Source organism: Bradyrhizobium sp. CB82, assembly GCF_029714405.1.
Classification (GTDB): Bacteria; Pseudomonadota; Alphaproteobacteria; order Rhizobiales; family Xanthobacteraceae; genus Bradyrhizobium.
In genome coordinates this window covers 5,291,396-5,348,046 of sequence record NZ_CP121650.1, presented here as the reverse complement: position 1 = coordinate 5,348,046, position 56,651 = coordinate 5,291,396, and the positions used below count along the sequence as shown (strand labels likewise).

The window sequence follows — 56,651 nt, the reverse complement described above, 5'->3', positions numbered from 1 at the left end:
CGCGACAGCCATGATCATCACCATCACGGCCACGACCATGGCCACGCGCAACACGATCACGAGCACCATCATGATCATGATCATGATGGTTTTCATCATCATCGCGACCACAATCTCCGCGCCGCCTACATCCACGTCATGGCGGATGCCGCGACCTCGCTGCTGGCGATCGGCGCGCTCGTCGTCGCCATGTATTCGGGATGGGCGTGGGCCGACCCCGTCGTCGGCCTGATCGGCAGCGTGGTGATCGCGAGCTGGGCGTTCGGCCTGATCAAGGCCTCGGGCGCGGTGCTGCTCGACGTCAGGGCCGACGAGAAGCTGGAAAGGGTCATCCGCGCCCGTATGGAGGTGGGCGAGGACCGCGTCACCGACCTGCATCTCTGGCAGGTCGGCCCCGGCCACCGCGCCGTGCTGGTCTCGCTCGTCTCCGACAAGCCCAAGCAGCCGGCCGTCTACAAGAAGCGGCTCGCGGGGCTGAAGGGGCTCAGCCATGTCACGGTCGAAGTCGAGACCTGTCCACATTAAGCAGGTGATCTGGAGCAGCGTGGTTTCGCTCGTCGCGAGAAGATGAAGCCAATGCTGCTATTGGTTGCGAGCCATCCAGTCCGCGACGGGCTGACGCATGTTTTCCCAATCGTGATCTGCTTCATAACCGCCTGCTCACCTGCGCACTATTGATGTCCGGGTGCGCTCGATGAACTCGACCGCCCAATCCGTCGGTGCTCGTCGAGCGAGCAGCAGAGCCCGGCGGGCTTGAGCGGACTGAGAGGCCATTCACTGGAAAGCCCGGACAAAGGCGTCATCGGGCTTCGGAGAGACAATCATGGGCCTCGTGCAACATGATGCAGTTGTCCTCTTGATCGATCTCGTGGAGTCGGTGCGGCTCATGCGCGAGCACGAGGCCTCTGCCGTGCGTCGATGGGCCGACTTTGTCCGTATCGCCACCGAACAGATCCTGCCGCGCTATGGCGGCATCTTCGTCAAGAGCCTCGGCGATGGCATGATGGTCCGTTTCGAGACGGTGCCGGACGCCGTGCATGGCGCAGCCGAGATGCATCGGACCATCGCCGCCCTGAACGAGGGCCTGCCAGAGGATCAACACTTCCAGCTTCGAGCGGGCATCAACGCCTCCACCGCCTGGAGCGACGGGATCGATATCTACGGCAGTGGCATCAATCTCGCGGCCCGGCTAGCGACCCTGGCAGGTCCCGGCGAAACGATCGCCAGTGCGTCCGCTCATGAGCAATTGGCGGCCGCCCTGGCAAGCCTCGCAAATCCGGGCGAGACCGTCGGCAGCGCGGCGGCACGCGACGAGCTTACGCACGGGGTGGATGCAATCTGCGAAGATTTGGGCGAATGTATCCTCAAGCATTTCGACAAGCCGGTCCGCGCCTACCGTGTCGGTCCGGCAAGTCCGCACCCGAGCCTCACGGCTCGGCGGGATTATGGTACACCCATGGAACCGACGATTGCGGTCATTCCCTTTGTTGCACGAAACAACGCGCCGGAGCATCTCGACATTGGGAATCTGCTCGCAGACAGCGTGATCTGGCGGCTATCGAGATCGCCGAATCTGAAGGTGATCTCGCGTCTGTCGACGAACGTGTTTCGCGGCCGGGTGAGCGATGTCGCGGAAGTGTCGGCGCATCTCGGAGCCACCTATATCCTCAGCGGCAGTTACGTGGTCGATGCGAGCCGGATCCTCGTGACGGCAGAGCTGTCGGCCGCGCGCACCAACCAGGTCGTCTGGACCGACCGCCTCAAGGGGGACATCGGCGACCTGCTGCAGCCGGAGAGCGATTTGGCGCATCGCATCGCCGCGGCAGTCCATCTCTCGGTGTTCGACGCGGAGGTCGAGCATATCCTGACCCAGCCGTTGCCCACGCTCGAGAGCTATTCGCTGCTGCTCGGGAGCATCAGGCTGATGCACCGTTCGAACAAGGAGGAATTTCTCCAAACGCGCAAAGTGCTGGACGAGCTCATCAACAGGCACGCGCGGATTGCCGCGCCGCGCGCCTGGCTTGCAAACTGGTATATCCTGCGCGTGACGCGTGGCTGGTCCGAGGATCGCAAGCGCGAGGCCGCCGAGGCTCTGAGCGCCACTCACGCCGCGCTCGATCGCGATCCGTCGGATGCGCTGGCGCTCGCGACCGAGGGGTTCGTTTACTGCCACCTGTTGAAAGACCTCGACACGGCGCGCAAGCGCTGCGAACAGGCCGTCGACGCCAATCCGAGCCACGCGCTGGGCTGGCTCTATCGCGGCGTCGTCAACGCGTTCAAGGGGGAAGGCTCTGCTGCTGTCGATGCGACGCGGCGCGCCATGGAGCTCTCTCCGCTCGATCCACAGCGCTACTATTTCGAATCCCTTGGCGCGACGGCACAGCTCTCGGCGCACCAATATGCGGAAGCGGAAAAGCTTGCGCGCTCGTCCCTTTCTCTCAATCGCATGCATCCGTCCACCTGGCGGGTGCTCACGATTGCCCTTGTCTCGCAGAACCGAATGGACGAAGCGCGCGCGGCGTTGAGCAAGGTGCTCCAGCTAGAGCCGAAGCTGACGGTCGAAAAATATGCCGCACGCATTCCGAATGCGCATTCCGAGACGGGTCGGCAGTGGGCGCGCTGCCTGGAAATGGCAGGTTTACCGACGGGCTGACCGCGATCCCAGGCTGACTTACTCACAAGGAGGCAGGCTATGGCTCAACTAGGTGGAGCGGGAGGAGCAGGAGGAGCGGGCGGTGCCGGTGGTGCAGGCGGAGCCGGCGGTGCGCTGCTCGGCACGCTCGGCGATGTCTGGGCCAATCCCATCATGGTGGACGCACTCATCCACGCTCGCGAAGGGACAAGCCGCGCCGAATTCAGTTGGTACGAGCCGCCGTTGCCGCCCATCGACAACACGTCGCAGCTGGAGCGCTGGGAACCATGGGTTCGTGCCTACATAGCGGTCGGCGAGCTTCTGCAGGGGATCAGCTTCGCTCCAACGGTGCCGGGCCCCGGCGGTAGCCCTGGATTCCAGGTTTTGACCTCCGGCTCCTTGATCGCAGAAATTCAACAACCGGCGCCGGCAACTTTCGAGCAACAGATCCCCCTGGTCCTCAGTTGGGCGGAGCTGCGTAACGAACGTGCGACCGAAATCATCGCACAGATTGATCCCCAGTATGCGTTCTGGTCCTCGATCGTCTATCTCCACCCCGACCGGACCAGGCGCACTCTCGAACTCATCAACATCGTGCTGCAGCTCTGCGTGTACGTGGAGATGCGCTTCAAACATGCCCTCGGCTGCTGGCGTCCGGTCGAATACAACGCGCAAGTGCAGCCTATGCTCACGACACCCGGCCACGGCACGTTCCCGATGGGACACGCGACCCAGTGCTACGCGGTGGCCTATGTGCTCAAGGCGCTGCTGAACCTCAATGCGGTGGATGGCGCGGGACACCCGAAGTACCCGACGGTGACCGAGCAGTTCGACCGTCAGGCCGCACGCATCTCCACCAATCGCGTCATTGCCGGCCTCCATTTCCCCGTCGACAGCATGGCCGGGCGAATGTTGGGTACCGCACTCGGCGAATATTTCGTCGCCTGCTCCACCACGGTCCAGGTGTTGGCGGCGCGGACGTTCAACGCAGCCTCCGGCATCGACCTGTATCCGACAAAGGATTTCAACCCGTTCAGCGCGGAGCAGGATCTCGATTCCAACGCCAGCCTATTCTATTCGCGGGCGGCAAATCCGACGCACGTCACGCCATCGCCAATCATGGCGGCGTTGTGGGGCAAGGCACTCGATGAGTGGACGTCGGTCATCAAATTCCCATAGGCGAAGCATTCCCATGGGCTAAGCATCGTCGCGAAACCGAAGCGGAGAACATCCGATGGCCGAAAGCGACCAATATCCGAAATGCTTCGGTCCGTACCTCCGGTACGCGATCTCGACGGACTTTAGGAATTTCGAAGAGTTCAATGCGCAGTTCAAGCTGTTCTTCCTCGTGGAATTCCACGAGCCACCTGAGCCGGATCGATTTCTGCGCGCAATGAATCAGCACGAGAAGGTCGTCGACCTCGGCCCTTCCGACGATACGCGGTATGCGACGATGCTTGGCACCACGTCGGCGCTGACGGGTGACGCGCTGCGCATCTGGGACCAATTCGTATCCAGGGTCGAACTGTCGCTTCCGTTGAAGCCGACGGAGGAATTGAAGTTCGAGCGGCGAATCATCGATTCTCGCTCGAACGGCAACGATCCGGCGGGGAAGCTGCTGATTGGCGTCCTCGACGACGGCTGCCCGTTCGCTGCGGCGCAATTCCTGCAAAACGTGCCAGGCGGTGGCTTGCGCACACGGGTGCGCGCCATTTGGGATCAGAACACCGGCCGGCAGCCGATCAATGTGAAAGATGGAAATGGGCAGCCTTGCGTGCTCGGGCAGACGCTGAGTGATCTTACATACGGTCTCGAGTTTCGGCGCGTTTCGCATTTGCCTGGCCCGCCCGGGCGGCTCATGGGGCTCAACGAGTGGATCGATTTACATGTGACCGCTCAGGGCGGCATCGACGAGGACGGCTGTTATGCCGGCGCTGGTTTTCTCGGTCTTGCTCACGAGGCGTCGCATGGAGCGCATGTGATGGACGTCGTCGCGGGCCGGCTCCCGCCCTCGTCACGCACCGGTCCGCCGAGCGATCGGCGCGATCCACCGAGCTGGAAAGCGAATACCGACCCCGCCAGCTCAACGGACGTGGTATTCGTCCAGTTCTCCGAAGCCTGTATTCGCGACGCGACCGGCGTCTGGCTCAAATCGTATGTTTACGACGCCATCCTGTACATCCTGTCGCATGCCGATCCGCACAACACCGATCACGTTGTGATCAATCTGAGCTACGGGCCGACCACGGGACCGCATGATGGCCTCTCCGACCTGGAACCGCTGCTGACAACGTTCGTCAAGAAATACGATGGCATCGCGACGAAGCCCAAGCTCGATATCGTCCTGGCCGCAGGCAATTCCTATTTGAGCGAGGGACACGTCCGCTTTCACAGGCATCGTGACCAGCCGGATTCCATCGAATGGACGTGGCGCCTTCCTCCCGACAATACCAGCCTGTGCTTTGCCGAGATATGGGTGAAGAGAGCCTACGCCGGCGTCATCGACGTCACTCTGATATCGCCGAGCGGCGTTCGGTACACACCGACCGCACCCGTCACTCCGCCGCCAAATCCTCTACCCCCCGCCGGAGTGGACCTCCCAATCCCATGGAGCATCGATGACACGATGTGGCGGCTCCACGTCGAACCCACCGTCGCTACGGCTGGGGTCGTGGCCGAACATGGCGATTGGACAATCCAGCTTGCAAACATCCCCGAACACGTGACGGTTCACGCCTATGTGGCGCGCACGGATCCGAATATGAACGTCCACTCGGGCGCCAGGCGCTCGTTTTTCGTCGATGCCGAATGGGAGGAGAGCCGTGCGGCAGAGGCCAGCTGCAAGTATGTTGATGGAAAGTTCGACAAGCACGGATCGCTGATCCGTCGCCATGGTACCCTCAACGGCATTGCCACCGCAAAGGACGATGGTGTGCATGTTGCGGGGGGCTATATTCTCTCCAATGAGCGCAAGTCGTCCTATTCATCGGCAGGGCGTGCACGCCCGGGTCCTCTGAAGCGCCGCGTCGGGCCGGATTACCTCCTGCCTTGCGACGATTCTTGTGCCCTGAGCGGGGTGCTCGCCAGGGGTAACAGGAGCGGCACCGTCTTTCGTTTGATCGGCACCAGCGCAGCCGCGCCGCAACTCGCGCGGCACGTTGCCAACGCGGCGGCCGGGTCGCCATTCCCGGCCCCGCATGTCCCGGTTTATCCTCCCGACGAAGAGCGCGGCCTCGGCAACCTCGATCCGCCATGACGCGGACGACGTTGTCTTGCGATCTGGCGCGTCCGGCCGGCCGAGGCCAGTCAAGGTTGCATCCCTGAAACCGCCGTCGACACCGGACTTTTCGGCCCCGGTCGGGGTTTGATTCCGGTCGACCGGTCCGGTCGACCACCGGATGGAAGGAACAACAATGACACGTTCGATCAAACTCGTTCTCGTCGCCGTGGCGCTCGTCCTGTCCGCCAAAGCAGCCCCGGCCCAGTCGGAAAAGCCCGGTGTCGAACGGCTCTACATCCTCAATTGCGGGGAGGGCGCCACCAGCGACGTGTCGCGCTGGACTCCCGGCGCGAACGAAGGAAAGCCCATGGACTTCGTCGATAACTGCTATCTCATCAGGCACAGCCAGGGCTGGTTCCTCTGGGACACCGGTGTCCCGGATGCGGTCGCATCGATGCCCAATGGCCTCGTTCCCTCCGACCCGAAGGCGACGGTCTGGCGCCGGCCGAAGACGCTCGTTGCGCAACTCGAACATCTTGGGCTCAAACCTGGGGACATCAAATGGATGGCGGTGTCACACACGCATCCCGACCACACCGGCAATGTCGAGTTGTTTCCGCAGGCCGTCCTTCATGTTCAGAAAGTTGAATATGAATGGCCCGGTCCCAACAACGAGCCGCGCTTCCAGCCGTCGCATCCCGTCGTGCTGCTGTCCGGCGATAAGGACGTGTTCGGCGACGGCAGCCTGACCATTCTCTCGACGCCCGGCCATACCCCGGGCCATCAATCGCTGCTGGTGAAACTGCCGAAGACCGGCGCGGTCTTGCTGTCGGGCGATGCCGTGCACTTCAAAAGCAACTGGGACAATCGTGTGGTGCCCGGCATGAACGTCAGCAAGGACCAGACGCTTGCCTCGATGCAGAAGATCGCCGAGGTGCTTGCGAAGGAGAAAGGCCAACTCTGGATCAACCACGACAAAGCACAGCGCGACAGCCTGAAGATGGCGCCGGAGTTCTACGACTAGCCTTTCGCAGCCTCTCTGATTGTTCAGGCCGCCGCGATGGCCTCGATCTCGATCAGGAAATCGGGACCATAGAGTTGTGAAACTTCCACCAGTGTAATGGCGGGAGCAGCCGGCGGCATGACGGTCGCAAAGAAGCGATTGCGCGCCTCGCGATAGGCGGCGAGGTTGTTCATGTCGGTCAGGAAGACGGTGAGCTTCACCAGATTGGCTGCGCTGCAGCCGCGTGCAGCAAGCGCCATTCCGAGGTTATGGAACACCTGCACGACTTGAGCAGCGAAGTCGCTCTTGCCGACCACCTGGCCTTCGGCATCGACGGCGGTCTGGCCGGCGACGAAGATCAGGCGGCCGGCGCTGACCTCGACGATTTGCGAATAGCCGGGCGGCGTCCCGAGCTCCGGCGGATTGAATCGTGCGATTGGCTCGGGGGTCGACATAGCGTGGCTCTCCGGTACTCGAGGTCTCAGCGCTTCGGCGTGGCGACCGGCGGCGGGCCACCCTCCGGCCCCTTTTTCGGCTTCAGCGTGCCCGCGTAGAACGATAGCAGAAACACCAGCACGACGGCGGCAAGATAGACGCCATAGGCCTGTGGCGGCGTGGTCGCCCATCGCGCGAGGCGCTTGAATGTGCCTGATAGCTCGGTGTCGTCGGTCATGCCCTGCTTTTGCGCGAAAGCGGCAGCGAAGGGAAGGGGCCTCAAGAAGGCCGGCGCTCGGGGTGGACCAGGAACAGTGCCGCGAGCGCGGTGAGGCTCAGAGCCGAGGACACGATCAGGACCTTCGCTCCCATGACGTCGATCAGAAGACCGAAGGCGAGCGGAGCGATGGCCTGCGCCATCCGAGCCGGCGCGCCGATGATGCCGAGCCGGTAGCCGTAATTCTTCGGGCCGAAGATCGCGAGCGGCAACGTTCCGCGCGCTATGGTCAGCACGCCGTTGCCCGAACCGTGGAGAAGCGCAAAGGCGCTGGCGCCGGCCGCGCCGAGGATGGCGATCACGGCCGCTCCGATCGGGTGGGTGATGCAGGCAAGCCGCGTCGACCACAGCGGATGAAAGCGGCTCAGAAAGCTCGCCTCGAGAACCCGCGCGCCGACTTGCGCCGGCCCGATCAGGGCACCCGCGGCGATCGCCTCGACAGGCGTCGCGCCGGTGGCTTCAAGGATACGCGGGAAGTGCACCGCCATCGCGCCGGTAACGGTCCAGGCCGCGGCGAAGACGAAAGCCAGAAGGATCATGGCGCGGTCGAGCGGGATATGCGGCTTGACGGCCGTCGCCGCCACCTCCTTGGCGCCCTTCACCTTCGGCAGCATCAGGAGGTTGAGCGGCAGGCCGATCAGGATGTGGGCGGCTGCCCAGGCGAAACAGGTGTCGCGCCATCCGATATGCGAAAGCCCCCAGGCCGTCAGCGGCCAGCCGACGGTCGAGGCAAATCCCGCCATCAGCGTGATGCCGGTGATCGAGCCTCGCGCCTCGGTGCCGTAGATGCGCCCGAGTGCGGCGAAGGCAGCGTCATAGAGTCCGAGCGCCATGCCAACGCCGAGCACGAGCCACGCGATCACCATCACCGGGACGGAGGTGGAGAAGCCGAGCAGCACGAGGCCGCCGGCAATCGTCAGATTCGAGGCCGAGAGCACCTGTCGCCCGCCGACGAGATCGATCTGCCGCCCGATGCGCGGGCCGAGCATGGCCGAGATCACGAGCGAGGCGGAGAAGGCGCCAAAGATCCAGTTGGCGGAGACGCCAAGGTCGCGCCCGATCGGATCGGCGAGGATCGCCGGCAGATAATAGCTTGAAGCCCAGGCCAGCGTCTGTGTGGTGCCGAGCGCCAGAATGATCGGAAGCTGTCGCTGGCTCATGTCCTCGCGCTTCTGGACTTCGCCGACATCGGAAACATCAATTGTTTTTGCATCCCAGGCACGGGTGACGTCAACATCGACCACGGCATATTCGATCTGCGGCATGCGGGATGCTGCGCGCAACCAGGTTCGCCTTTCGTCCGTCACGAAGGTGCGGCTATAATGGCTTATGGAATTGACCCCCCGCCTCACGCTGATCAATTGGCTGACCACCCAGGGGCTCACCGGACTGCCCGAGATCGAGATGCTCCGCGGCTTCTGCGAACGCTGCCGCGCCGAGGGGATCGAGCTGTCGCGCGGCCTCGTCGTCATCGACACGCTGCACCCGATCTATGAGGGGCGTGCCTTCCGCTGGAGCGATGTGCCGACCAACGAGAGCGACGTCGTCGAGTATGGATCGACGGCGCAGGGCGATCCGGCCAAGAACTGGCGCCGCTCCGTGTTCTACCATCTGCTCGAGCACGGCGAGGACGAGATGCAGATCGATCTCACGGATGCCGCCTCGCTCGATTTCTCCCAGATCGGCGAACTCGCAGAGAAGGGCCACCGGCATTTCCTCGCCTTCGTGCATCGCTTCGGCGAGACCGGTGCTCTCGGCCAGATGGACTGCCTCTATTCCTATTGGACGACGCGGCGGCCCGAGGGCTTTGGCGAGAGCGAGCTCGCGGCGCTGCGCGATCTCGTGCCGGTGCTGGGACTCACAATCAAATCCGCCCAGCAGGTCGATATCGTGCGCACGCTGGGGCGCGTCTATCTCGGCCGTGACGCCTCCGAGCAGGTGCTGCGCGGGCGCATCTCCCGCGGCGTCACCGAGCGCATCAACGCCGTGCTCTGGTATTCGGACCTGCGCGGCTCGACCGGGATCAGCGAGAGCATCGGGCCCGACGAGATCATTCCGTTCCTCAATGACTACGCGCAGGCCGTGATCGATGCGATCCACGACGCCGGCGGCGACGTGCTGAAACTGATCGGCGACGGCGTGCTCGCGATGTTCACCGGCGAGGACATGGCGGCGGCGCGTCGCGCGGCGCTGCGGGCCGAGCATCTTTTCCGCAAGAACATCGTGGCGCTGAATGCGAGGCGGGCCGCCGACGGCCGCCCGACCACCTCGGCCTATATCGGGCTGCATGTCGGCGAGGTCTTCTACGGCAATATCGGCAGCGAGGACCGGCTCGATTTCACGGTGGTCGGGCCCACGGTCAACGAGGTCAGCCGCATCGCCTCGATGAGCCGCTCGGTCGATCGCGAGCTGCTCGCATCGGCGGAGTTTTACGCGGGGCTCGATGCGGCCGGCCGCCGCTATCTCGTCTCGACCGGCCGCTACGCGCTGCGTGGCATCGGCCGTGCGCAGGACCTCTATACGCTCGATCCGGACATCGACACGAGCGAGCCGGTGACGGGCAGCTACGAGCGGTACCTGGCGGGTTAGCAGCGCACCGGTGCGGCGTCGTTGACCATCTCCGGCTGCCGGTCGAGTGCTACCGACGGCGAGAGCCAGATCACCAGCACCTGCACCGCGAAGATCGCGGCTGCGAGATAGAGACACGCCTCTGCGCTGTAAAGCCCGCCGACGATCGCGCCCAGCGCCGAGCCGAGCGGGCGTGCGCCGTAGCTCATGATGTTGATGGCGGAGACGCGGCCGAGCAGGCGCGGTGGCGTCACCGATTGGCGCAGCGTCGTGGTCGAGATCACCCAGAGGATCGGGCCGACGCCGAGCAGGAAGAAGCTCAGGCCCGCGAGCCACGCCGCGGGCACCGGCACCGTCAGCGCCATCACGACGGCAGCAACGAACCCGGTCACCGGTCCAAGTCCGACCACCGTGCCGAAGGCCAGACGCTGCATCACCCGCGTCGCGACCAGCGCGCCGATCACCATGCCGACGCCATACATCGCGAGCACCACGCCGACGCCGGTCGCGGACATGCCGAGATGGCGCACCGCATAGGGCACGAACACCGCAAGCTGGAGGAACCAGCCCGTGTTGAAGATGAACTGGGTGACGAAGACCGGCCGCAGCAGCGGGTGATGGAACACGAAGGTAGCGCCCTCGCGGATCTCCTGGAGCGGGTGCCGTCGCGGCACAGGTGCGCGCGCGGGCTCGTAGAGGCCGGCGAGCAGCACGACGGCGATCGCCGAAAGCGTGGCGGCGAAGCCGAAGGCGGGGCTCGCCCCACACCAGCCGACCAGCGCGCCGCCGAGCGCAGGGCCCGAGGCAAAGGCGATGGTGCGCGCGAGCTCGATCCGCGCGTTAGCCGCAGACAAGGCGTCCGCCTGCACCAGCGAGGGTACCAGCGCCGGCGCCGCCACGCTGTAGACGACCGTGCCGCAGACCGCCGCAAAGCCCAGCGCGGCGAGCAGCGACAGGTTGAGCGCACCGAGTGCAATCAGGAGCACGATGGCGGCAAGCGCCGCGGCCCGCAGTGCCTCGGCGCCGGCCATCAGCGCGCGCCGCGAGATGCGGTCTGCGAGCAGTCCGGCCGGAATCGCGAACAGCACGAATGGCAGGGTGAGGGCGGTCTGGAGCAGGCCGGTCTCGCCTTCGGCGACGCCCAGCGTCAGCACCGCGACGATGGGGGCAGCGGCCAGCGCGATCTGTTCCGCCGATTGCGCCGCGAGATTTGACCAGGCGAGGCGGTTGAACGTGTCCGGAAGGCGAGGGGTCGTTGACATCTGTCATTCCCTGGAAGTCGATCTGAAGGCCAGTATTCGCCCTGGAGGACCGCCAAACCCACCCGCTTCCTGACAAGATTGGTCCGCTGGCCTTCGGGGAACCGACGCGGCTAGATGCAGTTGCAAATGAGTTGCAATAAGGGCCGATTTCGGTATTCTTTCAGCCCATGGATGCCCGATCACCCGATCTGACCCCCGACGCAGCCGGCTGGCGCACTGACGCGCCGATCACCAAGAGCCTGGCCGAGGTCAACGGCACGGTCGCGATCCCCGCCGCCGCGGCGTGGTGGCGCCGGCTGCTCGCCTTTGTCGGCCCCGGCTATCTCGTTTCGGTCGGTTACATGGATCCCGGCAACTGGGCGACCGACCTCGCCGGTGGGTCGAAGTTTGGCTACACGCTGCTCTCGGTCATCCTGCTTTCGAACCTGATGGCGATCTTGCTCCAGTCGCTCGCAGCAAGGCTTGGCATCGTCACCGATCGCGACCTCGCGCAGGCCTGCCGCGCGACCTATTCGCCGGCGGTGAACTGGCTGCTGTGGCTCGCCTGCGAGGCGGCGATCATCGCCTGCGATCTTGCCGAGGTCATCGGCACGGCGATCGCGCTCAAGCTGCTGTTCGGCATTCCCCTGATCGGCGGCGCGCTGATCGCCGCGCTCGACGCTTTCCTGCTGCTGCTCCTGATGAACCGCGGCTTCCGCTTCCTGGAAGCCTTCGTCATCGCGTTGCTTGTCGTGATCGCGGTCTGCTTCGCGATCCAGATCGCCGCCGCGGCGCCGCCGGTAGCGGAGGTGATCCGCGGGTTTGCGCCGCGGACGGAGATCTTCACCAATCCCGAGATGCTCTACATCGCGATCGGCATCATCGGTGCCACCGTCATGCCGCATAATCTCTATCTGCACTCCTCGATCGTGCAGACCCGCGCCTATGAGCGGACCGAAGAGGGTCGGCGCGAGGCGATCACATGGGCGACGACCGACTCCACGGTGGCGCTGATGCTGGCGCTCTTTATCAACGCTGCGATCCTGGTGGTCGCGGCCGCGACCTTCCACAAAAGCGGCCATTCCGACGTCGCCGAGATCGGCAAGGCCTTCGAGCTGCTGTCGCCGCTGCTTGGACTTGGCGTCGCCTCGACCTTGTTTGCGGTCGCGTTGCTCGCCTCCGGCCTCAACTCCACGGTGACCGCGACGCTCGCCGGCCAGATCGTGATGGAAGGCTTTCTCGACTTGCGCCTGCCGAGCTGGGCGCGCCGGCTGCTCACGCGCGGCGTCGCGATCATTCCAGTGATCGCCGTCACCGCACTCTACGGCGAGCAGGGCACCGGGCAGCTCCTGGTGTTCAGCCAGGTCGTGCTGTCCATGCAGCTTCCCTTCGCGGTCATTCCGCTGGTGCGCTTTGTCTCCGACCGACGCAAGATGGGCGAGTTCGCGATTTCCCCGGTGGTCGCCGCGATCGCCTGGATCGTCACCGGCGTCATCGTGATCCTCAACCTGAAGTTGCTGTTCGAAATGATGTTCGGATGAGCCCTTCGGCTGCACGTTCCCCCTTGTCCAAACATGAGGGGTATCGTTCGCCGATCGGTCGGCGCGGAAACCCGGGGATACCGCCATCCCCGCTCAAAAAGCCCCCAAAAGGCAGGAAATCCAGAGCGCATACGTCCGTTGGACGGTCATCGAGCGTCGTTCAGCGCTTGAGGCCTGGGGTCCCGGGTTTATACGGATTCGTCCTTTTCAATTTTGGCTAGGCGCGTATAATGAATTCAATTTTTGATAGGGGCACATAATGACGTTGGTTATTTCAAGACGGTTTTCGCTCGCCGCGGAATGATGCGCTGAGATGAGCGCATCAATCGCGCTTTCATCAGACATGTTCGTCGGCAACGCGCGACCTCGATCGGCGCAGGCCTTTGGTTAGATTCGCCTTTTGGTTTAGATCCATTGGTCTGATCCAGGCAGTTCCTATCAGGGGTCAAGGTTGGCCTCGCGCCTCGAAGGGCAAGGATACAGTTTATTCGTTTGCATGAGGTGCCGGCATTTCGGAATTGGCACATGCCGAGCATGGATATGCCGCGCGAAGCGCATATCGACGTCTTGATTGTTACCGGCGGGAAGACTTTTGCCACGTTGGTCAGGCCTTCCCGCCACTCTGTTTGCGCGCAGGTTCACGTCCTTGAGGGAGACGTTGATCATGCGAATGAGCGTCGGTTATTCGTTGAAGCCATTGATGAGTGCGTAGTGCCGTGACCAGGTGTCCCGCTTGCTCAGCCCGAGTTGAACTTGAGCACCGATTCTGCTCGCAATGCGGCGCCGGTCTCAACCGTGCTGCCGAGAGGTCTTCCGGGCCTTCAACCTCAGGCGCAATGGAGCGTGAGGCGCGATCCGTTTCGCAACATCCCAACTCGCGGGCGCAACTGCCGACCGAAAACAAACAGGTGAGCGTGCTGTTCGTCGACGTTTGCGACTCGACCGCATTGTTGCAGGACGCGGATCCCGAGGAATCCCGGAACTATCTCGGCAGGACGCTCGACCTGCTTGCCGACGCGGTCGAAACCTTTGGAGGCACCGTCAGCCAACTGCTGGGTGACGGCCTCGTTGCATTGTTCGGGGCGCCTCTGGCGCAGGAAGATCACGCCTTACGGGCCTGCATGGCCGCTCTGAAGATGCAGAGGGCAATCATTCCCGGCAATGAAGCGCAAGGCGCCGCCAGCCCGACGCTGCGCATCGGCATCAACTCCGGCGAGGTCCTGGTCGGTATCGTCGGGCAGTACCAGTGGTCGCATTACGGTGCGGACGGTCAGACGATCCACATCGCGTCGCGGCTGGAGAAACTCGCGTCCCCGGGTGGCATCTTGATCAGCGCGGCGACGCAGCGCCTGGTCGCACAGCAGATCGACACACGGCCGGTCGGAATAAAGCCAGTGCGCGGACTGGCCGCCCCGATCGAACTTCACGAAGTCATGGTCGAGACCGAAAGTTCGGCGGCCGCACCATTGACGCGAAAGCAGCGATGGGCGCCCCTCGTCGGACGCCAGGAGTTGCTGGAGGTGCTGGCGGGCGAGCTCGAAACCGCCAGGACAGGCGTCATGCGGACGATCGGGCTGCGCGGCGATGCCGGCATCGGAAAGTCCCGCCTGATCGGCGATTGGACAGCCGCTCTCGCAGGCCACGGCGTGGACGTGTGCGTCGCGCAGGCGAGGGGCTATGCGAGCACCAGAGCCTACAGCACTGCGGCCGACCTGATCGCAAGTCTGTTGCAGTTGCCTCGCACGAGCGCAACCGACGTCAAGCAGACCGCTGTGCAGGCCTTGCTCGCGAAATGGCCGTCAGAAGGTGCCGATCATCTTCCGGCTTTGAGCGATCTGCTCGGGTTCGCTGCGCCGAACGAGGCCTGGCTGGCGCTCAATCCGGCGCAAAGGCGGCGCCGTATCGGCGAGGCGCTGCTGTGGCTCGTTCGCCAGCGCGTCCGGGCAGGTCCGTTCGTGCTGGTGCTCGAGGATGTGTTCCTGGCCGATCGCGACAGCCGGCGGCTGTTCGAGGCTCTGTTGCCCCGGCTCGAGGGTCTGCCGGTCCTGGTCTGCGTCAGCTACCGTCCGGGTTTCGAGCATCAATGGGGTCAGGCGGCGTGGTTCGCCGAGCACGTGGTCGATCCCCTGCGGGACGGGGAGATGCTTGCCCTCGCGCGGGCCTTGCTCGGCGATGATCCTTCGGTGCTCGGGGTGACGAGCGAGCTGGTTCGCCGCGCCGACGGCAATCCCTTCTTCATGGAGCAACTGGTCATCACGCTGATCGATGACGGATCACTCGAGGGAACGCCGGGCGCCTATCGTTTGCAGCGGCCTCGCGGGGAGTTGCGGGTCCCGGGCTCCATCGCCGCCGTGATCGGCGCGCGGGTCGACAGGTTGCCTGATGCCGCGAAGTCGGCCCTGGAGGCGGCGAGCGTTCTCGGCGATCCCATCACGCGAGAGTTGATCGCCGCCATGCAGGACGAAGATCCTGCGCGGACCGAGGAGTTGCTTGGCCTTTGCGTCTCGTCCGGCTTGCTGACGAGGCCCGATCCCACTGGGCGTTCGCTGGAGCAGCACGCTTTCGTGTTCCGTCATGCACTGGTCAGGGACGTCGTGCTCGGGGCGCTGACGCGCGCCCGCCTCAAGGCGCTGCATCGGCTCGCTTTCCTCGCCTTGCAGTCGCAAGCCCGGCGCCGAGGACGCCGATGCCGCGCCGGCCCTGGCCCATCACGCCTTCAAGGGCGAGGAATGGGAGCATGCGGCAAGATTCGCCGTGAAGTCGATGGCGCGTGCCATCTCGCGCTCGGCGAATCAGGAAGCCCTGCAACTGTTCGAGATGGGCATCGAGGCGGCTCGCCGCGCCGGCGGCACCACGACTGCGCAAGCTCTCGAACTTGCGCTTCGGCTGGAAGCCATCGGCGCCATGATGGCGCTCGGGCACATCGACGAGATCTTCAACAATATGGAGCGCGCGGAGGCCCTTGCCGCGCAACTGGACGACCATCGCGCCCGCGCCTCGATTGCGACGCAGACGGCGGTGTTTCTCTGGATGCGCGGACGCTTCGAGCAAGGACTTCGGCATGCCACACAGGGCCTTGAGGCGGCCCGTCTTGCCCAGCGTCGCCACATGGTGATGGCGGCGCATCAGGCGCGCCTCATGCATTTCCATGCTCTCGGGCGGTATTCGGAGGCGGATGCCGAGGGTCGTGTCCTGCTGGCCGACTATGCCTACGAACTCGCTGACCATCGTGTCCAGCCCGGATGGGCGGCGATTCCGATCATCAACCTCTACGCGTTCTATGCCAGCACGCTGTGGCGGCTGGGTGATTACGAAGCCGGACACGAACTCTGCGCTCTGGCCTACGAGATTCTCTCAAGCGTCAACCATCCCTATTCGCGTCTGTTGGTCGATACCGTCCAGGCGCAAATCTGGGTCGAGAGCGGGGAGCTCGACCGGGCGGAGGCCCTGATGCGGCGGGCCATGCAGCAATGCCTGACCCACAACGTGCCGACGATGCTGGCCGCCTGCACGGGGGTGCTCGGGAATGCGCTTGCCCGCAATGGCAAGGCTTCTGAAGCGATACCGCTGCTCGAAAAGGGATTCGTCGAGCGCATCTACGATGCGGCCGGTCCTTACGGCCGGACCTTCATGCGGGTGGCGCTTGGTGTCGCCTATCGCAACCTTGGACGGCTGGACGATGCGATCCGCGTCGGACGCAAGGCCGTGGAGCAAGCGGGCGAAGAATACGGGCACCGGACCGAAGCCCTTTGCGAGCTGGCCGAAACGCTGCGGCAAGCGGGCGACGGGCCGGCGGCCGAAGCTTGCTTCACGCAGACCTCCGAGGCGGCGCGTCATCTCGGCATGCCCTACTACCAGAAGCGGGCCACTGCAGCGCTTGCAACGCGACAAGAGGATTGGCACCCAGCATGAAAAACTCGACTTATATTCCCGATGCCTTGCCGCCAGGAGTTCGCAGCATCTCCTACGGGATCTTTTGTTGGGCCAATCGCCATCCGGGCGCTTTGCGCGCGATCGGAAAGGTGCTTCGGCGCTGGCCGTTCGTCGGCGGCTGGTTGGGAATGCCGGCGCGCGCGAGCGCTGTCAAAGCGGTGCTGACAAGGCCGAACAGTTTCTCGAACACGGCGCACGCGGCCAACCTGTCGGCTGGTGATTATCTGATCGGCATGGATCCCGGCCCCACCTACAGCGCCGACAAGATCTTGCTGGATGATCGGCTGGCTATCCTGAAAGAGACATTGCCGGCTGCAGCCGACAAGGCGGTCCAGGACTACGTTGAGGCACTCGGGCGGCTCGGGACGAACAAGTCGTTCGATCTCATCGAGGATTACCTGATGTGGATCGTGTTTCGCGCCATGTATCCCCTGTTCGGGGCGGCCACGGACAGGGTGGCGGCGGGCGCAGGCGGCAGCCTCACTGACCCCGGACTGAAACGGCAATATCTCCTCGAGATCCGCTACGTGGCGGGACAGTTGCTGGCCGGCAGTTCGGCGACGTTGAGGGTGCAGCGACGGGCTGAGCTCAACGCGGATGCACTGATGTCGCGCATCGCAGGCGTCAGGACCGACATTCAAAGCGCATGGGGCCTGCCGGGTCCGGACAACATCGAACGCAACGCAGTCGGACTTGCCTGGATCTCGCATCCGGTGACGGTGCAGTCGGGAGCGCTTGCCGTGCAGGAGCTTCTGGACCGGCCCAAGGTTCACAAGGCTTTGCGAGACGAGGCGCGGCGGCTCAAGCAGCTTGACCCGGACGCGGTTTGGCAGAACGCCGACTTCCGCGAGCGGGTGCGCAACCACGTGCTCGAGCTGCTGCGATTCCGGCCGATCTTTCCGCTGCTCGCGCGCGATGTGCCGCGCGACACGGAATTCGAGACGGGCGCACGGCACAATGCAACGTGCCCCGCCGGCGGAAAGATGGCGATCTGGTCGATTGCGGCCTTGTTTGATTCCGACGTTGTGAAGGATAGCAACAAATTCTGCCCCGCGCGCGACTGGGGCAAGGACGAGGATCTGCGGTGGCTGATGTTCGGCTACGGCACGCGCCAGTGTCCCGCCATGGTTTATGCGGTCGAGATCCTGACCAGCGCGCTGATCGGCCTGTTGATCCTTCCCGAGCTGCAACTGGCAAAGAGCGAGGGCAAGGCCATCACCTACGACGGACCACTGATGTCGCGCATGCGCGTGAGTTTCGTTTAGCTGGCGGGAGGGGGACGGGCATGCTCAAGATGGTCCGCCAGCAGCTGATCTGCATCGTCGTGCCAGGTTGGGACGGCACGACCGATCTTTCGGAAAACAGCCCTGTTTGCAAGGCGCTGAACGTCCTGTTCGCGGACGTCGCGGTGGTGCAGTTCGCCTCCCTCGCACTTTTGCCGGCGATGACAGGCGCGCAGGACCCGAGGCCATCGCTGATGCTCGAGCTTGCCATCGAAGAGGGCATCGATCCCTACGATATGCTCTACAGGCTCGTCTATCATTCGAGCGAAACGATGTGGTCGCTCTACAGCTCGTTCTGGCCCGGCAGTGGTCCCGAGCAGCAGAGCGAGCGCAACAGTCAATTGCACGAAAAGCTGATGAAGTGCCTCAGCATCGCCGATGGCGGCTTCATCGGCGCGCGCGACCGAACGGTCCGGCAGATCGAGAAGGAGCATGAGCTGCTTGAATGGACGCGGGACGAAGCGCGTCGCCTGAAGGCAACGGGACAATTTGGCGATGACCGTTCATCGTTTGCGCTCGCGCTCGCACAACGGGCATTCAATAACTCGCGCTTCGATTGGGCGATCGCGCCGGCGCCGCGATCCTGGTGGCGGGGGAAGGGCGCAAGCATCTCCGGAAAGGTCGGCTATCTGCTGACCATCTTCGTGCTGTGGCTGGCCGCGGTCTGGCTGGTGGGCGCGGTGCCGCGTGGCCTGGCTGGCGTCTACACCTGGTTGTTCGGCGGACTCTACTCGGGCCTGCAGGCCATCGTGGACGCCGTCAGCACGGTGAGCGGCTGGGTCTTCTGGGTAAGCGTTCGTAGCGTACTGGCGCTGGTTGGGCTCGGATATCTGGCGTGGCTGTTCCTGGCCGCGCTGCCCGCCGTGTCCGAGACCTGGCGGCTCTGGCTGAAGGGCGTCCGTCGCGAGCTCGAACGGCCCACGGAGACGTGGTCGTCATGGTCCACCTATTGGGTCGGCTTTTTCGTCGGCGTGCCGCTTCTTCTGGCCGTCCTTGCCTTCGCACTCGTTTTCATTTTCTGCCCCACGAGTATCGTGGACGCTTACCATGCATTGACCGAGAAATTCCTTGGATGGCAGATCGTCCTCTTCGTCATCCTCGCGATCGTTGCGTTGATCTGCGTCGTCAGCGTGTTTTCCTGGATCAACGGGCAGTTTGCGGCGACAGGCAACTGGTTCTTCCATCCCTACGAAGACGACGTGCCGCGGGCCCAGCAGGTCCAGACGTCGATCGACCAGTGCGAAGGGCTGGTGGTTCGTGAAACCGCGCACATGGTCAGCCTGACGGACATTCGCAGTCCGAACGGCTGGAGTGCCTGGTGGATACGGGCATCGCTGCGCATCGTGACACTGTTTGGACGCGCGTTCTTCACCGAGGGCCGGCTGGGTGATGCGCCGGGCATTCATTTCGGTCACTGGCACATCATCGAGGGAGGGCGCCGCTATCTGTTCTGCTCGAACTATGACGGCAGCTTTGGCGGCTATCTCGACGATTTTATCAATGGCGCGACGATCGGAACGACCCTGGCATGGCGGTGGACCACGCTGAAGCGCCGTGGATCGGCGGCGATCGGCCAGCCCGCCGTCGACGAGCCGCGCAGCTTCCCGCCGACGCGATTTATCGCCTTCCGGGGCGTGAAGTGCGAGTTGAAGTTCAAGTCATATGCACGCGATAGCATGCTTCCCCAAATGTATCGCTTCGACGCGCGCAAGAAAACGGTCGACGAGATCAACCTCGCCACTGGACTGCGCGACGCCCTGTTCGGGGAGCGCAACGACAGCAACGACGACCTGATCATGAGGGCCATCGAATCATGAAAGCGCAAGCGCCGCATCTCGCGAAGCAGTTCGATGACATCCAGGGAATGCTGAGGAGCGGCTACGGCTGGCTGAGGAGCAGTCGCTTCTGGTTGCTGACGATCAGGGACGGTCAGGAGAACGCAGCGCGCGCGTGGCTCGCAAAGAAGAGCAGATTGGTGGTCAGTGCCGCGCACGTCAAGGAATCACGAACGACGCACATCCATAGCGCCATAGCGATCGCGTTCAGCTTTTCGGGGCTCACCAGGCTCGGATGCATGGAAACCAGAGAGCATCCGTTTCCAACTCCGTTCCGCAGTGGCATGGGCAGCGACGTACGCGCGTTGCTGTTGAGGGACAACCCCCGCAAATGGCGCTGGGCCGACGTTGATGGTGATGGTATCGCCCGCGGTCCCGTGCATGTCCTGATTGCCGAGTGGACGGAGAAAGACGCCGAGTCCCCCATTTCGGATGTGGATGAGAAGGTGTTCTGCGTCATCAGGGTCGAGAACGACCCTTGTTCATTCCGGAAAATAGAAGGCGAAACGGAAGAGAAACTGCACGAGGCATTCGGATTCCGCGATGGCCTCGCGCAGCCCGTGATCCAGGGGCTGAGGCAAGACGACGGCGTCGGACTGAGCAAGGCGAAGGCTGAGGCCGGTCCCTTGTACGAGGATCGCGTCGTCTCGCCTGGAGAGTTCATTCTTGGCTATCGCAACGAATACGACGAGCTCGCCTACTGCCCGAACGTGGAGGGGTGGACCGAATCGGGCCGCGCCAAGCATCCCGGCGGCCGCTTTGCCCTGAACGGGAGCTATTTGGCGGTGCGCCAGATCGAGCAGGACGTAGCGGCGTTCGATGCCTTTCGAGCGTTGCACGGTAAAGAGGTCTGCGAAAAGATGATGGGCCGCCAGGTCACTGGCTTGCCGCTCGGGTGGGACCCGAATAAGCCAATGTCGGATTCGAAAGCCGACGCATTTCGGTTTCGTGTCGAGGACGCCAATGGTTTCACGTGCCCGAAAGGATCCCACATTCGCCGGGTGAACCCGAGAGACACGCTGGGCGTCGATGTGCAATCGAGCATCAAGTCGACCAAGCTGCACAGGTTGCTACGCCGCGGCCGGCCGTATCGCGAGGAGAGCAATGGCGAAACGCGCAAAGGCATCTTCTTCATCGCCTGCAATGCGGATCTCGAACGGCAGTTCGAGTTCATCCAGCAGCGCTGGGTGCGAAACCCGAGTTTCGTGAACCTCCACGCGGACGATCCGTTCGTGGGGTCGTCCGATCCCAAGACCTTCCCCAAGTCTTTCTCCATGCCGGGCTTGGCGAGCGGTGAAGAGGTTTCCCTGGCGACCTTCACGGCCACTCTGGGAGGAGGCTACTTCTTCCTGCCTGGAATTGCGGCGCTCAATTTCATCGTCGGGAATGAGAGCGCTTTGAAGTCCGCGGCATCGGAGGTGGCTGAAGCCGCAGTGTCTTGAAAGCCGCGGCGCGGCGACGTGCTCCGCCGTGCGCGGCACGACGCACGAACATGCCCTTAATCCTGCGGCTCTGACGCCGTGTCGCCTTGTGCGTCGATGCGCAGCCATCCGGAGGGTGCGAGGCGCTGCTGCGGCAGGAAGCGCGCCTTGTAGTCCATCTTCTTGGAGCCCTCGATCCAGTAGCCGAGATAGACGTAGGGCAGGCCCTGGCGACGGGCGCGGGCAATGTGGTCGAGGATCATGAAGGTGCCGAGCGAGCGGCTGACCTCGCTGGGCTCGAAAAAGGAATAGACCATCGACAGCCCGTCGCTGAGCACGTCGGTCAGCGCCACCGCCAGCAGCTGCTCGCCGCGGCCGGTGATGCCGCTGTCGGGACCGCGCTTGCGATACTCGATGATGCGGGTTTCGACATGGCTGTCCTCGACCATCATGGCGTAGTCGAGCACGGTCATGTCGGCCATGCCGCCATTGCGGTGGCGGGCGTCGAGATAGCCGCGGAACACCGAATACTGCTCCGAGGTCGGCACCGCGCTGCGCTGCTCGCCGATGACATCGGCGTTGCGTGCCATCACCTTGCGGAAGTTGCGGGACGGGCGGAACTCATTGGCGATCACCCGGACCGAAACGCAGGCCCGGCACTGGTCGCAGGCGGGCCGATAGGCGATCGACTGGCTGCGGCGGAAGCCACCATGGGTCAGGAGGTCGTTGAGGTCGCCGGCGCGGTCCCCCACGAGGTGTGTAAACACCTTGCGCTCATGCCGGCCCGGCAGATACGGGCAAGGCGAGGGCGCCGTGAGGTAAAACTGGGGGGTATCGCGCGAGTGCTGGGTCAAGGGACGTCGTCGGCCTCCGAAGTGAGTATCAGCATCGCGCTACGGAGGCCCATGGTCAATCGGTCAGCTCATAAGGTGGTTTAAGAGGCTCTCTAGTAGGTTCTGGCCGTCTGAGGCACCGGAGAGCGGACCGAGTTGTTAATGACGACCGTTCCCAGCACGATGTCGTGCAACAGGCGCCGGCGGCCGTTGAACAGCCCGACCAGGATCACGAACGGCGTCAGGAACGAGATCGACACCCAGAACAGCACGGCGTGCATGGCGCCGAGCACGAAATAGCCGGGTGCGCCGTACCAGGTGCGCAACTCCAGATCCATCACCCGCATGCCGACCGTCGCCGAATTTGGACCGCCGATGCAGGCGCCATAGTAGACCACGGCCCAGATCACCGAGGCCGGCCATGCGAGCCAGAACAGCGCCCAGCCGAGGCCGAGCGTGACCACGCCAAACACGGCGATGAAGATGTAGCCGAGGATCACCGGGACCGAGATCACGATGAGGTCGATCAGGAAAGCGAACACCCGCCGGGTCGACACGCCGCGGAACAGCTCCGGCTGGAGGTAGGGATCATAGGCATGCGGCGGAACCCCGCCGTCATTGCGCCAGGGACCCGAGTTGGGACCCGAGTTGCCCGAGTCCGAATACGACATGACCCGTCCTCCCGTTCGGAAACATCCTGGCAGCAGATGGGATCAGGCCGTCCCCCTGCCAAGGCCACGGGGATTAACAAGCGGAAATATTCCGGCGATTCGGGGGCGGGTGTGCGCTTACCCCTGCGCCTTGATCCTCTCCGCCGCCTTCGGCGCGAAATACGTCAGCACGCCGTCGCAGCCGGCGCGCTTGAACGCCAGGAGGCTCTCCATCATCGCGCGCTCGCCGTCGAGCCAGCCGTTGCCGGCGGCTGCCGCGATCATCGCGTACTCGCCGGAGACCTGATAGGCGAAGGTCGGCATCGCAAAAGTGTCCTTCACCCGGCGCACGACATCGAGATAGGGCATGCCGGGCTTCACCATCACCATGTCGGCGCCCTCGGCGATATCGAGTTCGACCTCGCGCAGCGCCTCGTCGGTGTTGGCGCTGTCCATCTGATAAGTGCGCTTGTCTCCGGTCAGCGTCTTGGCCGAGCCGATCGCGTCGCGGAACGGGCCGTAGAAGGCGGAGGCGTATTTCGCCGCATAGGCCATGATCTGCACGTCGAGCAGGCCGGCGCGGTCGAGCCCTTCGCGGATCGCGCCGACGCGGCCGTCCATCATGTCGGAGGGCGCGATGATGTCGCAGCCGGCCTCCGCCTGCACGAGCGCCTGGCGCACGAGCACGGCGACCGTCTCGTCGTTCAAGATCTTGCCGTCGGCGATCAGGCCGTCATGGCCGTGGCTGGTGAAGGGATCGAGCGCGACGTCACAGAGGATGCCGATGTCGGGGAATTCCTTCTTGATCTCGCGCACGGCCTGACAGACGAGGTTGTCCGGATTGGTCGCTTCCGAGCCGTGCTCGTCGCGCAGCGACGGCTCGGTGTAGGGAAACAGCGCAAGGCAGGGGATCGTCAGTTTCATCGCGCGCTCGGCCTCACGCACCGCCTGGTCGACGCTGAGCCGCTCGACGCCCGGCATCGAGCCGACAGCCTCACGCTTGTTGCTGCCGTCGATCAGGAACAGCGGCCAGATCAGGTCGTCCGTAGTGAGCACGTTCTCGCGCACCAGGCGGCGGGCCCATTCCGCCTTGCGGTTGCGGCGCGGGCGGACTGTCAGATCCAGGGCGGGAGCGGCGCTTGCGTTTCCGCGCGCCACCTCGCGCAATTCGATCGGACGTCCGTACTTGATCGCCATAGTCGCTTTCTCCGAAACTAGAATTATTCTTATACCATCTCGTATGGTTCCCGTCACCGCGGCTTGACCTTCCGCAGGCCGGTACCAGACCGATTGATTTTGCCGGGCGAAGCGGCCAGAAGGGGAGCCATGTCCGAGATCTCAACCCGCGATGCCGCCCGCGACAGCACCAGGGACAACAGAGACAGCGCCTTGTCGGTGGCCGCGCTATCGTCCGAGCGGCGCGAGTCCGACGAGAACGTCTGGACGCGCCGGCTCGTGCTGTTCCTACGCGTGATGGCGCTGCTGTCGATCCTGAAGGGCCTCTATCACTGGGCGCAGGTGACCGGCTTCGTCGGCGGCGAGGATGATGCGTTCGAGAACCAGTCGATGGCCTGGCAGGCCGCAACCGTCTACTTCGCCGTGATCGAGCTCGTCGCCGCCGTCGGCCTGTGGCTCGCCACGCCCTGGGGCGCGGTCGTATGGCTCACGACGGTGGTGTCGATGGCGGTGATCGAATTGATGTTCCCCGGCATCTATGGCGGCAGCCTCATCGTGGTCGCGGTCGAAGCCTTGATGCTCGCAGCTTATCTCGCGCTCGCCTGGATGGCCGCGCGCGAGCGTCCGCCATAGCGACAGCCGCGCTGCGTTTTGTGCGGACGCGAGAACACGGTTGTCCTTACGTGTGGTTGATCGTTGGTTGCCTACAATTTGCGGCAAGTTTTCGAGGATCCCGCGTGATCCGCCACAGCCGTTACGCTCCCGTTTCGAAACAGGGCAGGGCTGTTCTGGAATGCGACAGTGCGTGCGCACGGAGGGTGAACAGGAGCTTGCCACCGTCAACAGAAGGTTGCGAAAAGTCCTTGCCGCACAGGCTTAATCCGCGATTCACTGTCTTAAATTCATGATCTCTTTATTGTCTTATTTAAGCTGATCTTCAAACGCCTCCCCTTAAGTTGCAGCTATCAGGCGGGACAAAAGTTTCGTCGAATAAGTGTCGACAAAAACGACAACAGGGGAAGTGTCATGATGAAAGCCGTCGCAACTGCGGCAGATACCGCAGAGCGCGTCGCCGGCCAGCAGGGCTCGGTGCAGTCGCTCTATCTGGAAGCTTTGACTCTGGTGGAGCGGCTGCATCGCCGACTGCTCGACGTCATCAAGGATGAATTCGATCGTCGCGGCCGCGCCGACATCAACTCGGTGCAGGCGCTGCTCCTCTACAACATCGGCGACAAGGAGCTGACCGCGGGCGAGCTGCGCACGCGCGGCTACTATCTCGGCTCCAACGTCTCCTACAATCTGAAGAAGCTCGTCGAGCTCGGCTTCCTCGATCATCAGCGCTCGCGCGTTGATCGTCGCTCGGTGCGCATCCGCCTGACCCCGCAGGGCCAGGAAGTTCGCCGCATCGTCGATGCGCTCTACCAGAAGCACGTCAAGACGGTGGAGCAGGTCGGCGGCATTTCGGGCGAGGAATTCTCCACGCTCAACAAGTCGCTGCATCGTCTCGAGCGGTTCTGGACTGACCAGATCCTGTATCGGCTCTGATTTCCTTCGAAGGGATCAAGGCCAAGCCGGCCCCGAACAAGACCGGCAGCCTCCCGAGCGAGCTTGAACTTCCCCGATCGCGCCGGCCCGGCTTTGCCCGGACCGGCGCGTTTTGTATTTTTTGCACCTGCGAAAAAAAGCGGCGCTCTTGCGGAACCAGCCGCCGGCTCGCGGCTTATCTCCTCCGGATCGGAGGCGTGCGATGCTGGTCGAGCGCGGACTACAGACGATGAACGTGGAGATCGTGAGCGAGGCCTATGCCATCGCCGCGAATTATCTGCGTCGCGCCGGCGCGCTCCCCGATACGCTCGTTACCGATGAGCGGCTGCTGAAGATCATCGTGCAGTTGTTCCAGCATGGCGAATTCAACAAGATCAGGCTCGCCAACAAGGCGATCACCAGATTCGAGGCCGCATTCAAGGCCGACGCGTTTGCCTGACAGCATTCCCCAAGATTCAGATCAAACAGAGGATGCCATGGAAGCCGCCATCGACCGCATCATGCAGACTTATGACCTCCTGGCCAACCGCACCGCTGCGGCGAGCGAGGAGGCGAGGGCCAAGGTGACTAACTACCTCAATACGCTGGTTGAGGCGGGCGAGAAGGACACGCATCGGTTGACGGTTTGCGGCCTCACCTATCTGCGTCAGCTCGACGGCAGCATCGACCCGGTGAAAGCGGGTTATACGGGGCTGTAGCGGCAGGGGACGCCAAGTTCACCCCACAGCCGGGGAATCGACCGCCCGCGGGTCAAGGAGCCGGGTGGTGGGGCGACGGCCGTCCGTTAACGATTGGAGGTGCCTCGGCTGGGGTGTCTCCGTACGTCTCCGGGCCTCCAAATCCCCGCAATCTCCACCATATCTGGCATAATTGTCGCCCCGACCCGCAAATGCTTGGCCGGATCGGGCCGATGTGGTAGATCGCGCTTGCTTCCAACCGCCACACAAGACCGACCGTAGCCCGCCAAAAAGGCTGCGGCGGTGGAGATATTCGCAAGATGACTTCCGCCAAAACCGCCTCTGCGCCCGATTCGTTTTTCACGGCCTCGCTCGACCAGGTCGACCCGGAAATCGCCGCCGCGATCAAGGGCGAACTCGGCCGTCAGCGCCACGAGATCGAGCTGATCGCCTCCGAGAACATCGTCAGCCGGGCCGTGCTGGAAGCGCAGGGTTCGGTGATGACCAACAAATATGCGGAAGGTTATCCCGGCGCGCGGTACTACGGCGGTTGCGAATGGGTTGACGTCGCCGAGAACCTCGCGATCGATCGCGCCAAGCGGCTGTTCGGCGCCAACTTTGCCAACGTGCAGCCGAACTCCGGCAGCCAGATGAACCAGGCCGTGTTCCTGGCGCTGATGCAGCCCGGCGACACCTTCATGGGCCTCGACCTCGCCGCCGGCGGTCATCTCACCCACGGCTCGCCCGTCAACATGAGCGGCAAATGGTTCAAGGCCGCGCACTACACTGTGCGGCGCGAGGACCAGATCATCGACATGGACGCGGTGGCCAAACAGGCCGAACAGATCAAGCCGAAGCTGATTATCGCCGGCGGCTCCGCCTACTCGCGCGCCTGGGACTTCAAGCGCTTCCGCGAGATCGCCGACAGCGTCGGCGCCTACCTGCTGGTCGACATGGCGCACTTCGCCGGCCTCGTCGCCGGCGGCGTGCATGCCTCGCCGGTGCCCTATGCGCACGTCACCACCACCACGACGCACAAGTCGCTGCGCGGTCCGCGCGGCGGCCTGATGCTGTGGAATGACGAGACGCTGACCAAGAAGCTCAACTCCGCGATCTTCCCTGGCCTCCAGGGCGGACCGCTGATGCACGTGATCGCGGCGAAGGCCGTCGCCTTCGGCGAGGCGTTGCGGCCCGACTTCAAAGTTTACGCCAAGAACATCGTCGAGAACGCCAAGGCGCTCGCCGAGACGCTGAGCGGCCACGGGCTCAATATCGTCTCCGGCGGCACCGACAACCATCTTATGCTTGTCGACCTGCGGCCGAAGGGTCTGAAGGGCAACGTCTCGGAGAAGGCGCTGGTTCGTGCGGCTATCACCTGCAACAAGAACGGCATTCCCTTCGACCCCGAGACGCCCTTCGTCACCTCGGGCCTGCGCCTCGGCACGCCGGCGGCGACGACCCGTGGCTTTGGCGTCACCGAATTCAAGCAGGTTGGCGGCATGATCGCCGAAGTCCTGAATGCGATCGCGCAGTCCTCCGACGGCAAGGCGCCGCTGGCGGAAGCAGCGATCAAGGAACGGGTCAAGGCGCTCACCGATCGCTTCCCGATCTACCAGTAAGGCTGGATAACAAGCGGATGCGCTGTCCCAACTGCAATAGTCTCGATACGCAGGTTAAGGACTCGCGTCCGACCGAGGACTCGTCAGTGATCCGCAGGCGGCGCATCTGCGTCGCCTGCAATTTCCGCTTCACCACGTTCGAGCGTGTGCAGCTGCGCGAGCTCACCGTGATCAAGCGCAACGGCCGTCGCGTGCCGTTCGATCGCGACAAGCTGATGCGCTCGGTGCAGATCTCCTTGCGCAAGCGGCCGGTCGAGCCCGAGCGGGTGGAAAAGATGGTTTCTGCCATCGTGCGCGAGCTCGAGACATCAGGCGAAGCCGAGATCTCCTCGGAGGTGATCGGCGAGACCGTGATGGAGCATCTGCGCACGCTCGACGACGTCGCCTATGTCCGCTTCGCCTCGGTCTACCGCAATTTTCGCGAGGCCAAGGATTTTGCCGATGTGCTCGGCGAACTCTCCGGTGAGGAGGAAGCGCGGCTCGCCGCGATACGCAAATGATCTTCCGCATTCTGGAGGATCAGCTCGCGCAGAAGGCGCAGAAGGAAAAAGAATCCAAGGAGGCTGATCGCCGCTTCATGCAGCTTGCGCTGGCGCTTGGCCGGCGCGGGCAGGGACGCACCTGGCCGAACCCCGCCGTCGGTGCCGTCATCGTCAAGGACGGCGTGATCGTCGGCCGCGGCTGGACGCAAGCCGGCGGCCGTCCGCATGCCGAGCCTGAGGCGCTGCGACGCGCGGGCGAGGCGGCCCGCGGCGCGACGCTCTACGTCACGCTCGAACCCTGCTCGCATTTCGGCAAATCGCCGCCTTGCGCGGACGCTGTGATCGCGGCCGGCATCAAGCGCGTAGTCGCGGCGATCGAGGATCCCAATCCGCAAGTCGCAGGACAGGGACACGCGCGCTTGCGCGCCGCCGGAATTGCCGTCGATGTCGGGCTCTGCGTTGCTGAAGCGGCCTACGACCATGCCGGCCATTTCCGCCGCGTCAGAGACCGCCGGCCCCATGTGATCCTGAAGCTTGCGGTCTCGCCCGACGACAAGATCGGTGCGGCCGGCAGCAAGCCGGTCGCGATCACCGGGGAGGCCGCGCGCAACCGCGTGCACCTCCTGCGAGCGCGGAGCGATGCCATCCTGGTCGGCATCGGCACGGTGCTTGCGGACGATCCGCTTTTGACCTGCCGCCTGCCGGGCATGGAAGCACGTTCTCCGGTGCGCATCGTGATGGACCGGAATTTACGCATTCCGGCATCGAGCCAACTCGTTCACTCCGCACGCGAGACGCCGCTGTGGGTGATCGGCTCGGAGCTCGCGGATCCTGTCGCAGCGACGCGGCTCGGCGCAGCCGGCGCCCAGGTCATGCGCATGCCGGCCGGCAGCCGGCCGAGGCTAGATCTTCCCGCGCTGCTGCACGCGCTGGCCGAGAAAGGCATCACCCGGCTGATGGTCGAGGGCGGCAGCCACGTGGCCTCGTCGTTCGTCGCGGCCGATCTGGTGGATGAAATCTGGCTGTTCCGCGGGACGGAAGCCATCGGCGCCGGCGGCGTCGATGCGCTCGATGCATTGCCCTTGTCAAAAATCACGCAGTCGCCCGCCTTCAAGGTTCATGCTAGCGAAACATTCGACGGGGATACTCTCACCATCTACGAGCGCGCTTGAATGTTCACCGGCATTGTCACTGATATCGGCGAGATCGTCGGCCTGACGCCAACGGCGCAGGGCCAGTTGCATCGCTTGCGGATCGCCTGCCGCTACGATCGTGCGACGATCGCCGATGGCGCCTCGATCGCCTGCAACGGCGTCTGCCTGACGGTGGTGGCGTCCGGCGTCGAAGGTGGCAAAAGCTGGTTCGACGTCGACGCCGCTGCGGAGACGCTGGCGCTGACGACGGCCAAGCACTGGAAGATCGGTACGAAGCTCAACCTCGAGCGGGCCCTGAAGATCGGTGACGAGCTGGGCGGCCATATCGTCGCAGGACATGCCGACGGGATTGCGACCCTCGTCAGTCGCGAGGACCTGCCCGACATGGCGCGGTTCGAGCTCAAGACCACGCGGGAGCTCGCGCGCTTCATCGCGACCAAGGGCTCGATCACGCTAGACGGCGTGTCCTTGACCATCAATACGGTCAAGGACGTGACCTTTTCGGTCCTGATCATCCCGCACACCCTCAGCGTCACAACCATCGGTGCCTGGCGCGCCGGGGACGAGGTCAATATCGAGGTCGACCTGATGGCCCGCTATGCGGCGCGGCTGACCGAAATGAAGTGACGGCACGGCCGTCATTTGGCGGCAACGATGTCTTTTGAACTTGGCTTAACCGCTTGCGGCGACTACATAACGCGCCGACCTCAGTAGAACGGATTGAACGATGGCAGACGCGCGGCGCGCACCCCTGAAGGACCAGACCGACATTTCCGGCGCGCGTGCGCTGATTGTCGAGGCGCGCTTCTATGACGACCTCCAGGATGCACTTTTGGAAGGCGCAATCGCCGAGCTGAAGGCGGCCGGCCTCACTCATGACGTGATCACGGTTCCCGGCGCGCTGGAAATCCCCGCAGCCGTGGCCATCGCGGTCGACGCGGCCGCGGGCAACGGGAAGCCCTATGACGCCGTGATCGCGCTCGGCTGCGTGATCCGTGGCGACACCATCCATTTCGAGATCGTCTCGCAGGAGTCCTCGCGCGCCCTGATGGATCTCGCCGTGGCGCGCAAGCTGCCGCTCGGCAACGGCATTCTCACCGTCAACACGGAGGAGCAGGCCTGGGCGCGGGCGCGCGCCAGCGATCTCAACAAGGGCGGCGATGCGGCGCGTGCGGCACTTGCGATGCTGCGCATCAAACGCCGGCTGGCGCGAGCGTGACCATGGCTGACACCAGCAAAAAACAGCCGGGCGGCGTGGAGAAGAAAGCGAACCGGCGCGGCGCCGCACGGCTCGCGGCCGTGCAGGCGCTCTACCAGATGGACATCGCGGGCGCCGGCATCAACGACATTTTCGCCGAGTTCGAGAGCCATTGGCTCGGCAACGAGGTCGAAGGCGACAAATATCTGCCGGCGGAAGCTGCCTTCTTTCGCGACGTCGTCTCGGGCGTCGTGCGCGACCAGAAGAAGCTTGATCCCCTGATCGACGAAGCGCTCTCGAAGGGCTGGCCCCTGAAGCGCATCGAGGCGATTCTGCGCGCGGTGCTGCGGGCAGGGGCCTATGAATTGCAGCATCGCAAGGACGTGCCGGGCCGCGTCGTGGTCTCCGAATATGTCGACGTCGCCAATGCCTTCGTCGATCGCGAGGAGACGGGTATGGTCAACGCGGTGCTCGACCAGATCGGCCGCCATTTTCGCGGCGACGAGTTCGGGCGGTCGTAGTTACACATACCGCTGTCATCGCGCGCGAAAGCGGGTGATCCAGTACGCCGCGGCAGTGGTAATTGTGATCAGGCGTCTCGGCGTACTGGATCGCCCGGTCAAGCCGGGCGATGACAGTTGTGTTTGGGGCTAACGCCGATGGCGAACGCGCAAGACATTTCCGGCGAAGACTCCCTCATCGCGCGCTATTTCAAGCCGCTGGCGACTGATCCCGGCGCGTTCGGGCTGGTCGATGATGCTGCCATCCTGAAATCCTCCGGCGAGGACATCGTCGTCACCACGGACGCCGTGGTCGAAGGCGTGCATTATCTTGCGGACGACCCGCCCGATACCATCGCCCGCAAGGCGTTGCGGGTAAACCTGTCCGACCTTGCGGCGAAGGGCGCCACGCCGGCGGGCTTCGTGCTGACGCTGGCGCTGCGCAGCAAGGACGACGCCTGGCTGAAGCCATTCGCCGACGCGTTGGGCGAGGACGCCAAGAGCTTCGCGTGCCCGCTGCTCGGCGGAGATACGGTCTCCACGCCAGGACCGCAGATGATCTCGATCACAGCCTTCGGCCGCGTGCCGTCTGGGCGGATGATCGGCCGTACAGGAGCCATGGCCGGCGACCGCGTCGTGGTGACCGGCACGATCGGCGATGCCGCGCTCGGCCTCGACGTGCTCAAGGGCGGTGCTGCCGCCAAGGCGCTGGCGTCCGATCCGGCCGCGCGGGATTTCCTGGTCGCACGCTTCCGCATCCCGCAGCCCCGCAACGCGCTGGCGCAGGCCGTGCGCGACTGTGCGAGCGCTGCGATGGATGTCTCTGATGGGCTTGCCGGCGATCTCGCCAAGCTCTGTGCGGCCTCAGGCGTGTCGGCCACGATCGATACGGCGGGCGTGCCGCTGTCGGCGCCGGCCGCCGGCCTTGTTGCGCGTGGCGCCAGCGGGATCGAGGCGCTGCTGTCCGGTGGCGATGACTATGAAATTCTGTGCACTGTTTCTGACGCGCGCTGCGCCGAGCTGATTGCAGCCGGGCGGGCGGCAGGCTTGGCCGTGACCGTCATCGGAACGATAGTGCCGGGAAATGAGGCGCCGCGCTTCCTGGATGGCACGGGCCGGGAACTGGTCCTCGAGCGGCTGTCCTACAGCCACTTCTAGGGATTTCCGCGAAACGGGGGGCTTCGATCTAAATACCTGCCGAGATCGACGATTTTCGCGCCTCCGGCGTTGCACGGGCATGGCGATTTTGGCAAGGTCCCCGCCCATCGGGACTGCTCCTTTTGGGGAGGCGCAGTCCCGCTTTAAGGCGCCACTCCGTCACGACGGGAAAAAATCGGCGCCGGGGGTACATCAAGGATCCGAGGCAAAATTCACATGACAGCATTATGGTTGATAGTGCTCTGCGGAGTGCTCTCTGTCGTCTACGCGATCTGGGCGACGTCTTCGGTATTGGGCGCGGATGCGGGGTCGCCGCGCATGCAGGAAATCGCCGGAGCAGTCCGTGAAGGCGCACAGGCCTACCTGCGACGCCAGTACACGACAATCGGCATCGTCGGCATCGTCATCTTTGCACTGCTTGCCTATTTCCTGGGTATCTATGTCGCCGTCGGCTTTGCCATCGGCGCCATCCTGTCGGGGGCCGCCGGCTTCATCGGCATGAACGTCTCGGTCCGCGCCAATGTGCGCACCGCGCAGGCCGCGACGACGTCGCTTGCAGGCGGTCTCGAACTCGCCTTCAAGGCCGGCGCCATCACCGGCCTTCTCGTGGCGGGCCTCGCGCTGCTCGGCGTGACCCTCTATTTCGGCTTCCTGACCTATTCGCTGAAGCTTGCACCTGACAGCCGCACCGTCGTCGACGCCATGGTGGCGCTCGGCTTCGGCGCCTCGCTGATCTCGATCTTCGCCCGTCTCGGTGGTGGCATCTTCACCAAGGGTGCGGATGTCGGCGGCGACCTTGTCGGCAAGGTCGAGGCCGGCATTCCCGAGGACGATCCGCGTAACCCGGCGACGATCGCCGACAACGTCGGCGACAACGTCGGCGACTGCGCCGGTATGGCCGCCGACCTGTTTGAGACCTACGCGGTGACCGCGGTCGCCACCATGGTTCTGGCGGCGATCTTCTTCGCCAAGACGCCGATCCTCGCCAGCATGATGACGCTGCCGCTCGCGATCGGCGGCATCTGCATCATAACCTCGATCATCGGCACATTCTTCGTGAAGCTCGGGCCGAGCCAGTCGATCATGGGCGCGCTCTACAAGGGCCTGATCGCGACCGGCGTCCTGTCGCTGATCGGCATCGCCGGCGTGATCTACTACCTGATCGGCTTCGGCAAGCTCGAAGGCGTCGACTACACCGGCGCGGCCCTGTTCGAATGCGGCGTGGTCGGCCTCGTCGTCACCGCGCTGATCATCTGGATCACCGAGTACTACACTGGCACCGACTATCGGCCGGTGAAGTCGATCGCTCAGGCCTCGGTGACTGGTCACGGCACCAACGTGATCCAGGGCCTCGCCGTCTCGATGGAAGCGACCGCGCTGCCCGCGATCGTCATCATCGCCGGCATTCTCGTCACCTATAGCCTTGCCGGCCTGTTCGGCATCGCGATCGCGACCGCCACCATGCTGGCGCTCGCCGGCATGATCGTGGCGCTCGACGCGTTCGGCCCGGTGACCGACAACGCCGGCGGCATCGCCGAGATGGCGGGTCTGCCCAAGGAGGTGCGCAAATCGACCGACGCGCTCGACGCGGTCGGCAACACCACCAAGGCGGTGACCAAAGGCTACGCGATCGGCTCCGCCGGTCTCGGTGCGCTGGTGCTGTTCGCGGCCTACAATCAGGACCTCAAGTTCTTCGTCGCGGGGTCCGCGCAGCACGCCTACTTTGCCGGCGTCAATCCGGACTTCTCGCTCAACAATCCCTACGTGGTCGTGGGCCTGCTGTTCGGCGGCCTGCTGCCGTATCTGTTCGGCGCGATGGGCATGACCGCGGTCGGACGTGCGGCCGGCGCGATCGTCGAAGAGGTGCGGCGCCAGTTCCGCGAGAAGCCCGGCATCATGCAGGGCACCGACAAGCCGGACTACGGCAAGGCGGTCGACCTTTTGACCAAGGCGGCGATCAAGGAGATGATCATCCCCTCGCTGCTGCCGGTGCTGTCGCCGATCGTCGTGTACTTCTTGATCTACGCGATCGCGGGCGGCGGTGCGGCCGGCAAGTCGGCGGCATTCTCGGCCGTCGGTGCCATGCTGCTCGGCGTGATCGTGACGGGCCTGTTCGTCGCGATCTCCATGACCTCGGGCGGTGGCGCCTGGGACAACGCCAAGAAGTACATCGAGGACGGCCATTTCGGCGGCAAGGGCTCTGACGCCCACAAGTCCGCCGTGACCGGCGACACCGTTGGGGATCCCTACAAGGATACGGCCGGCCCCGCGGTCAACCCGATGATCAAGATCACCAACATCGTGGCGCTCCTGCTCCTGGCGATCCTCGCGCACTGAGCAGCGAGCTGCGGCTTAAAACAAAACCCCGCGGCGCGTGCCGCGGGGTTTTTTGTTTGGGGGCTGCGCAGGGTGGATTAGCGAAGCGTAATCCACCGCTTCTCGGGCAACATAAAGAGGCGTTACGCTTCGCCAACCTTACTGGGTCACAAACGCTCTAACTCCTCATGCTGAGGAGCTTGCGAAGCAAGCGTCTCGAAGGATGTGGGCCACAGGCGGGGCCTCATGGTTCGAGACGCGTTTCGCGCTCCTCACCATGAGGGTTAGTGACACAGTAAGGCTAACCCGCCCTACGGATCAGTCACTGCGCGTCCATCTGCAAGCCTTCCTTCGCGATGATGCCTGCGAACTTCCTGGCCTCGGCATCGACGAAGTCGGAAAACTGCTGCGGGGTGCCATAGTCGGCGCGGGCGCCCATCGAGGCGATGTTCTTCTTGATGTCCTCGCGGGCGAGCATCGCCTTCACCTGAAGGTTCAGCGCCTCGAGCACTGGTGCGGGCACGCTCTTCGGCAGGAACACGCCGAACCAGGACGACACGTCGAAATTGGCGAGCTCGGGCGCGCTCTCGCGCATGGTCGCAAGTTTGGGCGCGAGCTCGCTGCGCTCCGGCGTGGTGACGCAGAGCCCGTTGAGCGTGCCGTTCTGCACTTGCGGCAGGCTCGGATAGAGGTTGTCGAACAGGATCTGGATATCGCCCGCGAGCGCCGCCTGAAGCGCGGGGCCCGCGCCGCGGAACGGGATGTGCGTCATCTTCAGCCCGGTGAGCTGGAGGAACCAGGCGCCGGTGAGGTGAGGGCTCTGGCCGACGCCGGAGGATGCGTAGCTGAACTTGTCCGGATTGGCCTTGAGGATGGCAATCAGCTCGGCGATCGACTTGATGCCGGTCTTCGGATGCGCCGAGACGATGTTCGGGATCCGGATCATGTTGGAGACCGGCTGGAGTTGGTCGGCCTTGTAGCTGAGGTTCTTGAAGATGCTATAGGCGATCGCGTTGGGACCGGGATTGCCGATCAGGATGGTGTGGCCATCCGCTTTGGCGCGCGCGGCTTCCGCGGTGCCGATGGTGCCGCCGCCGCCCGAGCGGTTCTCCACGATCGCCGACTGGCCCCAGGTGGTTTGCAGATGCGCCGCGAGCAGCCGTCCCATGACGTCTGTCGAGCCGCCGGCGGCCGCCGGCACGATGATGCGGATGTTCTCGGCGGGCTTCCAGTCCGCCAGGCTCGTGCGCGGCAAGATCGCCGCCGTCGACAGGGCTGCCGCGCCGGTCAGCACGCGCCGACGGGAAAACGATCTCCTGATCATGAATTTGCCCCCTGCCTCTTTTGCGGGGAGCGTAGGGAACGCGCTGCACGACCGCAAGCGGCGCGGAGCGGCACGACGTCGCAGCCGAACCTCAGTTGAAGCTGAGCAGCTTGAACAGCGGCGTGAGGTAACTGAGCTCCTGGCCCGAGGTCGGCGTCGTCCGGCTGATGAAGTCGAAAATCTTGCCGTCTTGTAGGCCGTAATTCGCAAGGCGGCGCACGCGCCGGTTCTTGTCGAAGTAGATCGCGATCACGCGTTGGTCGACCACACTCTGGTTCATGAAGGCGACCGGACGCTCGGAGCGCTGCGAGATGTAATAAAATACCTCGCCGTCGAGCGTTGCGACGGTGGAGGGCGTACCCATCACGATCAGCACCTGATCCTGGCTCGCGCCGAGTGGAATCTGCTCGAGTGCGCCCGGCGGCAGGATGTAGCCCTTCTGGAATTGCTCGCCGGTGCAAGCGGCAAGCGCGATGCCGACGAGCGCCGCGGCGGCGACGACGCGCCAGCGCGCGTAATGGCCGCGCGCCTTGGCTCCGCGGTGGCTGGTCTGGCTCGAATTGGTCATTCTCGGAAGGATCCCGTCCCCTTGCGTCGCGCGAGGCGCTGAAGTACCGGGCAGATGCGGCAAGCGCAACCCGCGCGCGCACGCTTGCGGAACCCACAATGCTCTGGCCGTTCAAACACTTCAGGAAACCCCGGCTAGCCCCGCGCGGCACCATTGAGACCATCTATGGCATGATCGTGACGCAGGCGCGAGAACCCATGTTTTACCGGGACTTGGCCGTCCCGGACACGGTTAACGGCCGATTCGACCTGCTTCTCCTGCATTTGTGGCTCCTGCTGCGGCGGCTGCGGGCGGCTTCTGACGGCACCGAGCTCTCGCAGGCGCTGTTCGACCGCTTCTGCGAGGACATGGACGACAATCTGCGGGAGATGGGCATCGGGGATCAGACCGTCCCCAAGCGGATGCGGGCCTTTGGAGAGGCCTTTTATGGCCGGGCCCGGGCCTATGACCAGGCAATGGACGCGGGCGGCGAGGCGCTGGCATTGGCGATCTCCAAGAATATCTTGAGCAAGAACATCTTGAATGGGACGGACAGCGCGCAGGCGCGTAGGCTTGCGGCCTATGCCAGGGCCACGGAGGCTGATCTCGCCCGGACCGACCAGAGCGCGCTGCTGCGCGGTTTATTTGCGTTTCCATCGCCGCCTGGGGAGTATGTGGCGCCATGACCAGATCCAATGCCGGACCCGAGACCGATCCATGGCGCGTGCCCGTGATCGTGGCGCAGATCCCGGACACCGGCCTGCATCGGGAGATCGAGGCATCGAGCCGCGAGCGCGAGGCCATGGCCGAGGTTGCGGGGGTTCGCGAGATCCTCTCCGCCCAGGCCTCTTTCGACATGTCCCCGAAGAGCGGCGGGCGGGTGCATGTCACCGGCAGCGTGCGGGCGCGGATCGGTCAGACCTGTGTGGTGACGCTCGACCCGATCGAGAGCGAGATCGACGAGGAGATCGACCTGATGTTTGCCCCCGAAGCCGAGGCGCGGCGACTGGCCGACCTCATCGAGGAGGGGCATGACAGCGACGGCGCGGAGGCTGCCCCCGAGCCGCCGGAGGCGATCATGGCCGGCGCCATCGATCTCGGCCGGCTGGCGACGGACGCCCTGTTCCTGGGCATCGACCCCTATCCGCGCAAACCGGGCGCGGTGTTCGAGGCGCAGGTGACCGCTCCCGATCCCGAGGATCACCCCTTTGCGGCGTTGAAGGCGCTTCAGGACAAGCCCAAGCGCAAATGAGGGCAAATAACGGTGCGCCGCGGGCGGGCTCGCTTTGCGATGTGCATGAATGGTTTGCCTCGTCAGGTTGAAAGATTGCTCCATCGGCTTGACTTCATGATGTTTTTCTCGCTGGGGCGGGTACGATCCGTGATCGCCCGGGATGTAAAAGTCTGGGGTCAAGAGGTTGTTTCGACGCGGGGAAACGCTATTGTCGCGGCCCGGTCCGGGTGCGGTGTGGCGCCTGGCCGATCGCTGTTGATGATGGCGAACCCATTTCGCGGCCCCGCCAGCTTTTGACCGCACGAGATCAGGTTTCCGGGACTTCTATGCCAAGCAAGGTTCGAATTGCGCTTGACGCCATGGGGGGCGACGTCGGCGCCCCCGTGGTCATTCCCGGTGCTGCCATCTCGCTTGCCCGGCATCCCGATGTCGAATTCCTGCTGGTCGGCGACCGCGCCAAGATCGAGCCGGAGCTCCAGAAGCACCCCTTGCTGAAGGCCGCCTCGAAGGTGATCCACACCGACGTCGCCGTCAGCATGGAGGACAAGCCGAGCCAGGCGCTGCGGCGCGGCCGCAGGACCTCCTCGATGTGGCTAGCGATCGACGCTGTGAAGAAGGGTGACGCGGATGTCGCGATCTCAGCCGGCAACACCGGCGCGCTGATGGCGATGTCACGCTTCCATCTGCGCACGCTGCCCGGCATCGACCGCCCGGCGATCACGGGGATATGGCCTACCAAACGCGGCGAATCCGTCGTGCTCGACCTCGGCGCCACCATCGGCGGCGATGCGCACCATCTGGTGTCGCTGGCGGTCATGGGCGCGGCGATGGCAAGCGTCTTGTTCAACAAGCCGCGCCCCACGGTCGGCCTGCTCAATATCGGGGTCGAGGAGATCAAGGGCCACGAGGAGATCCGCGAGGCCGGCGAAACGCTGCGCGCAATGAACCTGCCGCAGCTCGACTATATCGGCTTCGTCGAGGGAGACGGCATCGGCAAGGGTCTGGCCGACGTGATCGTGACCGAGGGATTCAGTGGCAACATCGCGCTCAAGGCCGCCGAGGGAACCGCGCGCCAGATGGCGGAACTGCTCCGCAACGAAATGCAGCGGAGCTGGATGTCCAAGCTCGGCTATCTTTTCGCCCGCGGCGCCTTTCAGACCCTGCGCGACAAGATGGACCCCAACAAGTCCAATGGTGGGGTTTTCCTCGGATTGAAAGGGGTCGTGGTCAAGAGCCATGGCGGCGTCACTGCCGAAGGCTTTGCCTACGCGATCGATGTTGGCTATGAGATGGTGCATTACGATCTCCTGACCAAGATCAATCAGATGCTCAACCGCGACGGTGGCGCGCTGACTTCAGTGCCGACCGCGCAGGAGGCTGTTTCGTGACCAAAATTCGTTCGGTCGTACTGGGCTGCGGCGCCTATCTGCCGGAGCAGGTTCTGACCAATGCCCAGCTGGCGCAGCGCGTCGACACGTCCGACGACTGGATCGTGCAGCGCACCGGCATTCGCGAGCGCCACGTCGCGGCGGAAGGCGAGTTCACCTCGCATCTGGCGATCAAGGCCGCGCAGGCCGCGCTCGCCAATGCCGGCGTGGACGCGCAGTCGATCGAGCTGATCGTGCTGGCAACCTCGACGCCGGACAACACGTTCCCCGCGACCGCGGTCGCCGTGCAGCATGGGCTCGGCATCACCCATGGCGCGGCCTTCGACCTTCAGGCGGTGTGCTCGGGCTTCGTGTTCGCGCTCGCGACCGCCGACAATTTCTTGCGCACCGGCGCCTACAAGCGCGCGCTCGTCATCGGTGCGGAGACCTTTTCACGCATCCTCGACTGGAACGATCGCGGCACTTGCGTGCTGTTCGGCGACGGGGCCGGCGCGATCGTGCTGGAGGCGCAGGAGCAGCCGGGCAACGCCGCCGCCGACCGCGGCTTGCTGACCACGCATCTGCGCTCCGACGGCCGCCACAAGGCCAAGCTGTTCGTCGATGGCGGTCCGTCCTCGACGCAGACCGTCGGTCACCTGCGCATGGAAGGCCGCGAGGTCTTCAAGCATGCGGTCGGCATGATCACTGACGTGATCGTCGATGCCTTCGAGGCCACCGGCCTCAATGCCGAGAGCATTGACTGGTTCGTGCCGCACCAGGCCAATAAGCGAATTATCGACGCCTCCGCGCATAAGTTGCATATCGCACCGCAGAAGGTGGTGCTCACCGTCGACCGCCACGGCAACACCTCGGCCGCATCGATTCCGCTGGCGCTTTCGGTGGCGCTGAAGGACGGCCGCATCAAGCGCGGCGACCTGGTTCTGCTCGAAGCGATGGGGGGCGGCTTCACCTGGGGCTCCGCGCTCGTGCGCTGGTAGAGCGCGATTGATGAAATTTTGCCGAGATTGCGGGCCATTTTGCCGACTCAAGCACTGCTGAGCGGGTTGACCGTCGTCTCGTAACCTCATAATTTTAGACGACAATTGTTCGCCGTGATGTGGGGCAGGGCGATGACCGAGACTAGTAAAACCGTAACGCGTGTTGATCTCTGCGAGGCCGTCTACCAAAAGGTCGGACTGTCGCGGACGGAATCGTCTGCCTTCGTGGAACTCGTGTTGAAGGAGATCACCGATTGCCTTGAGCGGGGCGAGACGGTGAAACTGTCCTCGTTCGGCTCCTTCATGGTGCGCAAGAAGGGCCAGCGTATCGGCCGCAATCCGAAGACCGGCACGGAAGTGCCGATCTCGCCGCGCCGGGTGATGGTGTTCAAGCCGTCCGCCATCCTGAAGCAGCGGATCAATGCGCAACACAAGGCCAATGGCGACGGTAGCAAGACTCAACCGGAGGCCTAATCGCCTCCCATAAGGAGCCGGCATTTGGACAAGGCGCCGGATGCGTTCCGCACCATCAGCGAAGTAGCGCAGGACCTCGATATCCCGCAGCACGTACTGCGGTTCTGGGAGACCCGCTTCTCCCAGATCAAGCCGATGAAGCGCAGCGGCGGCCGCCGCTACTACCGCCCCGACGACGTCGACCTGCTCAAGGGCATCCGCCGGCTGCTCTACGGCGAGGGCTATACCATCCGCGGCGTGCAGCGGATCCTCAAGGAGCACGGCATCAAGTCCGTCCAGGGGCTCGCCGATTCGTCGGCCGCGGTCTCGTTCGGCGCGATCGAGGATGCGATCGGGCAGAGCCTGATGGAGACCGAGGAGGAACAAGAGGTCCGCGGCGTCGACACCGACGACGACGATTACCAGGGCGAGGAGGAGGAAGGCATCGACTTCCGCTTCGCCGAGATCGACGACGAGGAGGTCCTCACCACCTTCCGCAAGGGCCCGAGCGAGCGCGCCGGCCCGAATCCGGCCGACCGTGAACGGCTGGAACGGGCGCTCCAGGATCTCGTCGCCTGCCGCGAACTGCTCGAGGAGGCCCTGAAGAGCGGCTGAGCGGGCACATTCTGCAATTGCAGAGGATGTTCCCGGCGGTGCGGGCGGTTCACCGCCTTGCGCAAAGCCCTGATCCTAGCTATGGGAACGGCATTCGGAGCGTGGCGCAGCCCGGTTAGCGCACTAGTCTGGGAGACTAGGGGTCGGAGGTTCAAATCCTCTCGCTCCGACCATTTCTAAGCCCTTGCAATTGCAAGAGAAAGATCAGCCGGTTTTTTCGGCGAGAGTCTGCGGCTTGAGCGCCTTGGGCTTTGCTCTTCCCATTTCTTCAAAAAGACGTTTCGCTTCGGTCGGAGAGTTCAACCGGTCAGGATTATCGGCGTAGCCTCCGCTCCACGCGGTGGCCGAATGGCATCGAGATGAAGAACCAGGCGCTGGAAGTTCCGTCGGACGTTCGCGAGTTGGTCGAAAGGACGATCGATCAAACCGAGAAAGCGTTCTCGTTCTTCTTCCAGGCCGCCCAAATGCCTTTTCCTCCGCCCGGAGACCTCGCGCTCGACTTGGCGCAACGGAATGTAGCGACCTCGCTTGAATACGCACGCAAGCTCGCGTGCGCCAAAAACTTGCAAGAAGTGATCGCTCTGCAGGCCGAGTACTTGCGGCTTCAAATCGAACACGCCAGCGAGTTCATGCGCGAGCTTGCGCCGAAGCGTTAGAGCTTACGATAGGTCACATGCCCCGTCGCGAACGGGATGCCTGCTCGCCCGGCGCTACCCCGCACGATGCAAACTCGCTCATCGATCGCATAGAACCAATCGTCAAAATTCAGCTTGAAGGATCTGCCGCCCATTTGCGGCGTGTCCCGCGTGTACTTCCAATGGAATGCGCAACCGGCTTGTTCGCCTATCGCCTCGCCTTCAAGTCGATTTTCCAATCCGGTGTACTTGCCTGCGTCGCCTTTTCGTATCGTCCAATGCAGCGTGTCCGCGTGTCCATCATCGAACGTGTAGGTCTCTATGAACCCCACGGTATCAGTGTCCGTATCGAGTTCGCCGTGGCCGGCTATCGTTGCGCGTTTCAGCAATCCGCCAACCAGACTCTCCAACACTGCCCAGCCTTCGAGCCGCCCGACGAAAAATCGTTCGGGGAGAAACAGCGGCGTTGTGGATCTAAAAGCGTCGATCGCCATCGGTAAGCCCATTCGAAAAAGTGTCTCACGCAACTAAGTCGCTCTCATGGACGAGGTTCCTAATCAGCGCGGAAACATGCTTGGTTCGCTGCGCTCGACGATCCGCAGCACGCTCTTGCAGGCTGGACATTCATACGATCGAATTTCGTACCGCTCCGCGGACGGTTCGCTTCGAATGAATGTGCGTGGCTGGTCGCACGCGGTGCAACGTGGTCCTTCGAGGTATCGATTGCGGTTCATCGCAGAACCCAAATCGCAGCGTCAGGAAAGGAAAGGGCCGCCCGCAATATACCGGGCGGCCACCGAGTCCAATATCAAGCGGCTGATCTCAGCCTCGGCGCAATTACTGTAACCTTGACGCGAGCCTGCAAACGGTTCGGTACCCGACGTTCCCCGTCGAAACACAGCGCGCGTTGCATCTTAACCACACCATGTCCGCATCAAAGTCGTTTCCGGGCGGCCGGTTGCCAACGGACGCCCGTTTCATTTGCCTGCCAAATCCGTTGGGCGCGCGTCGCCGCCCCTGATGCGTGCCCGACGATCTCGTCGTGCAGGAGGTACGCGTTTGCACGCACGCCTCCTGCACGCACGCCTTGATCGAATCCGAGCGCCGCACCGAAGGCTGACGCCTTCATGCAATCTTATGTAAGAAGCGCTGTGCGGTCTCAAGCGTCCGATAGCATGTAGCGAGATTGCAGCCGAACCAGAATGCGTTTGATTTCAATCGGCGGATAGCAGTTTAATTTCCAAGAAAATCTGCAACAATCGAATGCTTGCCTCCGCTTGGGAGACTAGGTGCGCACGTTTCAATTCCTTTTCGCTCCGACCATCTTCAGGACCTTTGGCAGGAGGTCGGCAGAAGCCGGTCCTCGGGACGTTTCCTCCCTTGCGCGGGTGGGCTTTAGGCGCGGCCCTTGATCTCGTAGTGACCCGGCACGCACTTGTAGCGCTCGATGCGCCAGTTAACGCGGTAGATCGGGTGCTCGCCCATCCACTTGGCGAGTTCGGCCTGCGCGCCGACTGCGCACTGCATGAGCGAGATTTCGGGCGTCATGTTGCTGTCTGTGACGATTTCCTCGACGCAACCGCCTGAGGCTGCTGCGCCAAGCCGACAGAGCACGGCCACGACTGTAATAAACATGCGTTTCACCTCTTTGGTTGTTACTCGCCACGAGGAGATGCAAGTGGAGTGCCACGCCGTGTGTCGACCGCGACACGATGGCTTGAGGACTCACCCCGGCTTTCGCCCCATTTGACGATTCGGATTGTAAAAAAAATCCCCTCAATCCGAAGCCGGACAAATACGGGGAACCCACCGCCATGAGCGAATAAGAGCGCTGTGCGCGACGTGAATGTCGCCGCCCTTCAGGTGTCACCCCGGTGCAATATCTGTTCAAGCCTGACGACGAGGCGATGATCGCGCACTTCCGCGCCATGGCTGGACGAGACCGGCATGCCCATCATCATCTACAACGTCGTGCCGTGGTCCTACCTCTCGCCGGCGCTGCTCACGCGGATCATGACCGAGGCGCCGCTGGTGGTCGGCGTCTGCGCGCGCCGATGCCGGAGGCATCGCCCGTGCAGCAGGTTGCGACCCGCAAGGCGCTCGAGGGGCTGGGCATGTCGGGCGGACAGCATTTCCAGGCGGCGGAATAGTGCGTCCGCCGAAATAATTCGTCGTCGTGACGCAGTGCCGGCCTGCTTTACCGCATGCGCGGCGCTGTTACACTTTGCAGCGGCCCCACGCATTGCCCGTGAAGGCCACACCAACAGCGAGGGGGGCCGAGCCCATGAAAGATTTTTCCGGAAAGATCGCCGTCATCACCGGCGGGGGAACGGGGATGGGCCGCGAGCTCGCGCGCCAGCTCGTCGCCGAGGGCTGCAACGTCGCGATGTGCGATGTCTCGGAAGCCGCGATGGCCGAGACCAAGCGGCTCTGCGAGGTCGAGAAGCTGCCCCAGGGCCTGCGCGTCACCAGCCACGTCGCCGACGTCGCGATCGAGGATCACCTCAAGCGCTTTCGCGACGAGCTCGCCGAGCAGCAAAAGACCGACAGGATCCACCTGTTGTTCAACAATGCCGGCATCGGCGGCGGCGGCAGCCTGTTCAGCAACACGCGCGAGCAGTGGGAGCGCACCTTCAATATCTGCTGGGGCGGGGTCTATCTCGGCGTGCGCACCTTCCTGCCGATGCTGGTTGCGGCCGACGAGGCGCACATCATCAACACCGCGAGCGTCAACGGCTTCTGGGCCTCGATCGGCATGGGGCAGGCGCACACGGCCTACAGCTCGGCGAAATTCGCAGTGAAGGGGTTTACGGAAGCGCTGATCAACGATCTCCGCCTGCACGCGCCGCATGTCAAATGCTCGGTCGTGATGCCCGGTCACGTCGGCACTTCGATCATCTCCAACTCGCGCAAGGTGCAGAGCGGGGACGGCTCCGAGCGCCTCAATGCCGACGAGGTCGTGCTGACCCGCAAGCGCATGGTCGCGGCCGGCGTGCCGGATGCCGACAAGATGTCGGACGAGGACGTCCAGGCGGCCTTCGCCGAGCGCGCCCGCAGCTTTCGCGAGGATGCGCCGACGACGGCCGCGCAGGCCGCGAAGATCATCCTCGACGGCGTCAAGGCCGAGAGGTGGCGCATCCTGGTCGGCGAGGACGCCGTGCGCCTCGATCAGCGCGTGCGCGCCACGCCGGAAGAGGCCTATGAGCGCGCCTTCTATGAGAACTTTGCGCAGGAGGTCGGCTGGCGGCTGGGGTGAGGGCGCTTCGGCGTTCTCCATCGGGCGGCGGTAGCGAGGGGGCGGGATACGCGCCCCGATCTCGTCATTGCGAGCGCAGCGAAGCAATCCAGAATCCCGCCGCGGTGCGCCTGGATCGCTTCGCTGCGCTCGCCATGACGGAGCATGGGCGCAGGGATCGCTCTGAGATCGAGTGACACGTATCCGGAGTTGTGCGCGGACTGAGGCGATGATGCCGGATTGCGCTTCCGCTGAATCCGACGCTCGTGAAGATGCGGGTGGCGGCGGTCGCGATGGCGAAGCAATGGACAGTCACCCAGGGGATATCACGCGCTCATTCAAGCGATCTTGATCGCCAGGCATGTCATTGCGACGCCGTTTCGGCCGCCGGTAACTTGGTAGCCGGATCAAAATAAGTTATTCGGTCAATTGTTGAAGATAGCAAATGAAGCTTGCATGATCCCCGCCTGCCTTCCCGACGATTGGGCTTTCTGGCCGGAGCGGGAGGACCTGTCCGCCGAATTCATGCGATTGCTCACGGTTGCCCAGCAGGGCGGGGCGACGATCGCCGAATGCCTCCTGATCGCGCGACGGATCAGGCGCGGCGACGAGCTATCCTGGCACCGCGAATGGCTGGCGCTAGCGCAGACCAATCGCGAGCGCGGCGAGGCGGCGTTCGCCGGTGGCCATATCGCCACTGCCCAGCGCAACTGGCTTCGCGCCGTCAGCTACTACAATGCCGCGGCACTTCCGCTCGAGCCTGCGGACCCGCGACGCACTGACGCGGTCCTGGCGATGCAGGGCTGCGCGCGCAGCTTCCTCAAGGTGAGCAGCCCCGCAGGCGAGGTCGTCACACTGCCGTGGCTGAACGGTCATTCGCTCCAGGGCTACTTCCTGCCGGTGCGATCCACGGGCCGGCCGGCGGCGACGGTGGTCTGCATCGGCGAGCCCGGGCATCGCAAGGAGGAGTTCTTGATCAAGCTCGCGCCGTTCGCGCGCGAGCGCGGTCTGTCGATGCTGGCGATCGATCTTTTGGGCGAGCGCTGCGACGATGACCTCGACTGGATCCTGCGCCGGCGCGATCTCGAGACGTCGATCACCGCGATCATGGACTATCTGTCGTCGCGCGCCGACGTCGACTTTGGCCGCGTCGCGATCCTCGCGGACGGCTGGGGCTCCTCGTTCGTGGCCCGCGCGATCGTGCACGAGCCGCGGCTCGCGGCGGCGGTGTGTGACGGCGGGCTGTGGGATCTGCACGAGCGCGCTTTCCTCGCCAACCGTATCATGCTGCACGATGCCGGTCTGGTCCCCGGGCCTGAGGCCACCCTGATCGCCCGCGACATCGATTGTCCGGTGCTGATCACGCTCGGTGATGACGGCTGGCTGAAGTCGGACCGCGCGCGGCAGATGGTGCAGCAGGTGCGGTCCGCTCGGCCGGACGTGACGCTTCGAGTGTTCACGGCTGAGGAGACCGCCGCGGCGCAGTCGCATGCCGACAACCCGAGCCTCGCCAACGAGTATATCTTCGACTGGCTGGCGTCGCGGCTCGGCGCGGTGCCGGCCTAGAGCGGTTCTCTCCACATTAGGAGTCTTGATGGCGGCGAGACCCTCACCCCAGCCGTCTCCCGCACGCGGGAGAGGGAGCGCACCTCCGACGCGGCGACAATCAAGCCCGATCCCACCGCGCTCTGAGGTGTCAGAAATCCAGCGCGACCCTTACGCAGGCCTTCTCGAGGCGGTTCTTGACGGTGGCGAGCTTCTCGGTGAACGCGGTCAGTTCGTCCTGGTCGAACTCCTCGAACACGTATTCCCGGATCGCCTTGTACTGCTCGGCGAGGCTTGCAAGGTGCTTCTGCGTCTTGTCGGTGAGCGACAGCCGCACCACCCGCGCGTCGGTTGGGGAGGGCTTGCGGCGCAGCAGGCCCTTCTTCTCCAAGAGCTTCGACTGGGTCGTGATGAAGGACGGGTCGACGTGAAGCAGCTTGGACACCACGTTGACGGGAACGCCGTCGTCCTTGTCGAGGTCGGAGATCGCCATCAGGATCATCCATTGGGGACCCGAGATGCCGAGGGTGCGGGCCCAGAACTGGCGCAGTTCCTCGAGATAGTTGTTGATCGAGGAGATCTCCCAGGTGAAGCACTTGATGATGTCCAGATGTCCGACGGCGCGATGCCGCGCTCCGTCCTTTCTCGTCGCGGACACGGCTTCCCTCCCTGGTTTGATTCTTGTCACCGGCGCCATGGCCCGCCTATTGTTGACGCAAGTCTGCCCTGACGCAAGTGAACAGAGCAGGGTAATTACGTCACGCATATTACACAAATGACGTGGTCAGCCTTTGCAGGCGGGCGGCGGTCGGTGTTGCGCCCGGGTCACAGCATCGGCGCAATCAGTTAGCTGATCTGATAAACTATTTTGATTAGAGAAGTCACGCATGCATATTCGTTCCCGACGGTTCAAGGGATTCCTCGGCCGTCCCGTTGCAGGTGGTTCGCTCAGGTTGCCCGCGCGAAGGCGCGCGTGTCCGAAGGCGTGAAGAGGCCGAGCGGGGTTTAAGGAGGCGGGGATCGGGGCTGATGGCCTGCCTCGCCAAGAATGAGCAACTTGGAGATTGAATATGAAATTGGTGAAGAGCCTCTTGCTCGGCTCTGCGGCGGGTCTGATCGCCGTGGGCGGGGCACAGGCAGCCGATCTTCCCGTGAAGGCCAAGGCGGTCGAATACGTGAAGATCTGCTCGCTCTACGGCGCCGGCTTCTACTACATGCCTGGCACCGACACCTGCATCAAGTTCGGTGGCTACCTTCGTGCCGACGCTACGGTTGGTGCAGGCGACTATTCCTTTCAGGCAGGCGCGAACCAGGGTTCGAACAACCGTCTGACCAACTACTGGTTCAGCCGCGCTCGTATGGACTTCACCGTCGATACCCGCACGGCGACCGAGTACGGCGTTGTGCGCACCTACGCCGATATGGTCTTCACCTGGACGTCTAATGCGGTCACCGGCAGCAACCCGTCGGCGCAAGGGAGCTCCGACGGCTCCGCCTCGCTCGGCCTCTACCATGCGTTCATTCAGTTCGCCGGCTTCACCTTCGGCCGCACGGTCTCGATCTTCGACGCTCCGTGGCAGAGCTATCCGGCTGGCGGTCCCGACACCATTCCGGGCGGCAGCAACCACGTCAACGGCGTGAATCAGGTTGCTTATACGGCCGACTTCGGCCAGGGCATCACCGCTTCGCTGGCGTTGCAGGATGAAACGACGGCGTCAAACGGCCAGTCGAACCTCTGGAACGTTTCGTCGGGTACCGCCGCTCAGTTCGTGACGGGCGTCTACGGTGCCAACGATTGGGGTGGCACGCGTTCTCCCGACATCATCGGTGCGGTTCGCGTCGACCAGGCCTGGGGTCTGGCGCAGATCTCGGTTGCCGCGCATGACATCCATTCCGCTTACTACGGCGCGACTGAGGTGACCGGTCACCCTGGCGACAAGTGGGGCTGGGCGATCCAGGGTTCGTTGTCGATCAAGAACATCCCGACGGGTCCTGGCGACAACATCAATCTCCAGGCCGTCTACACGGATGGTGCAAGCCGCTACAACTTCCAGAGCCTGTTCCCGCAGAGCTTCTTCATGTTCAGCGGTTCTGGCACTGGCGCGTACCAGAGCACTGGTTTCGCCGGCATTGCTGACGGTGTCTTCGGCACCGGTACCGGCATCGACACCGTCAAGACCTGGGGCTTCCGCGGTGGCTATACCCACAACTGGAACCCGAACTGGGCGAGCGCCATCTACGGTGGCTATGCCCAGCTGAGGTACGGCGACACGGGCAAGGCGCTGATCTGCACCAACTTCGCTACGATCGCCGTCGCCGGTTCGACCTGTAACCCGGACTTCAACTTCGCGGTCGTCGGTGTCAACACCGTGTGGACCCCGGTCAAGAACCTGGCCTTCACGGCTGACGTGAACTGGACGCATCTGGACCAGAAGTATTCCGGCGCCATCAACAGCCCGGGCATTGCTGCCGCTGCCAAGCCGGCTGCCGTGTATGAGCTGAAGGACCAGAACTCGGTCAGCATGCTCCTCCGCGCTCAGCGCAACTTCTAAGATCGATCTCTTGACCGATCACGGGACCCCGGCGGGCAATCGCCGGGGTTTTGCTTGGCCGTTGTTCTTGGCCGTTTTTCCTGGTGGTTTTCTCGGCGGCCGGTTTTCGCAAATGAGGTCCTACGCAAAAAACGAAGAAGAGCCATGCGATTCATTCGCCGAATATTTATTTGCTTACTTGATCTACTCAGCTATATTCCGAGGAGCCGAAAAGTTAGACTACGGCTCCTGGCTTGATGCTAGGCCTCCAGAACCTCCGGCAGTGCCCTGCCGGAGGTTTTTTGTGACCCTTCGTCAGCCGCGCATGATGCGTGCGCGCGCGTTCGGCCGGTAGGCGAGGCGCGCGTGGCCCGTGCAATAGGGCTGGCCGTCGGGCGAGGCGTTGCCGCAGAAGCAGAAGTCATCCGCACCCGGTGTCGAGATCGGCCAGCGGCAGCGGTTCTCTGACAATTCGAGCAGCGAGCAGCGGTTGGTCTCGTCGATCGGCGCCTGCGCGAGCGGCGTTTCGGCCTCGTCATAGATCGCGTCGAGCATTTCATATTGGAGCCGGCGAAGGGTCCTCAGGGCCCGCGCGGTGCTCTTCTCCACGCGCTGCTCTTCCCGCTTCGGGCCGCGGGTCAAATTGAGGCGGCTGAGCTTGCCGATGACGGCGTTGCGGCTGACGCCGATATCGGCGGCGATCTCGCGGCAGGACAGGCCGGCGTGAAAATGGCTTTTCAGAAGTTCGATGCGCTCGTTGGTCCAGGTCGCAGCGGAAGTCGGTGAAGTAGCAGGCATGTTGTGACGGTCCCAGGTTCTAAAATCGACCACGCCGTCCGAAACCGTCCGCCTTGCGCGTCCTTGAGCCTCACGTCCTGCCATTGTCGCGAATCGACAAGAGTCCGTCCTTGATGGCCAGACGGATGCCTTCCTCGATCAATGTCCGCGCGACGCCGGGAACGCTGGTGCCGTGGGTGCCCTGTCTCACCAGTTTTTCGAGATACGTGATGGTCGAGAGCGCCAAGGTTACGGGAATGCGGTCAGTCTCGGCTTTTTCGGTGGCCATGACGCAAACGCTAGCCTCTTACTCGGGTACATAAAAGTAACGTTTAAGAGTCTATTTAGGTTTGACCGGGGAAGTCAAATCCCGATCAAACCGTGCTTCAGGCCTTTGGAATCGCTAGGAAATTCGGCGCAAAGCGGCGCGCCGCGCGGCTTTCACCGGCGGCGGAGGTCGGTCTGCGAGAGAAGGAAGGCGGCGTCAGCTAGCCGTGCACGAGTGATTTCTCGATCATGCAATGGATGCCTTTTGAGCCGTTGACGGTCTGCGTCACCCGCAGATCCGCAGCCAGGCTGCACAGCGTATAGGCGTCCTCGCGCGACAGGTTTCGCTTCTCGCCCAGGAGCGCGATCATGTCGCGCAGCGCGCGCACCACGCATTGGTCGAGGTCCGGATCCATCGCCATGGTCATGTAGTGCGAGGCCGTCTCGGCGCGCGGGTAGGCAAGCTGCAGGTCCTTGCGCAGCGTGAGGCGGAAGCGGCCTTGCAGCGCGGTCTCGATCGCGGTGACGCAGACCTCGCCGTCGCCCTGCACGCCATGACCGTCGCCGCACGAGAACAGCGCGCCCGGCACGAACACCGGCAAATAAAGCGTGGCGCCAGCACCGAGCTCCTTGTTGTCGAGATTGCCGCCGATCGCGCGCGGGATCAGCGAGGAGATGCGGCCCCAGGCTGGCGGCGGCGCGACGCCCATCACGCCGAAGAACGGTTTGAGCGGCAGGTCGAGGCCCCAGGGCAGGCGGCCGACCATCCGTGTCAGATCGAGCGGGATGTTGAGGATGCGCGTCTCGTGGAAATCGTCGGGCAGGGTGCCCGAGAGTGGCTTGATCAGATTGTAGCCCCAATCCTGCCGCGGCTTGACGTCGAGGATCTCGACCGCGAGCACGTCGCCGGGCTCGGCGCCGTTGACCGCGATCGGGCCGGTGAGAATGTGGCCGGGCAACATGCGTTCGCTCTTTGCATGGACGTCGAAGAGCTCGGGCGGAATATGAAACTGCTTGCGGTCGGGCAACACGTCCGGTCCGCCGCTGAGGGTATCGACCGTCAACTCGTCACCGCTCTCGATACTAAGGACCGGCTTCAGATTCGCCTCGAAGAAGCCCCAATGGCAGGTTTCGGGGCTGGACTTGAGGTGATGATGGGTCATTGGACTGGTCCGGTGGTTTGCGGTCGTTTTCATCAGGACTCGTCACTGTCGGGCTTGACCCGGCAATCCATCCTCTTTCAAGAAGATTTCTGAAGATCGACCGGCCCGTCAAGGTCCGCGCATCGATAGGCTCGATGATCCCAAAGCGAGGCTCCCCTGTTGTTCGTCCTGTCCAAGACGCTCGGCGTCGCGTTGCTGCCGATCAACTTCCTGGTCGAACTCGGCATTCTCTCGCTCATTCTGATGGTGACGCGGTTTGCGAAAGTCGGCCGCAGGCTTGCGGTGGCCGTGCTGGTTCTGCTTGCGCTGGTGGCGTTTTCGCCGCTCGGCAAGCTCCTGCTTTATCCCCTGGAGTCGCGCTTTCCGCAGTGGGATGCATCGCGCGGTGCGCCCGTCGGCATCATTGTGCTCGGCGGCTCCGTCGACCCTGACCTGTCGGCGGCGCATCATACACCTGTCGTCGCTCATGCGGCCGACCGCATGCTGGTGCCAGCTGCGCTCGCCCGGCGCTACCCGAATGCCAGCATCGTCTTCACTGGCGGTACCGCCAATCTGATCTCCACCGAGGCCAAGGAGGCCGACTACGTCGCGCCGATCCTGGAGAATCTCGGGATCGCCAAGGAGCGTCTGATCGTGGAGCGCAACTCGCGCAACACCTACGAGAACGCGATCTTCACCAAACAGCTGGTCGCGCCGAAGCCGGGCGAGCGCTGGCTGCTTGTGACATCGGCGTACCATATGCCGCGCTCGATGGGGATCTTCCGCAAGGCCGGGTTTGACGTCGAGGCCTATCCCGTGGACTTTCGGATGGGCGGCCGCGAGGACCTCTTCACCTTCACCAATATTGGCACCGAGGGGCTCGTCCGAACCGACCTCGCGATGCGCGAATGGATCGGACTTCTTGCCTACCGCCTGATGGGCCGGATGGGCGAGTTGCTTCCCGGGCCTGCCAAGGACTAGAACGGACGACAAGAGCGTCGGCGCGGGATCGCCGCGCCCCCGGGGAGGACGTCATGCAGCAAGACAGCGCTGAGCCGATCGACCTCGCCGCCATCGTGGCCGATCTCAACAGCCTGTTGCGGCTGAAGACGACGGTGATCGGCATGAAGCTGTTTGCGCGCGTTGCGGACATGGAGGCAAGTCCGAAGATCCGGCGGCCGAATGCGGTTCACACCACCGACCAGATCGTCAGCATGGCCTCGCGGCTCGGCTGGACCGTCGGCATCACCGCCGACGATCTCGTAGGCAGCCAGTGCCGCGCGGTGATCGGGCTGGCGCCGCAGGATGAAAAATGGCTTGCGGGCGAGAACTATGTCGGCGTGTGGCACGGCACGGCCGAGGACGCGCGCAAGCGCCAGGAGGCGCTCGACGTGGTGCCGTTCGGACAATATCAGGCACTCGCGGTGAGCCCGCTGGCGAGCGGCACTGACATTTGCCTCGTCTATGCGACGCCGGGGCAGATGATCATCCTGATCAACGGGCTGCAATATACCGGCTACAAGAAGTTCGAATGGGGCGTGGTCGGCGAGACGGCCTGCGCGGATTCCTGGGGGCGGGCGTTGAAAACCGGCGAGCCCAGCCTGTCCTTGCCATGCTATGCCGAACGGCGCTATGGCGGCGTGCCGGACGAGGAGATGCTGATGGCGCTGAGCCCGGCGCATCTCGCCAAGGCGATCACGGGCATGAAGACGCTGGCGAAAAACGGCCTGCGTTATCCGATCCCGCCCTATGGTATTCAAAGCGACGTCCGTGCCGGCATGGGCGTGAGCTACGCGAAGAAGTAAAGGCCAGTCATGAGCTCTGCGAAATTCGACATCGTCGTCTACGGCGCGACCGGTTTCACCGGCCAGCTCGTCGCCGAATATCTGGCGGCGCATTACAAGGACGACAAGGCGCTGAAATGGGCGATGGCGGGCCGCAGCCTCGACAAGCTGAAAGCGGTGCGTGATGCCATCGGCGCGCCTGCCGACACGCCGCTGATCGTGGCGGATGCATCGGACGCCGCCTCGCTGAAGGCGATGGTTTCGCAGACGAAGTCGGTGATCACGACGGTCGGTCCCTATCAATTCTATGGCGAGAATCTGTTGGCTGCCTGCGTCGCTGCGGGTGCGGATTATTTCGATCTCTGCGGCGAGCCGGTCTGGATGCGGCAGATGATCGACAAGTACGGTGCGGCCGCCAAGGCAAGCGGCGCGCGCATCGTGTTCTCCTGCGGCTATGATTCCGTGCCGTTCGAGCTCGGGACGTTCTTCGTGCAGGAGGAGGCGAAGCGCGTGTTCGGCGCGCCGGCGGCCCGCGTGAAAGGCCGCGTGCGCGACATGCGCGGCACGCTGTCAGGCGGCACCGCCGCGAGCGCGAAAGCGACCTTCGACGCCGTCGCCAAGGATCTCAGCCTTGTCGCCATTCTCAACGACCACTTCGCGCTGACGCCCGGCTTCACCGGACCGAAGCAGCCAAAGGGCAACAGGGCGGTCTTCGAGGAGGACCTGCGATCCTGGGCCGCGCCGTTCATGATGGCCCTGATCAACACCCGCAACGTCCATCGCTCCAACATGCTGATGGGCTTTCCCTACGGCCAGGACTTCGTCTACGACGAGATGGTTTTGACAGGTCCCGGCGAGAAGGGCGAGGCCAACGCGAAGCGCGTGATGGCGGCGAATGCCGAGAAGACCGGTCCGAACGCGCCGAAGCCGGGCGAGGGGCCGTCGAAGGAAGAGCGGGAGAAGGGTCTCTTCAATCTGCTCTATGTCGCGATCGCGCCCGACGGCCGCCAGGTCCGCGCCGGCGTCACCGGCGACCGCGATCCCGGTTACGGCTCGACGTCCAAGATGATCTCCGAATGCGCGATCTGCCTGTTGCGCGATGCGCCTGATGTTGCGGCCGGCTTCTGGACCCCGGGCGCAGCGATGCAGCACAAGCTGATCGAGCGGCTCGAGGCGCACGCGGGGCTGACGTTCAGGGTGGAGAGCTAAGTGCAGCTGCGCGCCACAATCACCGTGTCATCGCCCGGCTTCGACCGGGCGATGAAGTATGCCAGAGACAGTAGTGATTGAGCCGAGAGGCTGCGGCGTACGGGATGCCCCGCCTTCGCGGGGCATGACAATGTGCCCCGCTACGCTGCCCGCGCATCGTATGCGTACATGAAATCCATCCCCTTCGAGCTCAGCGGCAGCAGCCATTTCAGCATCTGATCGCGGATGAAGGCGCCGGTAGCCGAGAATTCGCGCTTGCTGTTGCCGTTGCGGCGGGCCATCGCGACGATCTTCTCGGTGCGCGGGCGGCGTTCGGCCTCGAAGGCCTGGAAGGTGGCGCCGAGCTCCTGGCCCTCCTGCATCAGGCGCGCGAGCCGCATCGCGTCTTCCAGCGCAAGCGAGGCGCCCTGGCCGGCATGCGGGCTCGTCGCATGCGCCGCATCCCCGATCAGCAGCGAGCGTTTGCGCGACCAGGTCGGCAGGGTCGCAACATCGAGCGTATCGGTGACCACGATGTTCTCCGCCGCATCGATGATCGCCGGAATCGGATCGTGCCAGCCGCGATGGAAGTCGCGCAGATGCTGCTTGAGCGTCGCCTGATCCTGCATGCGGAACATCGCCGCGTCCATGCCATGCGCGGGCTGCGTGCTCCACCACATCACGCCGTCATCGGGATCGGAGCTGCAAAAGCCGTAGCCGAAGAAGCCGCTCTGGCCGAACGTGGTCTCGACGCGCTGGCCGATCGCACGGCCGGCAAGCACGCTGCGCGGCACGAAGCCGCCGAAGCCGATGAGGCCGGTGTTGAAGGGTTTTGGCCCGTCCGGCACGACCTGCCGGCGCGCCACCGAATGCACGCCGTCGGAGCCGATCAGGAAGTCGGCTTCCGCGGTGGTGCCGTCGGCGAAATAGGCGATGATCGGCTGGTCGCCGCGGTCCTCGATCTTGATCAGGCGCTTCTCGAAGTAGAGCGAAACGCAGGAACACCAGGCCTTGTCGACGAGGATCTCGTTCAGTGTCGCGCGACAGATATTCACCGCGGGCTGGCCGAAGCGCCGCTCCATGTCGCGGTTGATCGAGCCGAGCTTTTGCCCGCGTTGCGAATAGAAGTCGAAGGCTTCAGCGATCGAGCCGCGGCCGGTTACCTCGCGCGCGAGCCCGAGCTCATCCATCACCTGCATGCCGTTCGGCGCGATCTGAAGGCCGCCGCCGATCCCCTTGGAATAGGGCCAGGCCTCGAAGATCTGTGCCTCGATGCCGGCGCGGCGGAGCAGAATTCCGGCGACGGGCCCGGCGATGCCGGCGCCGATGATGAGGGCCTTGCGGGGATGTATCGACATGGCTTGCTCCTGGGACTGCTGCGGTGCTAGTAAAAATCACGGCCACTGATTATCTTAGTGGCTAAGATATATACTCGCTAAGAGATGAGGCTGGGCTTGTCAAGAGGGAAAGCGCGCGCAGGCTTGGTGCAGCAGCTCGAGGAAGCGATGCGCCGTTCGTCGGCGCAGGGCGTGCTGTACGGCCAGGCGGTTGCGAACGTTGCCGGAATTTCCGGTTCCGACCTCGAATGCATGGATTTTCTGAATCTGGAGGGGCGTGCGACTGCGGGCCGCCTCGCTGAGGTCACGGGGCTGACGACGGGCGCCATCACGGGTGTGGTCGACCGGCTCGAGAAGGCGGGCTACGTGCGCCGCGAGCGGGATGACGCCGATCGCCGCAAGGTGTTCATCACCATCGTGCCGGAGACCACGGCCGAGATCGGCAAGCTCTACGTACCGATGCAGCAGGCAATGCACAAGATCTGGAGCCGCTATTCCGACGAGGAGCTGCGGCTGCTGCTTCGCTTCGCTACGGACGGCTACAGGGGCGTGCTGGAAGCGACCGAGGCGTTGAAGGACCTCCTCGACACGCCGCCCGAGAAGCGCGCCGATCTCAAGACGCCGAAGCCTCGTCGCTGATCGGGGGCGCGGCCTTGTAGGCCTGCGCGGCCGCGATCATGCCCCACATCGCCCCCAGCATCATCCAGAAGTGTCGCCAGTGATCGGTGTCGATCACAAAGCTCTCGCCGACGGTGCCGACGAAGGCGGAGAAGATCGCAAGATAGGCGCGCTGCCAGGGCACGCGGACGAAGACGTGGCGAAAGCCCGTGATCACGGTGGTGAAGACCAGCGCGGGATAGCAGATGCCGGAGAGCCAGCCGCCCGACATGAAGGCGTTGAGATAGGAGTTGTGGGTGTCTTCCGGGAAGTAGCGGTGGAATTGCAAGGGGCCGATACCGAACGGCAGGTCGAGCG

56 protein-coding genes and 1 tRNA gene (2 of these 57 running past the window's edge) are annotated in these 56,651 nt (G+C 63.9%); 40 read left to right on the top strand and 17 right to left on the bottom strand.

The genetic code is table 11. The features are described 5' to 3' along the window. The 5 genes from dmeF to QA640_RS26055 all read left to right on the top strand — a co-directional run. On the top strand, positions 1-525 hold the 3' portion of the coding sequence (gene dmeF / locus QA640_RS26075) for a CDF family Co(II)/Ni(II) efflux transporter DmeF (protein WP_283035779.1). The gene continues 447 nt to the left of window position 1, outside the view; the window shows 525 of its 972 coding nt (coding positions 448-972); the start codon falls outside the window, past its left edge; the stop codon is at positions 523-525. Between the two features lie 298 nt (positions 526-823). Next, on the top strand, positions 824-2,653 hold the full coding sequence (locus QA640_RS26070) for an adenylate/guanylate cyclase domain-containing protein (RefSeq protein WP_283035778.1): 1,830 nt from the start codon (positions 824-826) through the stop codon (positions 2,651-2,653). 39 nt (positions 2,654-2,692) lie between these two features. Next, positions 2,693-3,811 (top strand): hypothetical protein, encoded by a 1,119-nt coding sequence (locus QA640_RS26065; protein WP_283035777.1) that lies wholly within the window; start codon positions 2,693-2,695, stop codon positions 3,809-3,811. Between the two features lie 376 nt (positions 3,812-4,187). Further along, positions 4,188-5,888 carry a hypothetical protein gene (locus QA640_RS26060; protein WP_283035776.1) on the top strand — a complete coding sequence of 567 codons (1,701 nt, stop codon included), beginning with the start codon at positions 4,188-4,190 and terminating at the stop codon, positions 5,886-5,888. Positions 5,889-6,045: 157 nt separating this feature from the next. Further along, a complete protein-coding gene (locus QA640_RS26055) occupies positions 6,046-6,876 on the top strand; it encodes an N-acyl homoserine lactonase family protein (RefSeq protein ID WP_283035775.1) in 831 nt (276 codons plus the stop codon). A 23-nt stretch (positions 6,877-6,899) separates the two neighbouring features. Here QA640_RS26055 and QA640_RS26050 read toward each other — a convergent pair whose 3' ends face one another. The 3 genes from QA640_RS26050 to QA640_RS26040 are packed head-to-tail and all read right to left on the bottom strand — an operon-like array spanning position 6,900 to position 8,727. Continuing rightward, the gene (locus QA640_RS26050) at positions 6,900-7,310 is read right to left on the bottom strand and encodes a RidA family protein (protein ID WP_283035774.1); all 411 of its coding nucleotides are present in this window, start codon (positions 7,308-7,310) and stop codon (positions 6,900-6,902) included. A gap of 26 nt (positions 7,311-7,336) precedes the next feature. Next, on the bottom strand, positions 7,337-7,528 hold the full coding sequence (locus QA640_RS26045) for a hypothetical protein (RefSeq protein WP_283035773.1): 192 nt from the start codon (positions 7,526-7,528) through the stop codon (positions 7,337-7,339). A 41-nt stretch (positions 7,529-7,569) separates the two neighbouring features. After that, positions 7,570-8,727: an MFS transporter gene (locus tag QA640_RS26040; RefSeq protein WP_283042891.1), complete on the bottom strand. Its 1,158-nt coding sequence runs from the start codon at positions 8,725-8,727 to the stop codon at positions 7,570-7,572. Between the two features lie 169 nt (positions 8,728-8,896). Between QA640_RS26040 and QA640_RS26035 the strand changes: the two genes are divergently transcribed. Beyond that, positions 8,897-10,156, top strand: a complete 1,260-nt coding sequence (locus QA640_RS26035) for an adenylate/guanylate cyclase domain-containing protein (protein ID WP_283035772.1) — start codon at positions 8,897-8,899, stop codon at positions 10,154-10,156. Here the strand turns inward: QA640_RS26035 and QA640_RS26030 are convergent. Beyond that, positions 10,153-11,397, bottom strand: coding sequence for an MFS transporter (locus tag QA640_RS26030; RefSeq protein WP_283035771.1), 1,245 nt, complete (start codon positions 11,395-11,397; stop codon positions 10,153-10,155). The two genes, QA640_RS26035 and QA640_RS26030, sit on opposite strands and share 4 nt — an antisense overlap. Positions 11,398-11,564: 167 nt before the next feature. Between QA640_RS26030 and QA640_RS26025 the strand changes: the two genes are divergently transcribed. From QA640_RS26025 to QA640_RS26000, 6 genes are all read left to right on the top strand, one after another. After that, complete coding sequence (locus tag QA640_RS26025; RefSeq protein ID WP_283035770.1) at positions 11,565-12,917, top strand: Nramp family divalent metal transporter; 1,353 nt, start codon at positions 11,565-11,567, stop codon at positions 12,915-12,917. Positions 12,918-13,825: 908 nt separating this feature from the next. After that, complete coding sequence (locus QA640_RS26020; RefSeq protein ID WP_283035769.1) at positions 13,826-15,997, top strand: adenylate/guanylate cyclase domain-containing protein; 2,172 nt, start codon at positions 13,826-13,828, stop codon at positions 15,995-15,997. 28 nt (positions 15,998-16,025) lie between these two features. After that, positions 16,026-16,829: a tetratricopeptide repeat protein gene (locus tag QA640_RS26015; RefSeq protein WP_283035768.1), complete on the top strand. Its 804-nt coding sequence runs from the start codon at positions 16,026-16,028 to the stop codon at positions 16,827-16,829. After that, positions 16,826-18,115 carry a cytochrome P450 gene (locus tag QA640_RS26010; RefSeq protein WP_283035767.1) on the top strand — a complete coding sequence of 430 codons (1,290 nt, stop codon included), beginning with the start codon at positions 16,826-16,828 and terminating at the stop codon, positions 18,113-18,115. The genes QA640_RS26015 and QA640_RS26010 overlap by 4 nt, the downstream gene beginning before the upstream one ends. Positions 18,116-18,135: 20 nt before the next feature. Then, on the top strand, positions 18,136-19,950 hold the full coding sequence (locus QA640_RS26005) for a hypothetical protein (protein ID WP_283035766.1): 1,815 nt from the start codon (positions 18,136-18,138) through the stop codon (positions 19,948-19,950). A 158-nt stretch (positions 19,951-20,108) separates the two neighbouring features. Then, entirely contained in the window at positions 20,109-21,410 is a 1,302-nt protein-coding gene (locus QA640_RS26000; RefSeq protein WP_283042890.1) for a Dyp-type peroxidase domain-containing protein, read from the top strand. Between the two features lie 56 nt (positions 21,411-21,466). Here QA640_RS26000 and QA640_RS25995 read toward each other — a convergent pair whose 3' ends face one another. From QA640_RS25995 to hemB, 3 genes are all read right to left on the bottom strand, one after another. Further along, a complete protein-coding gene (locus QA640_RS25995) occupies positions 21,467-22,243 on the bottom strand; it encodes an arginyltransferase (protein WP_283035765.1) in 777 nt (258 codons plus the stop codon). Between the two features lie 92 nt (positions 22,244-22,335). Then, entirely contained in the window at positions 22,336-22,893 is a 558-nt protein-coding gene (locus tag QA640_RS25990; protein WP_283035764.1) for an RDD family protein, read from the bottom strand. Positions 22,894-23,010: 117 nt separating this feature from the next. Next, the gene (hemB, locus tag QA640_RS25985) at positions 23,011-24,069 is read right to left on the bottom strand and encodes a porphobilinogen synthase (protein WP_283035763.1); all 1,059 of its coding nucleotides are present in this window, start codon (positions 24,067-24,069) and stop codon (positions 23,011-23,013) included. 129 nt (positions 24,070-24,198) lie between these two features. On the opposite strand from hemB, the gene QA640_RS25980 reads away from it, so the two are divergent. The 12 genes from QA640_RS25980 (at position 24,199) to QA640_RS25925 (ending at position 34,718) form a co-directional block, all read left to right on the top strand. After that, entirely contained in the window at positions 24,199-24,681 is a 483-nt protein-coding gene (locus tag QA640_RS25980) for a DUF6163 family protein (RefSeq protein ID WP_283035762.1), read from the top strand. A gap of 393 nt (positions 24,682-25,074) precedes the next feature. Beyond that, entirely contained in the window at positions 25,075-25,593 is a 519-nt protein-coding gene (locus QA640_RS25975) for a MarR family winged helix-turn-helix transcriptional regulator (protein ID WP_027522899.1), read from the top strand. A 202-nt stretch (positions 25,594-25,795) separates the two neighbouring features. Further along, complete coding sequence (locus QA640_RS25970; RefSeq protein WP_283035761.1) at positions 25,796-26,032, top strand: hypothetical protein; 237 nt, start codon at positions 25,796-25,798, stop codon at positions 26,030-26,032. 37 nt (positions 26,033-26,069) lie between these two features. Continuing rightward, entirely contained in the window at positions 26,070-26,291 is a 222-nt protein-coding gene (locus QA640_RS25965) for a hypothetical protein (protein ID WP_254095674.1), read from the top strand. Positions 26,292-26,590: 299 nt separating this feature from the next. Next, positions 26,591-27,889 (top strand): serine hydroxymethyltransferase, encoded by a 1,299-nt coding sequence (glyA, locus tag QA640_RS25960; RefSeq protein ID WP_283035760.1) that lies wholly within the window; start codon positions 26,591-26,593, stop codon positions 27,887-27,889. Positions 27,890-27,906: 17 nt separating this feature from the next. After that, the gene (gene nrdR / locus QA640_RS25955) at positions 27,907-28,389 is read left to right on the top strand and encodes a transcriptional regulator NrdR (protein WP_283035759.1); all 483 of its coding nucleotides are present in this window, start codon (positions 27,907-27,909) and stop codon (positions 28,387-28,389) included. Further along, positions 28,386-29,543 carry a bifunctional diaminohydroxyphosphoribosylaminopyrimidine deaminase/5-amino-6-(5-phosphoribosylamino)uracil reductase RibD gene (gene ribD, locus QA640_RS25950; protein ID WP_283035758.1) on the top strand — a complete coding sequence of 386 codons (1,158 nt, stop codon included), beginning with the start codon at positions 28,386-28,388 and terminating at the stop codon, positions 29,541-29,543. Before nrdR ends, ribD begins: the two co-directional genes overlap by 4 nt. Beyond that, complete coding sequence (locus QA640_RS25945) at positions 29,544-30,152, top strand: riboflavin synthase (protein WP_283035757.1); 609 nt, start codon at positions 29,544-29,546, stop codon at positions 30,150-30,152. A 100-nt stretch (positions 30,153-30,252) separates the two neighbouring features. Further along, on the top strand, positions 30,253-30,744 hold the full coding sequence (ribH, locus tag QA640_RS25940; RefSeq protein ID WP_283035756.1) for a 6,7-dimethyl-8-ribityllumazine synthase: 492 nt from the start codon (positions 30,253-30,255) through the stop codon (positions 30,742-30,744). A 2-nt stretch (positions 30,745-30,746) separates the two neighbouring features. Beyond that, entirely contained in the window at positions 30,747-31,244 is a 498-nt protein-coding gene (gene nusB, locus QA640_RS25935) for a transcription antitermination factor NusB (protein WP_283035755.1), read from the top strand. Between the two features lie 138 nt (positions 31,245-31,382). Next, entirely contained in the window at positions 31,383-32,381 is a 999-nt protein-coding gene (gene thiL, locus QA640_RS25930) for a thiamine-phosphate kinase (RefSeq protein WP_283035754.1), read from the top strand. A 216-nt stretch (positions 32,382-32,597) separates the two neighbouring features. Then, on the top strand, positions 32,598-34,718 hold the full coding sequence (locus QA640_RS25925) for a sodium-translocating pyrophosphatase (protein ID WP_283035753.1): 2,121 nt from the start codon (positions 32,598-32,600) through the stop codon (positions 34,716-34,718). Between the two features lie 301 nt (positions 34,719-35,019). On the opposite strand, the gene QA640_RS25920 is transcribed toward QA640_RS25925, so the two are convergent. Together QA640_RS25920 and QA640_RS25915 are read right to left on the bottom strand one after the other, a co-directional pair. Continuing rightward, positions 35,020-36,021, bottom strand: a complete 1,002-nt coding sequence (locus QA640_RS25920; protein ID WP_283035752.1) for a tripartite tricarboxylate transporter substrate binding protein — start codon at positions 36,019-36,021, stop codon at positions 35,020-35,022. 91 nt (positions 36,022-36,112) lie between these two features. After that, on the bottom strand, positions 36,113-36,589 hold the full coding sequence (locus tag QA640_RS25915) for an outer membrane protein assembly factor BamE (RefSeq protein ID WP_283035751.1): 477 nt from the start codon (positions 36,587-36,589) through the stop codon (positions 36,113-36,115). Positions 36,590-36,687: 98 nt separating this feature from the next. Between QA640_RS25915 and QA640_RS25910 the strand changes: the two genes are divergently transcribed. The 8 genes from QA640_RS25910 to QA640_RS25875 all read left to right on the top strand — a co-directional run bounded on the left by QA640_RS25910 (position 36,688) and on the right by QA640_RS25875 (position 41,891). Continuing rightward, a complete protein-coding gene (locus QA640_RS25910) occupies positions 36,688-37,254 on the top strand; it encodes a ubiquinol-cytochrome C chaperone family protein (protein WP_283035750.1) in 567 nt (188 codons plus the stop codon). Further along, the gene (locus QA640_RS25905; RefSeq protein ID WP_283035749.1) at positions 37,251-37,820 is read left to right on the top strand and encodes a DUF177 domain-containing protein; all 570 of its coding nucleotides are present in this window, start codon (positions 37,251-37,253) and stop codon (positions 37,818-37,820) included. Before QA640_RS25910 ends, QA640_RS25905 begins: the two co-directional genes overlap by 4 nt. A 308-nt stretch (positions 37,821-38,128) precedes the next feature. Continuing rightward, complete coding sequence (plsX, locus tag QA640_RS25900) at positions 38,129-39,190, top strand: phosphate acyltransferase PlsX (RefSeq protein ID WP_283035748.1); 1,062 nt, start codon at positions 38,129-38,131, stop codon at positions 39,188-39,190. Further along, complete coding sequence (locus QA640_RS25895) at positions 39,187-40,167, top strand: beta-ketoacyl-ACP synthase III (RefSeq protein ID WP_283035747.1); 981 nt, start codon at positions 39,187-39,189, stop codon at positions 40,165-40,167. The genes plsX and QA640_RS25895 overlap by 4 nt, the downstream gene beginning before the upstream one ends. Before the next feature lie 132 nt (positions 40,168-40,299). Beyond that, positions 40,300-40,641 carry an integration host factor subunit alpha gene (locus QA640_RS25890; RefSeq protein ID WP_283035746.1) on the top strand — a complete coding sequence of 114 codons (342 nt, stop codon included), beginning with the start codon at positions 40,300-40,302 and terminating at the stop codon, positions 40,639-40,641. Positions 40,642-40,665: 24 nt separating this feature from the next. Beyond that, positions 40,666-41,235: a MerR family transcriptional regulator gene (locus QA640_RS25885; RefSeq protein ID WP_283035745.1), complete on the top strand. Its 570-nt coding sequence runs from the start codon at positions 40,666-40,668 to the stop codon at positions 41,233-41,235. A gap of 95 nt (positions 41,236-41,330) precedes the next feature. Then, positions 41,331-41,408: transfer RNA gene (locus QA640_RS25880), tRNA-Pro, on the top strand. 186 nt (positions 41,409-41,594) lie between these two features. Beyond that, a complete protein-coding gene (locus tag QA640_RS25875) occupies positions 41,595-41,891 on the top strand; it encodes a phasin family protein (protein ID WP_283035744.1) in 297 nt (98 codons plus the stop codon). On the opposite strand, the gene QA640_RS25870 is transcribed toward QA640_RS25875, so the two are convergent. Continuing rightward, complete coding sequence (locus QA640_RS25870; RefSeq protein ID WP_283042889.1) at positions 41,888-42,364, bottom strand: DUF3833 family protein; 477 nt, start codon at positions 42,362-42,364, stop codon at positions 41,888-41,890. The genes QA640_RS25875 and QA640_RS25870 overlap by 4 nt on opposite strands. 901 nt (positions 42,365-43,265) lie before the next feature. Then, a complete protein-coding gene (locus tag QA640_RS25865) occupies positions 43,266-43,505 on the bottom strand; it encodes a hypothetical protein (protein ID WP_283035743.1) in 240 nt (79 codons plus the stop codon). Between the two features lie 239 nt (positions 43,506-43,744). On the opposite strand from QA640_RS25865, the gene QA640_RS25860 reads away from it, so the two are divergent. The 3 genes from QA640_RS25860 (at position 43,745) to QA640_RS25850 (ending at position 46,671) form a co-directional block, all read left to right on the top strand. After that, on the top strand, positions 43,745-44,020 hold the full coding sequence (locus QA640_RS25860) for a hypothetical protein (protein ID WP_283035742.1): 276 nt from the start codon (positions 43,745-43,747) through the stop codon (positions 44,018-44,020). A gap of 134 nt (positions 44,021-44,154) precedes the next feature. Next, complete coding sequence (locus tag QA640_RS25855) at positions 44,155-45,126, top strand: SDR family NAD(P)-dependent oxidoreductase (protein ID WP_283035741.1); 972 nt, start codon at positions 44,155-44,157, stop codon at positions 45,124-45,126. A 435-nt stretch (positions 45,127-45,561) separates the two neighbouring features. Further along, a complete protein-coding gene (locus QA640_RS25850; protein ID WP_283035740.1) occupies positions 45,562-46,671 on the top strand; it encodes an alpha/beta hydrolase in 1,110 nt (369 codons plus the stop codon). Positions 46,672-46,801: 130 nt separating this feature from the next. Here the strand turns inward: QA640_RS25850 and QA640_RS25845 are convergent, their stop codons facing one another. Then, positions 46,802-47,308, bottom strand: a complete 507-nt coding sequence (locus QA640_RS25845; protein ID WP_283035739.1) for a MarR family transcriptional regulator — start codon at positions 47,306-47,308, stop codon at positions 46,802-46,804. Between the two features lie 412 nt (positions 47,309-47,720). On the opposite strand from QA640_RS25845, the gene QA640_RS25840 reads away from it, so the two are divergent. Next, on the top strand, positions 47,721-49,202 hold the full coding sequence (locus QA640_RS25840) for a porin (protein WP_283035738.1): 1,482 nt from the start codon (positions 47,721-47,723) through the stop codon (positions 49,200-49,202). Between the two features lie 294 nt (positions 49,203-49,496). Here QA640_RS25840 and QA640_RS25835 read toward each other — a convergent pair whose 3' ends face one another. The 3 genes from QA640_RS25835 to QA640_RS25825 form a co-directional block, all read right to left on the bottom strand. Then, the gene (locus QA640_RS25835) at positions 49,497-49,979 is read right to left on the bottom strand and encodes a GcrA family cell cycle regulator (protein ID WP_283035737.1); all 483 of its coding nucleotides are present in this window, start codon (positions 49,977-49,979) and stop codon (positions 49,497-49,499) included. Positions 49,980-50,049: 70 nt separating this feature from the next. After that, the gene (locus tag QA640_RS25830) at positions 50,050-50,247 is read right to left on the bottom strand and encodes a hypothetical protein (protein ID WP_007603456.1); all 198 of its coding nucleotides are present in this window, start codon (positions 50,245-50,247) and stop codon (positions 50,050-50,052) included. Between the two features lie 199 nt (positions 50,248-50,446). Further along, positions 50,447-51,388 carry an acetamidase/formamidase family protein gene (locus QA640_RS25825; protein WP_283042888.1) on the bottom strand — a complete coding sequence of 314 codons (942 nt, stop codon included), beginning with the start codon at positions 51,386-51,388 and terminating at the stop codon, positions 50,447-50,449. A 156-nt stretch (positions 51,389-51,544) separates the two neighbouring features. Here QA640_RS25825 and QA640_RS25820 point away from each other — a divergent pair, with 156 nt between their 5' ends. From QA640_RS25820 to QA640_RS25810, 3 genes are read left to right on the top strand one after another with little or no spacing between them, the layout of a single operon-like run. Continuing rightward, complete coding sequence (locus QA640_RS25820) at positions 51,545-52,348, top strand: YdcF family protein (RefSeq protein WP_283042887.1); 804 nt, start codon at positions 51,545-51,547, stop codon at positions 52,346-52,348. Positions 52,349-52,401: 53 nt separating this feature from the next. Then, positions 52,402-53,172: a DUF169 domain-containing protein gene (locus QA640_RS25815; protein WP_283035736.1), complete on the top strand. Its 771-nt coding sequence runs from the start codon at positions 52,402-52,404 to the stop codon at positions 53,170-53,172. Between the two features lie 9 nt (positions 53,173-53,181). Continuing rightward, entirely contained in the window at positions 53,182-54,360 is a 1,179-nt protein-coding gene (locus QA640_RS25810; RefSeq protein WP_283035735.1) for a saccharopine dehydrogenase NADP-binding domain-containing protein, read from the top strand. A gap of 140 nt (positions 54,361-54,500) precedes the next feature. Here the strand turns inward: QA640_RS25810 and QA640_RS25805 are convergent, their stop codons facing one another. Further along, on the bottom strand, positions 54,501-55,697 hold the full coding sequence (locus tag QA640_RS25805; RefSeq protein ID WP_283035734.1) for an FAD-dependent monooxygenase: 1,197 nt from the start codon (positions 55,695-55,697) through the stop codon (positions 54,501-54,503). 147 nt (positions 55,698-55,844) lie between these two features. Here QA640_RS25805 and QA640_RS25800 point away from each other — a divergent pair, with 147 nt between their 5' ends. Beyond that, positions 55,845-56,315, top strand: a complete 471-nt coding sequence (locus tag QA640_RS25800) for a MarR family transcriptional regulator (RefSeq protein WP_283042886.1) — start codon at positions 55,845-55,847, stop codon at positions 56,313-56,315. On the opposite strand, the gene QA640_RS25795 is transcribed toward QA640_RS25800, so the two are convergent. Then, on the bottom strand, positions 56,290-56,651 hold the 3' portion of the coding sequence (locus tag QA640_RS25795; protein ID WP_283035733.1) for an O-antigen ligase family protein. Its footprint extends 901 nt past the window's final position; only the last 362 of its 1,263 coding nucleotides appear in the window; its start codon lies off the right edge, out of view — the gene reads right to left on this strand; it ends in the stop codon at positions 56,290-56,292. The two genes, QA640_RS25800 and QA640_RS25795, sit on opposite strands and share 26 nt — an antisense overlap.

Bases quoted from the DNA above. Each gene is read 5' to 3' on its own strand.
- QA640_RS26070 (WP_283035778.1), top strand. From the start codon at position 824: ATGGGCCTCGTGCAACATGATGCAGTTGTCCTCTTGATCGATCTCGTG.
- QA640_RS26065 (WP_283035777.1), top strand. From the start codon at position 2,693: ATGGCTCAACTAGGTGGAGCGGGAGGAGCAGGAGGAGCGGGCGGTGCC.
- QA640_RS26055 (WP_283035775.1), top strand. From the start codon at position 6,046: ATGACACGTTCGATCAAACTCGTTCTCGTCGCCGTGGCGCTCGTCCTG.
- QA640_RS26050 (WP_283035774.1), bottom strand. From the start codon at position 7,310: ATGTCGACCCCCGAGCCAATCGCACGATTCAATCCGCCGGAGCTCGGG.
- QA640_RS26045 (WP_283035773.1), bottom strand. From the start codon at position 7,528: ATGACCGACGACACCGAGCTATCAGGCACATTCAAGCGCCTCGCGCGA.
- QA640_RS26040 (WP_283042891.1), bottom strand. From the start codon at position 8,727: ATGAGCCAGCGACAGCTTCCGATCATTCTGGCGCTCGGCACCACACAG.
- QA640_RS26035 (WP_283035772.1), top strand. From the start codon at position 8,897: ATGGAATTGACCCCCCGCCTCACGCTGATCAATTGGCTGACCACCCAG.
- QA640_RS26030 (WP_283035771.1), bottom strand. From the start codon at position 11,397: ATGTCAACGACCCCTCGCCTTCCGGACACGTTCAACCGCCTCGCCTGG.
- QA640_RS26025 (WP_283035770.1), top strand. From the start codon at position 11,565: ATGGATGCCCGATCACCCGATCTGACCCCCGACGCAGCCGGCTGGCGC.
- QA640_RS26015 (WP_283035768.1), top strand. From the start codon at position 16,026: ATGGTGATGGCGGCGCATCAGGCGCGCCTCATGCATTTCCATGCTCTC.
- QA640_RS26010 (WP_283035767.1), top strand. From the start codon at position 16,826: ATGAAAAACTCGACTTATATTCCCGATGCCTTGCCGCCAGGAGTTCGC.
- QA640_RS26005 (WP_283035766.1), top strand. From the start codon at position 18,136: ATGCTCAAGATGGTCCGCCAGCAGCTGATCTGCATCGTCGTGCCAGGT.
- QA640_RS25990 (WP_283035764.1), bottom strand. From the start codon at position 22,893: ATGTCGTATTCGGACTCGGGCAACTCGGGTCCCAACTCGGGTCCCTGG.
- hemB (WP_283035763.1), bottom strand. From the start codon at position 24,069: ATGGCGATCAAGTACGGACGTCCGATCGAATTGCGCGAGGTGGCGCGC.
- QA640_RS25980 (WP_283035762.1), top strand. From the start codon at position 24,199: ATGTCCGAGATCTCAACCCGCGATGCCGCCCGCGACAGCACCAGGGAC.
- QA640_RS25975 (WP_027522899.1), top strand. From the start codon at position 25,075: ATGATGAAAGCCGTCGCAACTGCGGCAGATACCGCAGAGCGCGTCGCC.
- QA640_RS25970 (WP_283035761.1), top strand. From the start codon at position 25,796: ATGCTGGTCGAGCGCGGACTACAGACGATGAACGTGGAGATCGTGAGC.
- QA640_RS25965 (WP_254095674.1), top strand. From the start codon at position 26,070: ATGGAAGCCGCCATCGACCGCATCATGCAGACTTATGACCTCCTGGCC.
- glyA (WP_283035760.1), top strand. From the start codon at position 26,591: ATGACTTCCGCCAAAACCGCCTCTGCGCCCGATTCGTTTTTCACGGCC.
- nrdR (WP_283035759.1), top strand. From the start codon at position 27,907: ATGCGCTGTCCCAACTGCAATAGTCTCGATACGCAGGTTAAGGACTCG.
- ribD (WP_283035758.1), top strand. From the start codon at position 28,386: ATGATCTTCCGCATTCTGGAGGATCAGCTCGCGCAGAAGGCGCAGAAG.
- QA640_RS25945 (WP_283035757.1), top strand. From the start codon at position 29,544: ATGTTCACCGGCATTGTCACTGATATCGGCGAGATCGTCGGCCTGACG.
- ribH (WP_283035756.1), top strand. From the start codon at position 30,253: ATGGCAGACGCGCGGCGCGCACCCCTGAAGGACCAGACCGACATTTCC.
- nusB (WP_283035755.1), top strand. From the start codon at position 30,747: ATGGCTGACACCAGCAAAAAACAGCCGGGCGGCGTGGAGAAGAAAGCG.
- thiL (WP_283035754.1), top strand. From the start codon at position 31,383: ATGGCGAACGCGCAAGACATTTCCGGCGAAGACTCCCTCATCGCGCGC.
- QA640_RS25925 (WP_283035753.1), top strand. From the start codon at position 32,598: ATGACAGCATTATGGTTGATAGTGCTCTGCGGAGTGCTCTCTGTCGTC.
- QA640_RS25920 (WP_283035752.1), bottom strand. From the start codon at position 36,021: ATGATCAGGAGATCGTTTTCCCGTCGGCGCGTGCTGACCGGCGCGGCA.
- QA640_RS25915 (WP_283035751.1), bottom strand. From the start codon at position 36,589: ATGACCAATTCGAGCCAGACCAGCCACCGCGGAGCCAAGGCGCGCGGC.
- QA640_RS25910 (WP_283035750.1), top strand. From the start codon at position 36,688: ATGCTCTGGCCGTTCAAACACTTCAGGAAACCCCGGCTAGCCCCGCGC.
- QA640_RS25905 (WP_283035749.1), top strand. From the start codon at position 37,251: ATGACCAGATCCAATGCCGGACCCGAGACCGATCCATGGCGCGTGCCC.
- plsX (WP_283035748.1), top strand. From the start codon at position 38,129: ATGCCAAGCAAGGTTCGAATTGCGCTTGACGCCATGGGGGGCGACGTC.
- QA640_RS25890 (WP_283035746.1), top strand. From the start codon at position 40,300: ATGACCGAGACTAGTAAAACCGTAACGCGTGTTGATCTCTGCGAGGCC.
- QA640_RS25875 (WP_283035744.1), top strand. From the start codon at position 41,595: ATGAAGAACCAGGCGCTGGAAGTTCCGTCGGACGTTCGCGAGTTGGTC.
- QA640_RS25870 (WP_283042889.1), bottom strand. From the start codon at position 42,364: ATGGCGATCGACGCTTTTAGATCCACAACGCCGCTGTTTCTCCCCGAA.
- QA640_RS25865 (WP_283035743.1), bottom strand. From the start codon at position 43,505: ATGTTTATTACAGTCGTGGCCGTGCTCTGTCGGCTTGGCGCAGCAGCC.
- QA640_RS25855 (WP_283035741.1), top strand. From the start codon at position 44,155: ATGAAAGATTTTTCCGGAAAGATCGCCGTCATCACCGGCGGGGGAACG.
- QA640_RS25850 (WP_283035740.1), top strand. From the start codon at position 45,562: ATGATCCCCGCCTGCCTTCCCGACGATTGGGCTTTCTGGCCGGAGCGG.
- QA640_RS25840 (WP_283035738.1), top strand. From the start codon at position 47,721: ATGAAATTGGTGAAGAGCCTCTTGCTCGGCTCTGCGGCGGGTCTGATC.
- QA640_RS25835 (WP_283035737.1), bottom strand. From the start codon at position 49,979: ATGCCTGCTACTTCACCGACTTCCGCTGCGACCTGGACCAACGAGCGC.
- QA640_RS25830 (WP_007603456.1), bottom strand. From the start codon at position 50,247: ATGGCCACCGAAAAAGCCGAGACTGACCGCATTCCCGTAACCTTGGCG.
- QA640_RS25825 (WP_283042888.1), bottom strand. From the start codon at position 51,388: ATGACCCATCATCACCTCAAGTCCAGCCCCGAAACCTGCCATTGGGGC.
- QA640_RS25815 (WP_283035736.1), top strand. From the start codon at position 52,402: ATGCAGCAAGACAGCGCTGAGCCGATCGACCTCGCCGCCATCGTGGCC.
- QA640_RS25810 (WP_283035735.1), top strand. From the start codon at position 53,182: ATGAGCTCTGCGAAATTCGACATCGTCGTCTACGGCGCGACCGGTTTC.
- QA640_RS25805 (WP_283035734.1), bottom strand. From the start codon at position 55,697: ATGTCGATACATCCCCGCAAGGCCCTCATCATCGGCGCCGGCATCGCC.
- QA640_RS25800 (WP_283042886.1), top strand. From the start codon at position 55,845: ATGCGCCGTTCGTCGGCGCAGGGCGTGCTGTACGGCCAGGCGGTTGCG.